The following is a 55,551-nucleotide window of genomic DNA, read 5'->3' on the forward strand; positions in this document are numbered from 1 at the left end:
ACGACGAAACCGGGCCGCGGCTGGAACTTCTTCACTCGGCGTCCTCACCGGTCGCCACGGCCACGGCCCGGGCCGCACGGTTCTTCGCCGCCCGAGGCCCGTACAGCCGGGCACACATCGAGGTCAGCACCTCGGTGATGTCCCGAACCACGTCGCTGGTGCTCTCCTGCGAGTTCAGGACAACCACACGCCGCCCCGTCGCGGACAGCGCGGACTCCAAATGTTCGACACCGAACCGGGCAAGCCGATCCCGGTGCTCGACCACGATCACCGCAGCGGTCGGGTCAGCCAGGACCCGGTGCAGCTCGCGCCGCTTGCCGTTGAGCCCGGAGCCGACCTCCTTGACGACCTCACCCACGGCGAGACCCTGCGCGTTGGCGCCCTCCACAACCCGTATGGCCTGCCGGTCCAGGCTGTCCTTCTGATCGGCCCAGTAGAGACGGCATACGCGACTACGCGACCTTCAGCGCTCGCGGGCTCGGTCACGATCCACGTTCCGGAGGGCGCCTGGCGCACGGGGACGGGCATCTTGCCGTCCTTCACCCATCGCCAGGCGGTCTGATAGCTCACCCCCTGCCGGCGAGCCCACACCGAAAGCTTCACACGGCCACGATAGGCCACCACGCATTGACCATGTTTGACCATAAAATCGCCAACAGCCGTCAGCCCCTGACCGGCCGTCGCAGCGTCCTGTGGGAAACCCGCTGCGCGGCCGGCGGCGAGCCCACTAGGTTGCTGAGGATGTTCGCCCTTTCGCTGACCGACGACGCCGAGCTGCGCCCGCTGGAGCCGTGGCACGCCGACGAATTCCTCGCCAACCTCGACCGGTGCCGGGAGCACATCTCCCCCTGGGTGGGGGCCTCCTTCGTGGCCACCGACGCCGCGTCCGCCCGCAAGGTCCTGCAGAACTACGCCGACCGGTGGGCCCGCGACGACGGCGGCATCTGGGGCATCTGGCAGCGCGGCACGCTCGTCGGCGGCGTGCTGTTCGTCTCCCTCAACACCACCACCGGTGTCTGCGAGGCCGGCTGCTGGCTGGAGCCCGCGGCCGAGGGGCAGGGGCTGGTCACCCGCGCCGCCCGCGTGGTCATCGACTGGGCGATCCGGGACCGCGGCATCCACCGGGTGGAGTGGGTGACCAAGGCCGGCAACGAGCGCAGCATCGCCGTCGCGCGGCGGCTGGGCATGAGCCGCGACGGCGTCCTCCGCGATGCCGTCCCGACGCCGACGGGACGGGCCGACATGGAGGTCTGGTCGGTGCTGGCCCCGGAGTGGAAGCCAGCAGGGTAGGCGCGCGGCGGGGGCGGACACGCGGCGGAGTTTTGTCGTACCCGGACGTGAACATCTGTCCATGGCTGCCCCCGCACTGGCCGACCGGTCCCCCCAGCCGCGCGCCCTGCCGCTGCGCGAGGTCCGCACCCGGCTCACCCAACTCGTCGCCCTCGCCGAGCTGACCGACACCGTCACCGTCGTCACCCGCGACGGTGACCCCCGTCCGATCGCCGCGATCGTGCCCGCCCCCGCTGCCCGGACGGCGGCGCAGACCCGGGCCGACGCCGACCGCGTCGCCGCGATCAGCGCCGGCTGGTCCCGCCGGCTGGAGGAGTTGCACCGGCAGAGCAGCCGGCGGCACGCGGCCGAACGGCGGGCGCTCACCGACGCGCTCGCCGAGGTCTGGGCCGAGCTCGACCGGTGGGCGCCGGCCGGCGACCGGGCCCTCGCCCGACTCCGGGCCGCCCACGCCGACCTGCTGCGCGACTGACCGGCCCGTCCCCGCCGAATCAGCGGCGGGCCCGCCGTGCGTCGAGATGCGGCCGCGCCCGGCGGAAGAAGCCCGCCGGGCGCCGACGAGCGTGCCGCGAGGGTCAGTCCCGGCCGCGCTGGGCCCGGTAGCGACGGATCAGCGCCACCGTCGAGGAGTCGACGTCGGCGAGGTCCGGCGCGTCGCCGGTGAGCTTCGGCGCGAGCTGGTTGGCCATCACCTTGCCGAGCTCCACACCCCACTGGTCGAACGCGTTGATGTCCCAGACCGCGGCCTCGGTGAAGGTGATGTGCTCGTAGAGCGCGATCAGCTGGCCGAGCGCCGACGGGGTGAGCTTCGGGGCGATGATCGAGGTGCTCGGGTGGTTGCCCGGCATCACCCGGTGCGGCACCACCTGCGCCGGGGTGCCCTCCGCCTCGACCTGTTCCCGGGTCCGCCCGAAGGCCAGCGCGGCGGTCTGCGCGAAGAAGTTCGACATGAACAGGTCGTGCATGTCGCCGAGGTCGTGGTTGGGCTGGCTGAACGCGATGAAGTCCGCCGGGATCAGCCGCGTGCCCTGGTGGATCAGCTGGTAGAAGGCGTGCTGGCCGTTGGTGCCGGGCTCGCCCCAGAAGACCTCCCCGGTCGGGTACGTCACGGGGGTGCCGTCCACCCGCACCGACTTGCCGTTGCTCTCCATCGTCAGTTGCTGCAGGTACGCGGGGAACCGGTGCAGGTACTGCGCGTACGGCAGCACCGCGTGGGTCTGCGCGTCGAGGAAGTCCGTGTACCAGACGTTGAGCAGGCCCAGCAGCGCCGGCACGTTCCGCTCGACCGGTGTGCTGCGGAAGTGCTCGTCCACCGCGTGGTAGCCGGCCAACATCTCCCGGAACCGCTTCGGACCGATCGCCAGCATCACCGACAGGCCGACCGCCGAGGGCAGCGAGTACCGGCCGCCCACCCAGTCCCAGAAGCCGAACATGTTCTCCGGGTCGATGCCGAAGTCGCGCACCCGCTGCTCGTTCGTGCTGACCGCGACGAAGTGCCGGGCGACGGCCGACTCGTCGGCGTCCAACCCGGCGAGCAGCCAGCGCCGCGCCTGGTTGGCGTTGGCTAGGGTCTCCTGAGTGGAGAAGGTCTTGGAGACGACGACGAACAGGGTGCTGGCCGGGTCCAGGTCGGTGGTCTTGTCGTGGATGTCGGTGGGGTCGATGTTGGACACGTACCGGCAGGTGATTCCCGCGTCCCGATACGCCTTGAGCGCCTCGTACGCCATCACCGGCCCCAGGTCGGAGCCGCCGATGCCGATGTTGACCACGGTGGTGATGCGCTCGCCGGTGTGGCCCCGCCAGGCGCCCGAGCGCACCCGTTCGGCGAAGGCCGACATCCGGTCCAGCACGGCGTGCACGTCGGCGACCACGTCCTGCCCGTCGACCACCAGCGAGGCGTCGCGCGGCAGGCGCAGCGCGGTGTGCAGGACGGCCCGGTCCTCGGTGGAGTTGATGTGCTGCCCGGCGAACATGGCGGCGATCCGGTCGCTGAGCCGGACCCGCTCGGCCAGCACCGTGAGCAGTGCCATCGTCTCGTCGGTGACCAGGTTCTTGCTGTAGTCCACGTGCAGGTCGGCGACCTCGCCGGTGAGCCGGTCACCCCGCTGCCCGTCGGCGGCGAACAGCTCCCGCAGGTGCGTGCCGCGCATCGCCTCGGCGTGCTTGCGCAGCGCCTGCCATTCGTCCGTGGTGGTGACGTCCACAGCCATCGGGTCGATCTTCTCCTTCACGACGGGGGTCTGCCAGCGGGCCGTCGTCGCCCCGCTGCCGGCGACCCCACCAGCCTGCCACCCGGGACCGGTGCGCGCGACGCGACCCGAGATCCCCCTCCCCTTGGGCGGGCCTACGGAGGCGGGTCCTTTGGACATCTGTTCGAGGTGCCGGCCTTGACCTCGAGTGCACTCGAATTCCTAGCGTGGCGGGACCGGCCGCCGCCCGGTCAGCGCGGCGTACCCCAAGGGAGCATTCCCATGCGCTACCGCGTCCTCGGCGGCACCGGCATCGAGGTGAGCGTCCACTGTCTCGGCACGATGATGTTCGGCGCGGTCGGCAACCCCGACCACGACGACTGCGTACGGATCGTGCACGCCGCCCTCGACCGGGGCGTGAACTTCGTGGACACCGCCGACATGTACTCCGCCGGCGAGTCCGAGATCATCGTCGGCAGGGCGCTGAAGGGCCGCCGGGACGACGTGGTCCTCGCCACGAAGGTCCACTTCCCGATGGGGGAGGGGCCCAACCGGGGCGGCAACTCGCGGCGCTGGATCGTCCGGGAGGTCGAGGAGAGCCTGCGCCGCCTCGGCACCGACTGGATCGACCTCTACCAGGTGCACCGCCCCGACCACACCACCGACGTCGAGGAGACGTTGGGCGCGCTGTCCGACCTGGTCCGGGCCGGCAAGATCCGGGCCTTCGGCTGCTCCACGTTCCCGGCCGAGGAGATCGTCGAGGCGCACCACGTCGCCGAGCGGCGGGCGCTCGGCCGGTTCCGCACCGAGCAGCCGCCGTACTCGATCGTGGCCCGGGGCGTGGAGACCGGGGTGCTCCCGGTCTGCCAGCGGTACGGCATGGGCGTCCTGGTGTGGAGCCCGCTGGCCTCCGGCTTCCTGTCCGGCCGGTACCGGCAGGGCCAGGCCGTCGACCTCACCGTCGGGCGGCCGGCCCGCACCCCGGCCCGCTTCGACCCCGCCCTGCCCGGCAACGCCGCCAAGTACGCCGCCGTGGAGGCCCTGGTCGCGCTCGCCGACGAGGTCGGCTGCACCCTGCCCGAACTGGCGGTCGCGTTCACCGTGGCGCACCCCGCGGTCACCTCGGCGATCATCGGCCCGCGCACCATGGCGCAGCTGGACGGGCTGCTCGGCGGCGCGTCGCTCACGTTGGACGACGCGGTGCTCGACCGGATCGACGAGATCGTCCCGCCCGGGGTCAACCTCTACCAGCCGGACGGGGCCTGGGCGCCGCCCGTGCTCACCGACCCGGCCCGCCGCCGCCGGCCGCTGGCGGAGCGGGCGGCCGGCTGAGCCGGGGGCAAGGGGGGCGAGTCGTTCGTGATGTCAGCTCCAAAGGCAGTGACAAGGTGTACACCGTCCGCGAACCCCGTCGACCCGCGGCCCGCTGATCGGTCACACTGGCCGGGTGGATCATCGTGACCTGGTCCGGGTGAGCAAGCGGATGTCCCTGGCGCTGCGGCACCGGCCGGACCGGTTCGGCCTGGCGCTCGACCGGGCTGGCTGGGTGCCGGTCGCCGACCTGCTCGCGGCGCTCGGGCTCAGCCGCGTCGACCTCGACGCGGTGGTCACCGGGAACGACAAGCAGCGCTTCGCCGTGGCGCGGGGCGGCGACGGCATCGACCGGATCCGGGCCAGCCAGGGGCACTCCGTCCCGGTCGACCTCGGGCTGGCTCCGGCCACCCCGCCCGAGCTGCTCTTCCACGGCACCAGCGACAGCGTGCTGCCGGCAATCCGGGCGGAAGGGCTGCGCCGGGGCCGGCGGCACCACGTACACCTGTCGCCGGACGTGGCGACCGCCCGGCGGGTCGGTGCCCGCCGGGCCGGCACGGTGGTGGTGCTGACCGTGGACGCCGCCGCGATGGCCGAGAACGGCTTCGTCTTCTACCGCAGCGACAACGGCGTCTGGCTCACCGACACCGTTCCACCCGCCTACCTCCGCGCCTGACCGGGACGGACGGAGCGGCTCAGCCCGCGCGCTGGGCGGTGAGGAAGTCGGCCAGGACCCGGGTGTGCGTGGAGAAGGCCAGCTCGACCGGCTCGGTGAGGACCAGCCACTCGGTGGCCTCCTCGGTGGGCGCGGACGGGGGCAGGTCGCCCAGCGGCCGCTCGGGCAGCACCCCGAAGACCATCATGGTGCCGCCGGCCGGCGCGCCGTGCACCGCGAACAGCCGCGCCTCGTCGGCCTCGGCCAGCAGACCGGTCTCCTCGCGCAGCTCCCGGACCAGCGCCTCGGACCACTCCTCGCCGTACTCGATGAAGCCGCCGGGCAGGGCGAGCTCGCCGCGGGCCGGCTCGATGTCCCGCCGGACCACCACCACGCCGAGGCCGGTCGGCGTCCGGACCGGCAGCACCGCCACCGCGACCGGCAGCGGGTTGCGCCACACCGTCTCACCGCAGGCCGCGCAGATCCTGGGCCAGCCGGCGCCCGCCGGATAGGCCACGCCGCAGTACGAGCAGTGCGAGTACGGTGCGCTGGTCACGCCGCTGCACGTTACCCTCCGGCGGGCCCTCGGTCAGCCGTCGTCCCCCCTCGGACGCCGACGTCGCCTCTCCGGGGTGAACCAGAGCGACTCCCCGAACGCCCCTGCGTTTCGCCCCGCCCGACCGGCGGCGCGGCCCGGGCTCACGGCGTGGGGGCGCCGGTGTAGAAGGCGGTGACCCGGTCGCCCGCCGCGTGGGCCTCGTCGGCCGGGGTGCCGGCGGCGACGCTGGCCTCGGTCCACCGTCGGCTGGTCTCGGTCATGAAGCGGCGGCCGTCGTCGGAGCCGGCCCAGGCGGCGGCCTGGTCGGGGCTGACCCCGCCGCCGTCGGTGGCGAGGTGGGAGGCCAGACCGAGCAGACCCATGTCCCAGCCCACGCCGACCGCTCCCGGGCCGTACTCGGCCCAGCGCTGGTCGTCGACGTGCGCGACGTGCTCCAGCTCGAACCGGGTACGTCCGGCGCCGGCCTCGGTGAGCCGCACCTCGATCCAGCTCACCTCCTCGCCGTACTCCCAGGTGGCGGCGAAGCTGTGCGGCGGGTCGCACCGCTCGACCGTGCCGCCGGCGTTGCCCTCCAGCTGGTAGCGCCCGCCGAGCTTCAGCTCACCGGAGACGGGCAGGAACCAGCGGGGGATCCGTTCGGCGTTGGTGCAGGCGTCCCAGACGTCCTCCACCGGCGCGTCGTACGTCTGGCTGATGGTCAGCACGCGGGCCTGGCCGGCGGGCAGCGTACGGCTGCCGATCCGGCGCTCGACGGCGCTGATCTGTCCGGTTGTCTCGATCATGGGGTCGTCCCTTCGTCAGAGCTGCTGTCGCGCAGCCGCCGTTCCCGCCGGCCGCGGGCCAGCTCGGTGGCGAGCGCCTCCAGCGGCGGTGTCCAGAACCGGCGGAAGCCGGCCAGCCACTCGTCGACCTGCCGCAGCGGGCCCGGGTCGACCGCGTAGAGGCGGCGGGTGCCCTCGGGTCGCACGGTGGTGAAGCCGTGCTCGCGCAGCACCTTGAGGTGTTGCGACACGGCCGGCTGGCTGATGCCGAACTCCCGCTGGACGGTCGCGCCGAGTGTGCCGGCGGTCTGCTCGCCCTCGGCCAGCAGCTCCAGGATCCGGCGGCGGACCGGGTCCCCGAGGACGTCGAAGGCGTGCACCCGTTCTTTCTATCAGACCTTGCTTATATAAGCGAGCGCTTGTGATGGCGCCGGGCGGCGCGGCGCAGCTCGTCGGCGCCCCAGACGATCGGCGGGAAGGCCAGCAGCAGCGCGAGCATGGCCGGCTCGGGCGGGCGGGTGCCGAAGACGTCCTGCAGCGGCGGCACCGCCACGATCAGCGCGGCGAACGCGATCTCGAACGCGATGCCCCAGAGCAGCAGCCGGTTGCTGAACACCCCGACCGACCGCAGCGAGGCGTGCTCGGTGCGCGCCGCGAACGCGGTGCCGATCTGGCAGGCGACGATGCCGAGGAAGGTCATCGTGGTCGCCTCCCGGTACGCGTCGTGCAGCGGCGTAGCGGGGCCGGTGGGCGCGCCGGGGTGCCAGCCGGCCCGCAGCAGCACGGCGAAGAACCCGGCCATCACCAGCGCCGCCGAGATCAGCCCGAGGAAGCCCCAGGCGCGGATCAGCATCGGGCCGTTCACCACCTTGTCGCTGCGCCGCCGGGGCGGCCGGTCCATCAACCCCGGCTCGGCCGGTTCCCGCCCGAGCGCGAGCGCCGGCAGCGTCTCGGTGCCCAGGTCGATGGCGAGGATCTGCAGCACGGTCAGCGGCAGCGGCACCGCGCCGGCGGAGAGCGCGAAGATCAGGAACGGCACCACCTCCGGGGTGGCGTGGGCGAAGATGTAGAGGATGAACTTGCGGACGTTGTCGTAGACCCGGCGGCCGGCGGCCACCGCCGCCACGATGGTGGCGAAGTTGTCGTCGGTGAGCACCATGGTGGCGGCCTCGCGGGTCACGTCGGTGCCGGTCCGGCCCATCGCCACCCCGATGTCCGCCCGGCGCAGCGCCGGCGCGTCGTTCACCCCGTCGCCGGTCATCGCGACCACCTCGTGGTTGGCCCGCAACGCCTCGGCGATGTGCAGCTTCGCCTCCGGCGACACCCGCGCGAAGACCACCTCCCGCCGCTGACCCAGCAGGTCCCGCAGCCGGTCCGGCGTCATCGCGTCGAGCTGCACGCCGGTCACCACGGTCGGCTCGCCGCGCACGATGCCGACCTGCCGGGCGATCGCCGCGGCGGTCAGCCCGTGGTCACCGGTGACCATGATGATCCGGATGCCCGCGGTGTGGCAGCGGGCCACCGCCTCGGGCACCTCCGGGCGGGGCGGGTCGACCATCGCGACGAAGCCGAGGAAGGCGAGGTCCCGTTCGGCCTCCGCGCGCCGCGCCGGCACCGCGTCCAGCGGGCGCCGCGCCACCCCGAGCACCCGCCGGCCCTGTCCGGCCTGCGCGGTCACCGCCGCGGTCAGCTCCGTCCGGTACGCCTCGTCCAGCGGCCGGTCCGCGCCGTCCGCGCCGAGCACCCGGGTGCAGCGGGCCAGCACCTCCTCGGGCGCGCCCTTGGTGTGCAGCCACAACCGGCCGTCGCGCTCGTCGACCGTGGACATCAGCCGCAGCTTCGGGTCGAACGGGAACTGGGCCCGCCGCCCGGGGTGGCCCGTATCGGTGACGCCGAGGTCGGCGGCGAGGCGCAACGGGGCCACCTCGGTCGGGTCGCCGCTGTCGGCGTCGGCGTTGTTGCACGCCGCCACGGCGACCGCGAGCGCGCGCAGCGCCGGGTCGGGCCGCTCGCCGGGTCCGGGCGCCGGGTCGCGCAGCGTGTCGGCGGCCCGGACGGCGCCCACCCGCATCCGGTTCTCGGTCAGCGTTCCGGTCTTGTCGGTGCAGATGACGTCGGTCGAGCCGAGGGTCTCCACCGCGCTGAGCCGCTTCACCACCGCGCCCGCCCGGGCCAGGCCGCGCACGCCGACGGCCAGGGCGAGGGTGATGGTGGGCAGCAGCCCCTCCGGCACGTTGGCGACCAGCAGGCCGATGGCGAAGGTGAAGGCGTCGGAGATCGACATGCCGGCGACGAATACGCCGAGCGGGAAGAACACCAGCCCGGCGCCGACCGCCACCGCGGCGATCAGCCAGGCCACCCGGCGTACCTGCTTCTCCAGCGGGCTCTCCTCGCGGCCGACCCGCTGGGACAGGGCCGCGATCCGGCCCAGCTCGGTCCTCATGCCGGTGGCGTGCACGAGCGCCCGAGCCTCTCCGCCGAGGCAGTTGGTGCCGCTGAACACCAGGTTCGCCGCCTCGGTCGGGCCGCCCGCCGCCGGTGGCGCGTCGGCCGCGCGGAAGACCGGCAGGGACTCGCCGGTCAGCGCCGACAGATCGACCTCCACCGACCCGTCGATGAGCCGGGCGTCGGCGGAGATCCGGTCGCCCTCGGCGACGGCCAGGACGTCCCCGGGCACCAGCTCGGCCGCCGGGATCTCCTGCCAGCGCCCGTCCCGGCGGACCCGGGCGTGCCGGGGCAGGTAGCGGGTGAGCGCCTCGACCGCCCGTTCGGCCTGGCGTTCCTGCACCGAGGCGAAGAGCGCGTTCAGCGCGATCACCACCAGGATCGCCCCGGCCAGCACGGGGGTGCCGGCCACCCAGGCCAGCGCGGCGGCCACCCAGAGCAGCAGCGCCAGCGGGTGCACGACCTGCCGGGCCAGCTCCCGCCACCAACCGCGCCGCCGCTGCCGGCGCAGCTCGTTCGGCCCGTACGTGGCCAGCCGGCGGCGGGCCTCCTCGGTGGCCAGGCCGTCCGGACCGGAGCCGAGCGCGGCGTACAGCTCGGGCAGCGGCGCGCGTGGGTCCGGGCCGCCGCCCGCCGTCCGCCGCTCCGCCACGGTCCCAGGCTGCGCCACCGCCGCCGCCCGCCGGGCCGGTTTCCGGCCATCCGCCGGTTCTCGTTCGGCGGTCACGCTCGGTCCTGGAGGTAGTGGCATCGGCCGGCAACGAGGCCACTACGTCCAGTTTTCAGTACGATCTTGGAGCCGGCGGGCGGGCCCGCTGGGGGCGGTCAGCCGCCGAGGCGGGCGGCGACGGCGCTGCGCAGCTCCGGCAGCCGGTCGTGCAGCAGCCCGGGGCACTGGGTGGAGTTGAAGTCCATGTGCCCGTAGATCTCGGTCGACGGGATGCCGTACTGCTGGCAGGTGAACGCGCAGAACCAGATCAGGCTGTCCCAGAGCGCCTGCGGCGGCTGCACGTCGAGGTACGTGCCCTCGTTCTCGATGCCGATTGCCTGGCTGTTCTGTCCGACGCAGTGCGCGCCCTGCACCATGGTCTGCCCGTGCAGCAGGGCGTACAGGCTGCCGTGCCGGCCCTCAGTGAGGTAGCCGCCACGGCTGTTGGTGAAGTGCTGCCCGGAGTCGATCCAGCCGTTGGTGTCCATGTGCAGGTTCTGGATGTCCCGGGAGTTCTGGTAGGCGTGCGCCAGGCTGTAGTCGGTGGAGTTCGGGAACGCCGTGTGATGAATGATGATCTTGTTGGGGCGGCTCTGCACGATGCTCACCGCCGACGACGGCGGGCGCGCGCCCCAGGTGGCGCAGTTGGCGATGGTGGGCTGGTCGACCGCGCCGGCGACGGCCCGGGCGTCCCGGTCGCCGCCGAACTGGGTGAGCGCGGTGGCGCCGGCGGCGGTGCCGAGCAGGACCGCGCCGCGCAGCACGGCCCGCCGGGAAACGGGAACGGACATCGGGGCCTCCTTCTCGGGGACGGACACCGCCGGTGGCGGGCGATCGCGCCCGCCACCGGCGTGCGGGTCAGCAGGGTCCGTTGCAGGCCAGCACCTTGAGTCGGTCCAGGGTGCCGTTCCAGACGTCCTGGTCGCCGGGGAAGGTGCCGGAGGAGGCCCACTGCCAGAAGGAGTACGTGCCCCAGCCGGCCGGCAGGGTGCCGACGGTGCTGGAGTAGCGCGCGATCCAGAGCGGGTTGTTCGAGGCGAACTGCGAGGTGTTGCCGGTGCAGGTGGTCCACCAGTCGGTGGTGGTGTAGATGGTGGCCCACCGGCCGGTGCGCGCGTAGTACTGGTTGACGAACGAGGCGATCCAGCTGCGCATCGAGGACTGGCTCAGGCCGTAGCAGGTCGAGCCGTACGGGTTGTACTCGATGTCGAGCGCGCCCGGCAGGGTCTTGCCGTCCTTGGACCAGCCGCCCCCGTGGTCGACGAAGTAGTTGGCCTGGGTGGCGCCGCTCGTGGTGTCCGGCCGGGCGAAGTGGTACGACCCGCGGATCATGCCGACGTTGTAGGAGCCGTTGTACTGCTGGGCGAAGTACGGGTTGGTGTAGTACGTGCCCTCGGTGGCCTTGATGTACGCGAAGCGGGCGCCGTTGTTCCAGGCGGCGGACCAGTTCACGTTGCCCTGGTAGCTGGAGACGTCCATGCCGGGCAGCCCGGCGGGGGCGGCGCTGGCGGGCGTGGCGCCGAGGGTGACCGAGGCGGTCAGGGTGACCGTGGCGAGTAGGGCGGCGGCGGCCGTACGCAGCGCCGATCGCAGGGGACGGTGCATGTTTCCTCCCTGGGGGTTGCCGCCTTCCGACGGCGGGAGTCTGACGAAAGGAACTGTCAGTATTACGTCACACTACGGAGAAATCTTGCAATAGATGTATGGAAGATTTTCTTTGAATGGAGACTGGCGCGATGTGCTCCGGCCGGCGTGTCGATACCGGCCCTGCCCGTTCGTGTGGAGGGTGGAGGGGGCGGCACGAGGCCGGCCCGCCGGACGAGGAGGACCGCGTGAAGCAGTATCTGATCAGCATGTACCAGCCGGCCGGCGCGGGAATGCCGGACCCGGAGTTCCTGGCCGGGGTGATGCGGGAGGTCGACGCCATCGGCCGCGAGCTGAAGGAGTCCGGCAACTGGGTCTTCGGCAACGGGCTGCACGCGCCGGAGACCGCGACCGTGCTGCGCCCGAAGGGTGACGAGGTTCTGGTCACCGACGGGCCGTACGTGGAGGGGAAGGAGTACCTGGGCGGCTTCACCATCATCACCGCACCCGACCTCGACGCCGCCCTGGAATGGGGCCGCCGGTACGCCCTGGCCACCACCCTGCCGATCGAGGTGCGCCCGTTCCAGGGCGAGGCATGACGGAACCCACCGACGTCGAACGGGTCTTCCGGGCGGAGTACGGCCGGGCGGTCGCCGTTCTGGTCCGCGTCCTCGGCGACATCGACCTCGCCGAGGAGGCGGTCCAGGAGGCGTTCGCCACGGCCGTGCACCGGTGGGCCGCCGCCGGTCCGCCGCCCAGCCCCGCCGGCTGGATCATCACCACCGCCCGGAACCGGGCGATCGACCGGCTGCGCCGGGAGGCCTCCCGGGCCGACCGGCACGCGCAGGCCGCCCTCCTGTACGCCCCCGACCCGGCGGCCGAGGAGGGTCCCGTGCGCGACGACCGGCTCCGCCTGATCTTCACCTGCTGCCACCCGGCGCTCGGCACCGCCGCCCGGGTGGCGCTGACCCTGCGGCTGCTCGGCGGCCTGAGCACCGCCGAGATCGCCCGGGCCTTCCTGGTGCCCGAGCCGACCATGGCGCAGCGCCTGGTCCGGGCCAAGGCCAAGATCCGCGACGCCCGGATCCCGTACCGGGTGCCGCGCGACGCCGATCTGCCCGACCGGCTCCGGGCCGTGCTCGCCGTGCTCTACCTGATCTTCACCGAGGGGCACACCGCCAGCTCCGGGGAGCGGCTGGTCCGCGACGAGCTGTGCGCCGAGGCCATCCGGCTGGGCCGGCTGCTCGCGGAGCTGATGCCGGACGAGCCGGAGGTGCTCGGCCTGCTCGCGCTGATGCTGCTCACCGAGGCGCGCCGACCGGCGCGGGTCGCGCCCGACGGCACCCTGGTGTCGCTCGCCGACCAGGACCGCGACCGCTGGGACCGCGCGCTGGTCGCCGAGGGCCAGGCGCTGGTGCGCCGCTGCCTGCGGCGCGACCGGCCCGGCCCGTACCAGATCCAGGCCGCGATCAACGCGGTGCACAGCGACGCGGCGACCGCCGCCGACACCGACTGGGTCCAGGTGCTCGCCCTGTACGACCAGCTCACCGCGTGCGCCCCCGGGCCGGTGGTGGCGTTGAACCGGGCGGTCGCGTTGGCCGAGGTGCAGGGGCCCGCCGCCGCGCTGGCCGAGGTCGACCGGCTCGACCTGGGCGGCTACCACGTCTTTTACGCGGTCCGCGCGGACCTGCTGCGCCGGCTGGGCCGGGCCGCCGAGGCCGCCCGCGCGTACCAGGCGGCGATCGACCACACCGACAACGCGGCCGAGCGGGCGTTCCTGTCCCGCGCCCGGGACCTGCTGGAGAGTGCCGGATGAGCGGACCACGCCTCCTGTTGGAGGGACTGGCGTTCGGGGAGTCGCCCCGCTGGCACGACGGGCGGCTCTGGCTCGCTGACTGGGGCGCGGGGGAGGTGCTGACCGTCGACCACGCCGGCCGGAGCGAGGTGGCGGCCCGGGTCGACGGGCTGCCGATCAGCCTCGACTGGCTGCCCGACGGGCGGCTCCTGGTGGTCGCCGGGCGCGCCGGCCGGTTACTGCGCCGGGAGCCCGACGACACCCTGCACCCGTACGCCGACCTGGCCGCGCTGGTCCCGCAGCCATGGAACGAGGTCGTCACGGACGCCCGGGGCAACGCGTACGTGAACACGATCGGGTTCGACTTCCCCGGCGGGGAGTACGCGCCCGGCGCGATCGCCCTGGTCACGCCGGACGGGGCGGCCCGGACGGTCGCCGACGACCTCGCGTTCCCCAACGGGATGGCGCTCACCCCCGACGGGCGCACGCTGATCGTCGCCGAGTCGTACGCCTCCCGGCTCAGCGCGTACGACGTCACCGCCGACGGCTCGCTCGCCGGGCGGCGGGTCTGGGCGGCCGTGCCGGACTCCGCGCCGGACGGCATCTGCCTCGACGCCGACGGTGCCGTCTGGTACGGCGACGTGCCGAACCGGTGCGCGGTCCGGGTCGCCGAGGGCGGCCGGCTGCTCGACCGGATCGACCTGGACCGCGGTTGCTTCGCCTGCGCTCTGGGGGGCCCGGACGGCCGCACCCTGTTCCTGGTCGCGACGGAGTGGAGCGCGGCGGCGCTGTCCGGCGGGCCGCGCACCGGCCGGGTGCTGACCGTGCCCGCCCCCGCCCCCGCCGCCGGCTGATCCGGCGGTCCGGTGCGGTTGACGGTGGCCGCGGATCGAGGACGACCTGCGCGGTGCCCAGGCCAGGTAGCGCCGAGGCTCCGGTCGCCCGCCGAACACCCTGCACAGCGAGTGCAACAGCCGCCGTCGCGGAGGCGGTGACCCCCGCCGGCTCGAGGTGAGAAGTCCTCCCTGGACCTGCGGTGTTACAGGGCCGTAACGAAGGCATTGACGAACTCTGCTGGAAAAGTACACTCCCGGTGTAATAACCGCCCCATGCTTCGCCCGAGCCGCACCGCGCACCCCCGACGCCGCGTCTTTTCCGAGGTGAAGATGAGCCCACCACCGACTCCCGCAGAGGGCATCGACCTGGCGCTGCACCACGTCGGGGTGCGGTTCGGCGGGCTGGTCGCCCTCGACGACGTCTCGCTGCGGGTCCCGCCCGGCCGGATCCTCGGCGTGATCGGCCCCAACGGCTCCGGCAAGACCACCCTGTTCAACGTGGTCTGCGGCTTCGTCGCCACGACGGGCGGCTCGCTCACTGTGGACGGCCAGCCGTTCCGGCCGCGCCCGCACCGGCTGACCCGCCTCGGCATCACGCGTACGCTGCAGGGGGTCGGCCTCTTCCCCGGCCTCACCGTGCTGGAGAACGTGATGGCCGGCGCGACCCACACCGCTCGGGCGGGCTTCGCCGCAGCCCTGTTCGGCCTGCCCCGCAGTGACCGCGACGAGCGGCGGCTCCGCGGGCAGGCCCTCGACCTCCTCGCCGAGCTGGGCGTGGGGCAGCACGCCACCGCGGCCCCGGCCACCCTCCCGTACGCGGTGCGCAAGCGGGTCGCCCTGGCCCGCGCCCTGATCGCCCGGCCCCGCCTGCTCCTTCTCGACGAGCCGGCCGGCGGGCTGGGCGCCGACGACGTCGCCGAGCTGGGCGAGCTGGTCAGGACGCTGCCCGAGCGGGCCGGCGGCGCCTGCTCGGTGCTGCTCGTCGAGCACCACATGGACCTGGTCATGTCCGTCTGCCACGAGATCGTGGTGCTCGACTTCGGCCGGGTCATCGCCGCCGGCGCCCCGGAACAGGTGCGCGACGACCCGCTGGTGACCGAGGCGTACCTCGGCGCCGACGTGCCGGCCGAGCCGGCGGGGGCCGGGTCGTGAGCGCCATTCTGGAGGTGGACGCGGTCAGCGCCGGCTACGGCCCGGTGCCGGTGCTGCGGGACGTGACCTTCCAGGTGCCCGCCGGCACCATCGCCGCCGTGCTGGGCGCCAACGGCGCCGGGAAGACCACCCTGCTGCGTACCCTGTCCGGCCTGCTCCGGCCCACCGGCGGCCGGATCCGCTTCGACGGCGCCGACCTGCGCGACGTGCGCGTCGAACGCCGGGTCCGGCGCGGTCTGGCCCACGTACCCGAGGGACGGGGCGTGGTGGCCGAGTTGACCGTGGAGGAGAACCTGCGCCTCGGCGGGCTCTGGCGGCGCGACCGGGCCGACGCCCGACGGGCCCAGGACGAGGTCTACCAGCTCCTCCCGGCCTTGGCGCGGCGGCGGCGGCACGCCGGGCACCAGCTCTCCGGCGGGGAGCGGCAGATGCTCGCCCTCGGCCGGGCGCTGATCGCCCGGCCCCGGCTGCTGCTGCTCGACGAGCCGTCGCTCGGCCTCGCCCCCAAGGTCGCCGCGCAGATCATGGCGCTGCTGCGGCAGCTCAGCGACGGCAGCGGGCTGACCGTGCTGCTCGTCGAGCAGAACGTCCGCAGCGCCCTGTCGGTCGCCGACCAGGGGGTGGTGATGTCACTGGGCCGGGTGGTCACCGCCACCCCGGCGGCCCAGCTGCGCGACGACGACCAGCTCCGGCACGCCTACCTCGGGTTCTGACGGCCCGCCTCGCAGGAAGGATCCGCGGTTGGACCGGTTCATTTTCCTCACCTTCGACGGACTGTCCACCGGGGCCGTCTACGCGGCGTTCGCCCTCGCCCTGGTGCTCATCTGGCGGGCCGCCCGGCTGGTCAACTTCGCCCAGGGGGCGATGGCCGTGGCCACCGCCTACGTCGGCTACGCGGTGGCCGCCGCCACCGGGTCGTACTGGCTGGGCCTGGGCGCCGCCGTCCTGGCCGGCCTGGCCCTCGGCGCGCTGGTGGAACGGGTGCTGATGCGTTTCGTGGGGCACGCCAACCCGCTCAACGAGGTGATCGTCGCGCTCGGCCTGGTGCTGCTCATCCAGGCGGTGCTCGGCATGGTCTTCGGCAACAACTACCGGCCGGCGGCCGCGCCCTTCGACACCGACGCGCTCACCGTCGGGGGGATCGCGACGCTCGCCCCGTACGACCTGTGGGTGCTCGGCGCGGTGCTGGCGGTGGTGGTGCTGCTGGCGCTGCTGTTCACCCGCACGCCGATCGGCCTGCGGATGCGGGCGTCCGCGTTCGCGCCCGAGGTGTCCCGGCTGCTCGGCGTCGACGTCGGCCGGATGCTCACGCTGGGCTGGGCGCTGGCCGCCGCGGTCGGTGCCCTCGCCGGCATGCTGGTCGTCCCGACCGGGCTGGGGCTGCACCCGCACGCGATGGACCTGGTCTTCGTCGTCGCGTTCACCGCCGCCGTGGTCGGCGGCCTGGACAGCCCGGTCGGGGCGGTGGTCGGCGGTTTGCTGGTCGGCCTGATCCTGTCGTACGTCACCGGCTATCTCGGCCCGGACACCACGCCGCTGGCCATCCTCGTCCTGCTGCTGGCGGTCCTGCTGGTCCGGCCCGGCGGACTCTTCTCCAGCGTGAAGGCGAGGCATGTATGACCGCCACCCGCTCCGACACCTCCGCCGTGGACGGCCGGCCCGCCGGTGCCGCGGCGCTGCGCCGGCTGCTGCCCGGACCGCCCGGCGCCGCCGGGACGGGTGGCTCCATCCTGCTGCGTCACCTGGTCCGCGCGGTGCTCGCCGGCACCCTGGTCGTGCTGGTCACCAACCAGCTGCCGCCGTACCAGAACCTGCAGGTGGCCCGGGTCTGCGCGTTCCTCTGTGTCACCGCCGGCTACACCGTGCTGGTCGGGCTCAACGGCCAGCTCTCCCTCGGGCACGGGGCGCTGATGGCGACCGGCGCGTACACGGTGGCCCTGGTGCAGCGGGGTTTCGACGGGCCGGCCGGACCCGGCCGCTGGGTCCTGCCGTTGTCGCTGCTGACCGCCGTCGCGGTGACCGCGCTGGGCGGGCTGGTGATCGGGCTGGCCGCGGCCCGGCTGCGCGGGCCGTACCTGGCCGGCGTGACCCTCGCCGTGGCGACGCTGGTGCCGGCGCTCACCACGATCTTCACCGGGGTGTTCAACGGCGAGCAGGGGTTGCGTTTCCCCGCTGAGACACCACCGGCGTTCCTCGGCGCGTACTTCCAGCCGGAACGGTGGCTGGCCTGGATCGCGCTGCTCGCCGCGCTGGTGACGGTGCTGCTGATGGCCAACCTGGTGCGCAGCCGGTTCGGCCGGTCGCTGCGCGCGGTCCGGGACGACGAGGTGGCCGCCCGGCTCGCCGGCATCCACGTGGCCCGCACCCAGGTGCTCGCGTTCGTGGTCAGCGCCGGCTGCGCCGGCCTGGGCGGTGGCGTGTACGCGGTGCTCACCGCCACCGTGGCCCCGGGCAAGTTCGCCCTGGAGCTGTCGCTGTTCCTGCTGATGGCGATCGTGATCGGCGGCCTGGGCAGCCTCGCCGGCGCGGTCTGGGGGGCGGTCCTGCTGGTGGCGCTCCAGGACCTGCCCAGCCTGCTCACCGAGACCTTCACCCTGCCGCCGGGCCTGGCCCAACGGCTGGAGGGCAACCTCGCCCTGGCCGTGTTCGGCCTGATCCTCATCGTCGTCATGCTCGTCGCCCCGGGCGGCCTCCAGGGCGCCGTCCGTGCCCTCGCCGGCCGGCTCCGGCCCCGCCGGCGGGCGCCGAGCCGTTGACCCACCCCGGTTCCACCCGCCCGTTCGCCCCGCCGTACCGGATTGGAGAATCATGCATCCCACCGCCCGCCGCGTGCTCGCGGCCGCCGCCGGCCTCACGCTGCTGATCGGCGCCGCGGCCTGCGCCAACGACGAGCAGCAGGCGGCCGAGAACGTCCCCGGCGTCAGTGACGCCGAGGTCGTCATCGGCACCCACCAGCCGCTCACCGGCCCCGCCGCGCCCGGCTACTCGAAGATCTCCGCCGCCACGAAGGCGTACTTCGAGCACGTCAACAGCAAGGGCGGGGTGAACGGCCGGAAGATCGTCTACAAGGTGATGGACGACGGCTACAACCCCGCCAACACCGAGAACGTGGTCCGCAAGCTGGTGCTCGACGACAAGGTCTTCGCCCTCCTCGGCGGGCTGGGCACCCCGACCCACACCAACGTGCTGGAGTTCGTCAAGGCGCAGAAGGTGCCGGATCTGTTCGTCTCGTCCGGCAGCCGCAACTGGAACCAGCCGGACAAGTACCCGACCACCTTCGGCTGGCAGCCCGACTACACGGTCGAGGGCAAGATCCTCGCCACCTTCGTGAAGCAGCAGTTCCCCGACCGCAAGGTCTGCCACTTCGGGCAGAACGACGACTTCGGCCGGGACTCACTGGCCGGGGTGGAGAAGATCCTCGGGCCGGTGGCCGCGAAGCAGACGTACACCACCACCAACACGCAGGTCGGGCCGGCGATCGGGGCACTCAAGGCGGCCGGGTGCCAGGTGGTGATCTCGGCGAGCATTCCCGGCTTCACCGCACTCGCCATGGGGCAGGCGGCCGGGCAGGGGTTCCGGGCGCAGTGGGTGGTGTCCAACGTGGGCGCTGACTACACCACGCTGAGCAACCAGCTCGGGGACAAGAAGGTGATTCTCGAGGGCATGATCGCCGACAACTACCTGCCGATGGCAGGTGACACGGCCAACCCGTGGATCCAGGAGTTCACCAAGATCCACCAGCGGTACAACTCGGCCAACCCGCTCGACGGCAACGCGGTCTACGGCTACTCGATGGCGTACACCTTCGTGCAGGCGCTGCTCGCGGCCGGCAAGGACCTGACTCGGGAGAAGCTGGTTGACGCGGTGGAGAAGGGCGGCTTTCGCGGGCCCGGCCTGACCCCGTTCCGGTACGGCAGCGACGTGCACGCCGGCTACAGCGGGGCGCGGCTGAGCAAGGTCGAGAACGGCGCGCAGACGTACTTCGGCCCGACCTACACCACCGACGACGGTGACGGCGCGGTCACCGAGTTCACCGAGCCGCCGACGACCCCGCCGGCGGACGCGATCCCGGCGACCTGACCACGGATCCGCCGGGCGGCCGTCACCCCGCTGGCGGCCGCCCGGGCGCGTGGTCACCCGTCTCGCGTACGTAGAGTTCATGTCTCGGGACCGACGCACAGGGGGCCGTTCCGTGATCGAGGTGGACACCGAGGCGCCGGCGCGGGTGGACGGCCGGGCGGCGCGGGCCGAGCGCACCCGGGTCGCCATCGTCGAGGCGCACCTGGCGCTGATCGACGAGGGTGACCTCCGGCCCACCGGCGAGCGGATCGCCGAACGAGCCGGGGTGTCCCTGCGTACCCTGTGGACCAACTTCAAGGACATGGAGACCCTGTTCGCCGCGACCGGGCAGCGGATCGGCGAGCGACTGGACGCGCTCTGGCGGCCGATCCCACCCGAGTTGCCGCTCACCCGGCGGATCGCGGAGTTCTGCGACCAGCGCGCCCGGATGCTGGAGGTGCTGGCGCCCTCGGCCCGCGCCTCGGCGCTGCGGGAGCCCTTCTCCCCGCAGCTGCGGCGCAATCGCGAGGCGGCGATCCTCCGGGTCCGGCGGGAGATCGAGCAGGTGTTCGACCAGGAGCTGGCCCACGCGGGGGAGGGGCGCGACCAACTGCTGGACGCCCTGACGGTGACCAGCACCTGGGCGGCCTGGGCGATGATGCGCGACGCAATGGGGCTCGACGTCGAGGCCGCCCGGGCCACCCTGGCGCGCACCCTCGGCGCGCTGCTCGTCGACGCCATCGCCGCCGGCCTGCGGTAGGCCGCGGCCGTCGCCGGTCAGTCGTCGCGCAGGCGGCGCAGGATCCGGGCCAGCTCGGCCCGGTCCGCCGGGTCGAGGTCACCGAAGAAGCGGTCCGCCTCGGCGGCCCGGGCGGCGCGGATGGCCTCGCCGACCCGGCTGCCCTCGCCCGTCGGCGCGACGAGGGTGGCCCGCCGGTCGGCGGGATCGGGCCGTCGCTCGACCAGCCCCCGCTCCTCCAGGCCGTCGACCACCTCGGTGGCCGACCGGGGTGCGATGTGCAGGTGGTCGGCCAGCGCGCTGAGCCGCAGCGGGCCGTGCCGCAGCAGCACCGCGAGCGCCCGGGCGTGCCCCGGGTTGATCTCCCACGGTTCGAGGGTGCGCTTGGCCTGGTGGCGCAGCCGCCGGGCCACCGCCCAGAAGGTCTCGGCGAGGCTCTCCTCGTCGCTGTCGCTCACCGGAATACGGTAGCAGCATGTGCTGTTGCTACCTCATGATGAGGTAACCTCAGCAATATCCCCCGACGAAAGAGGGCTCCCTTGGACGGATTCCGAGACGGCCGCGGCGGCGGCCAGCGCACTGTCACCCCCGCCGAGAAAGCGCAGGCCCGCCGGGTCCCGCTGCGCCGGGTCGGCGGCCTCTTCGCCGCCCACCGCAGCCCGCTCGCCGTGGTGGTGGCGATCATCGTGGCGTCGTCGGTGCTCGCGATGGCGTCGCCGTTCCTGCTCCGTACCGTGATCGACCGGGCCCTGCCGGAGCGCGACCTGACCCTGCTGGCCTGGCTGGTCGCGGGCATGGTGGCGGTGGCCGCGGTCACCGCCGTGCTCGGCGTGGTCCAGACCTGGATCTCCACCCGGGTCGGCCAGGAGGTCATGCACCGGCTGCGCACCGACGTCTTCACCCACCTGCAGCGGCAGTCGATCGGCTTCTTCGTGCGCACCCGCACCGGCGAGGTGCAGTCGCGGATCACCAACGACATCGGCGGCATGCAGACCGTGGTCACCTCCACCGCCACCTCGATCGCCGCCAACCTCACCACCGTGGTCGCCACCGCGATCGCCATGGTGGCCCTGAGCTGGCGGCTCTCCCTCGTGTCGGTGGTCGTGCTGCCGCCGGCCATCTGGCTGACCCGCCGGGTCGCCCGGCTGCGCCGGGAGATCACCAACCAGCGCCAGCGGGAACTGGCCGACCTCAACGTCACCATCGAGGAGGGCCTGTCGATCAGCGGCGTGCAGCTCGCCAAGACCCTGGGCGCCGGGGCCGCGCTGGTCGACCGGTTCACCGCCTCCTCGGCCCGCCTGGTCGACCTGGAGCTCCGCTCCGAGCTGGCCGGCCGCTGGCGGATGGCCTCGATGACGGTAATCTTCGCGGCCATCCCCGCCGTCATCTACCTCGGGGCCGGCCTGCCCGGCACCGCCGGCACGCTGACCATCGGCACCCTGGTCGCCTTCACCGCCCTGCAGGGCAGCCTGTTCCGGCCGCTCATGGGCCTGCTCAACGTGGGCGTCTCGCTGACCGCCTCGCTGGCCCTGTTCGCCCGGATCTTCGAATACCTCGACCTGCCCGTCGAGGTGGCCGACCCGGCCCGGCCGGTGCCCCTCGAACCCGCGCGGGTCCACGGCCACCTGCGCTTCGAGGACGTCACCTTCAGCTACCCGGGCAGCGACACCGCCGCGGTGGCCGGGATCAACCTGGACGTCCCGGCCGGCACCAGCCTGGCCCTGGTCGGCGAGACCGGTTCCGGCAAGAGCACCCTCGCGGCCCTGATCAGCCGGCTGCACGACCCGGACGCCGGCCGGATCACCATCGACGGGGTCGACCTGCGCGACCTGCGCCTCGCCGACCTGACCGCCGTCGTCGGCGTGGTCGGCCAGGAGACCTACCTGCTGCACGCCACCGTGCGGGAGAACCTCCGGTATGCGAAGCCGGACGCCACCGACGCCGAGATCGAGGCCGCCGCGCGCGCCGCGCAGATCCACCACCTGATCGCCGCGCTGCCCGCCGGGTACGACACGATGGTCGGCTCCCGCGGCCACCGGTTCTCCGGCGGGGAGAAGCAGCGCCTCGCGATCGCCCGCACCCTGCTGCGCGACCCGCGGATCCTGGTGCTGGACGAGGCGACCAGCGCGCTGGACACCGAGACCGAACGCGCGGTGCAGCGCGCCTTCGACGAGCTGGCCCGGGGCCGGACCGTGGTGACCATCGCGCATCGGCTCTCCACCGTCCGCGACGCCGACCAGATCGCCGTCCTGGACCACGGTCGGATCGTCGAGTCCGGCACCCACGAGAGCCTGCTCGACCGCGCCGGCCGGTACGCGGCGCTCGCCGCCTGAGCGGCGCGTACCGGCCGGGGCAGGGTCAGCCGGCGGCGGGCGGCGGGACGGTGATGGACCGCTTGAGGATCTTGCCGGTGGGCCCCTTCGGCAGGGCCGGCACGATCCACACCTGACGCGGGTACTTGTACGCCGCGAGCTGCCCCTTCACGTGCTCCCGCAGCTCCGCCGGGTCGGCGTCGGCCCCGGGACGCAGCGCCACCACGGCCACCACCTCCTCGCCGAGCGTCGGGTGCGGCATGCCCAGCACCGCCGCCTCGGCGACGGCCGGGTGCTCGTAGAGCACCTCCTCGACCTCACGCGGGTAGACGTTGAAGCCGCCCCGGATCACCAGGTCCTTGGTCCGGTCGACAATCCGGTAGTAGCCGTCGGCGTCCCGGGCGCCCAGGTCGCCGGTGCGGAACCAGCCGTCGACGATCGCCTCGGCGGTCGCCTCCGGCCGCCGCCAGTAGCCCTTCATGACGTTGTGCCCGCGGATGACGATCTCCCCGACCTCGTCGGTCGCGGCCGGGTCGCCGTCGGCGGTGCGTACGTCCATCTCCACCCCGTCGATCGGGGTGCCGATGGTGCCCGGCTTGCGCGGCCGGTCCGGGTGGTTGAACGAGGCGACCGGCGAGGTCTCGGAGAGGCCGTAGCCCTCCAGGATCACGCAGCCGAACTTCTCCTCGAAGCGGCGCAGCAACTCCACCGGCAGCGCCGCTCCGCCGGAGACGCAGGTACGCAGGGCGGACAGGTCGGGCTGGTCGTCGCCGGCCGCGGCGAGCAGCGCCGCGTACATGGTCGGCACGCCGGCGAAGAGGGTGGCCCGGTCGCGGACCAGGATCTCCAGCGCCTGGGCGGCGTCGAAGCGGGGCAGCAGGGTGAGCGTCGCGCCGGCGGCGACCGCGCAGTTCAGCGCGACGGTCTGGCCGAACGAGTGGAACAGCGGCAGCGCGCCGAACACCACGTCGTCGGCACCCAGCCCGAACAGGGTGGCGTTGCTGACCTCGACGTTGCGGCGCAGGTTGTCGTGGGTCAGCTCGGCGCCCTTCGGCTGCCCCGTGGTGCCGGAGGTGTAGAGGATCACCGCGGTGTCCGTGCCGTCCCGCTCGACGACCCCGCTGACCGGCTCGTGGGCGGCCAGCGTCGCGGCGAACGTCGCGGAGTCCACCACCAGGCTCACGCCGTCGGACCGGTCCACCCCGGCCTGCTCGGTGGTGTGCCAGGCGAGGATGCCGCGCGCCCCGGAGTCCGCCAGGTAGTAGTCGACCTCGCGCGGCTTGAGCAGCGGGTTCATCGGCACCACCACCGCTCCCGCGCGCAGGATGCCGTAGTAGCCGACGGCGAACTCCGGCACGTTGGGCAGCATCAGCGCCACCCGGTCGCCGGGCGCCACGCCGCACGCCCGCAGGTAGCCGGCGAGGCGGGCCGAGGCGTCGTCCAGTTCGGCGTAGCGGACCGTCCGGTCGCCCAGCCGCAGCGCCGCCCCGTCGGGGGTACGCGCCGCGGTGGTGACCAGGATCGAGGCGAGGTTGGTCATCTCCGGCTCCTTCACTCGGCGGTCAGCTGCCGCACGATGGCCGCGGCCGGGCCGTCGGTCATCAGGATCGTGTAGTGGTTGGCGTCGACCAGTTCGGTCGCCAGGTGCGGCGCCTGCTCCCGCCAGTGCGCCACCAGCGGCTCGGGCAGTAGCCCGGGCTCCTGGCCGAACATCCCGCGCGGGGCGTACAGCAGCACCGCCGGGACGGTCAGCGCGCGCAGGTCTGCCCCGAACGACTCGGCCTCGACCAGCAGGTCGCGGCCGTCTGCCCGGACCGCCTCGGCGTTGACCCGGGTGCGGATCGCGCCGTCCGGCCCGGTCGCGTCGTACCGCACGTACTCGGTCAGGTCGTCGCTCCACTCGGCGGCCAGGGCCGGGTGGGCGCGGAAGAAGTCGACGTACGCGTCCACCGAGGGGTAGGTCTCGCTGAGCCGGGCGAGGGCCGGGCCGAGGGTGGCCGCGAGCACCGCGTCCGGGTCCGCCCCGGCCGGCACCGGCAGTGGCAGGCCGCCGTCCACCAGCACCAGCCGGGTGAACAGCTCGGGCCGGCGGGCGGCGGCGCGCAGGGCCGCGTACGCCCCCATGGACTGCCCGACCAGCGCGACCGGCCGGCCCTGGCCGAACTGCGCGGCGGCCGCGCAGATGTCCTCGGCGTGCCGCGACATCCCGTACGGGCCGGGCAGTTCGGCGCTGCCGCCCCGCCCGCGCAGGTCGAGCGCGATCAGGCTCCAGCCCGGCGGCAGCTGGCGGCCGACGGCCCGGTACGCCATGCCGGAGGCGGTGATGCCGTGCGCGGCGACCGCGATCCGCGGGCCGGTGCCGAAGCGGAGGGCGGTGAGGGTGCCGTCGGGCACCTCGACCTTCACCTGTTCCATGGGATCAACCTTTCCTGAGGGGGTGCCGGTCAGCCGCGGGGGAGCGGACTGCCGACCAGGCGCAGGGCGAAACCGACGAAGGCGTCGGCGACCTGCTCACGGGTGTACGGCTGGTCGGGGCCGAACCAGTTGGCCACCCGCATGCCGAGGCTGCCGACGGCGATGCCGGTCAGCGGCACGTCGGCGACGTCGAACGCGCCCGCGGCCGACCCGCGCTCCAGCACGGCCAGCAGGAGTTGCCGCGCCTCCTCGCGCAGGGCCAGGGCGGGCGCGGCGCGCTCGGGGGAGAGGGCGTGCAGCTCGTGGTTGGCGACCAGGGCGAGCAGCGGGTAGTCGGTGTGCACCAGGACCTGGGCCCGGACCAGCGCGGCGAGCTGCTGGGCCGGGTCGTCACCGGCCGCCTCGGCCGCCTCGACCACGCGGCGGCGCAGCTCCTCGTGGCCGAGCCGGATCAGCTCGGCCAGCACGTGCTCCTTTGCCGGGTAGTGGGCGTAGAGGGTGGCCGAGTTGACGCCGACCTCGCGGGCGATGTCGCGGATCGAGGCGCCGTGGAAGCCGTACTCGGCGAAGAGCTTGAGCGCCGCGTGCAGGATCCGCCCCCGGGTGCCCGGCGGGGTGACCCCCTCGGGCAGCTCGACCGCGACGGCGGTGAGCCGGCGGGGATCCCACGACGTCTGCGTCACCGGCGCTCCTCGACTCGGCCAATCAAACGATTGGTTGACACCCTAGTCCGGCGCGCGGATAGTGACCAGCACCACTATTTCCAACCGATCGATCGGTAGCCACCACCACCGCCAGAGGAGCACCGGTCATGCCCGAACCCGTCCCCGCGCGGCGCCGCCCCCGGCGGACCCGCCGCCTCGTCGCCACCGCCCTCAGCGTCCTGCTCGCCCTGCTCGGCGCCCCGGCCGCGCCCGCCCGGGCGGCCACCGGCACCTGGTTCCACGGCACCTACACCAACCTCGCCGGCACCCGCGACTACCACGGCTACGTGCCCTCCACCTACCGGTCCGGCACGCCGATGCCGCTGCTGGTGGCACTGCACGGGTGCACCGAGAACGACGTCGGCTTCGACCTGCTCACCGGGCTCAGCGCCCGGGCCGAGCAGCGCGGCTTCCTGGTCGTCTTTCCCGACCAGTCGACCCTCGCCAACCCCTCCCAGTGCTGGAACTGGCCGCTGTCGATCAACCAGCACCGAGGCCTGGGCGAACCGTCGATCATCGCCGGCATCACCGACCTGGTCCGCTCGCGCTGGACCGTCGACCCCGCCCGGGTGTACGTCACCGGCGTCTCGGCGGGCGGCGTCATGTCGATCATCATGGCGGTCACCTACCCCGACCGGTACGCCGCCGCGGCCAGCGTCGCCGGCTGCGAGTACGAGTGCGACGTGCTCCAGCTCCGGTCGCCCGACCAGGCCGGGCTGGACGCCTGGCGGGAGATGGGCAGCCGCGCCCGGCCGGTACCGGTGCTGGTCTTCCAGGGCAGCGCCGACCTCGTGGTGGCCCCGTCCACCGCCGACCGGATCGTCGGGCAGTGGGCGCAGACCGACGACCTCGCCCTCGACGGGCTCGACGACGGCGACGTCACCGCCACCCCGAGCCTGGTCGAACGCGGCCAGGTTCCCGGCGGCCGCACCTACACCCACTCGGTCAACCGGGGCCCGGACGGCACCGTGCTGATCGAGAAGTACCTGATCGACGGCGCCGGACACGTCTACCCGGGCGGCTGCTCGTGCAGCCTCTACGGCGACCCGTCCGGCCCGGACGCCAGCGGGTTGAGCTGGGACTTCTTCCTCGCCCACCCGCGAGCCTGACGGGGTCGGCGCGGCCGGGCCCCGGTCCGGCCGCGCCGGCGGCTTGTACCCGAAAAACACCCGATCTCCAAGACGTGAGTTGCACGTCCATCGTGGTTAGAGTGGCGCGGTGCATGACGGAGTGCAGGCCCAGGTGCCGGTGCTGTACGTGTCGGACACCGACGCCGCCCGCCGGTTCTACGCGACCTTCGGCTACGCCGAGGTGCGCACCGGCGGCGACGGCACGTCCCGCTGGTCCTACCTCCAGTGCGGAGAGCTGACCCTGCTGCTGGCGGAGGTGCAGCCCCGCCTGGTCACCGTCGAGCTGCCCCTGCTCATCTACCTCTACGTCGACGACCTCGCCGCCACCATGGCACGGCTGAGCGCAGCCGGGCACCCCGTCGAGCGGGCCGGGCACCCCGAGCACGCCCCCGGCGGCGAGTGCCGCACCACCGACCCGGACGGCAACGTGGTCGTCTTCGGGCAACGCCGGGCCGTACCCGAGCAGGGCCGCGACCCGGAGTCCAAGGAGGCCCGGTTCTCGCTGATCCGCGAGGCGGCCAGGACGGTCCGGCGATCCGACGGCGCCCCGGCCCGCTGCCAGATCGGCGGGCCGCGAGGCGAGGCCTGCCCGGACCCGGCCGAGGTGAGGCTCGCCGACTCCTGGGGCGACACCGTGTGGGGCTGCCTGGCGCACGCCGACGAGACGCTGCTCAACGCCCGAGGGGCGTTCCTGGCGACCGAGGACGGATCCGGGCTGGGCGCGTTCCTGCGGAAGCGGCGGACCCATCCGGAACAGGTGCCGCAGGCCTGACCGTCAGCCGCAGTCGAGTCGGGACGCCAGGTCGAGGGCGGCGCGGATCGGGTCGTCCGCCCAGCGGCTGGCGAACGCGTCGTGCAGCCGCCACCCCGCCCGGATCAACGTCCGCTGTCGCTCCACGTGCGCCGCCGGCCCGTCCGGGTGCACCGCGCAGAGCACGCCGACGGCGTCCGCGTCCGGGCCCACACAGAGGTCGACCCGCCACCGGCCCACCGGGTAGCCGGGCCGCACCGGCAGCCCCAACCGGCGCAGCTCCTCGGCCAGGGCGGCGGTCCAGCCCGTCACCGGCTCCGGATCCGGCGCCGCCGGGGGTCGCCCCGCGTACCCGAGGTAGTCGCCGACCAGCCCGTCGGCCGCGCGCAGCGAGGTGACCACGGTCAGCCGGCGGCGGGCCCGGGTGACCAGCACGTTGAACAGGTTGGGGTCGGCCACGAACCGGTGCCGGGACGGCGGGTCGGCGTCGACCAGCCCCAGCGAGGCGACCACCACGTCCGCCTCGCTGCCCTGGAACGCGTGCACGGTGCCCGACCGCAGCCCGAGCCGCTCGATCTCGTCGACGTCGAAGGCGGCCAGCAGCGCGGCCTCCAGCGCGTCGGCCTGCGCCCGGAACGGGCTGACCACCGCTATCCCGCCCGGCGGCGGGTCGGCGGCGAGCCGCCGGACCAGGTCGAGGGTGGCCGTCACCTCGGCCTGGTTGACTCCGTCGGCCAGCGTCGCGTCGGCGACGGTCAGCACGTCGATGACGTCGGCGCGCTCGTTGCGCGGATGCCGGGTGACCAGTTCCAGCCGGTCGCCGTAGAACCGGCGGGCGGAGAACTGGATCAGGTGCGGCACGGAGCGGTGGTGCTCGCCCAGCCAGCTCACCGGGGCGGCGCCGGCCGCCACGTCGAAGGCGCTGGACCGGCGGACGTCGAGCCTGTCGCCGTACCGGTCCAGGCCGTGCCGGCGCAGCGTGGCGTCGATGTCGACGTCGGACACGAACGACACGAACCGCAGCTGCCGGGGGTCGCCGGCGACCAGCGCGCGGCGCGCCCTCGCCAGCACCGGGCCGGCCCGGAGCTGGTCGATGTGGGCCGCCTCGTCGAGCACCACCAGGTCGAACATCCCGGCCACCGGCGGCAGCAGGTCCTCGACGTCGGCGACCGTGCCCACCCACAGCGGCAGTGCCCGGACCAGCGCCTCGGCGTCCAGCCCGGCGAGCAGTTCCCGGCGCCGGTTGCGGCCGGCCCGCAGCGCCGCGCCCAGGCCGCTGGTGGCCCGTCGCGCCGCGCCGGTCCACCGGCGGGCGCTGGTCGCCCGGTGCCGCATCGCCGTGCCGACCGCGTCGGCCAGCGCGGCGTCCGCCTCGGCCAGGCTGCGCCAGGCGGGCGCCAGGTCGGTGCCGCCGGTGGCGGCCAGCCGGGCCGCCGCCCGGACCGCGTCCGCCGCCGCCAGCGCGGCCCGCAACCGCTCCACCGGTACGCCCGCACCGCCGCCCGCCAGCCGCCCCAGCCGCCGCCCGGCCCGCGCCCGCCGCCAGCGCCGCCACCAGCCGTCGCCGGCGCGGGTGGCCTCGGACAGCGCGGCCCGCACCTCGGCCAGGTCGGTGTCCGGATCGAACACGCCCGGCACGTCCCGGCCCAGCGCCGACAGCAGCGGCTGCCAGCCGGGCAGCGTGGCGGCCAGCCGTTCCTCGTCGAGCGCGGCGACGACGCCGGTCAGCACGTCGGCCACCCGGTCCCGGGCCGCCGCCACGGCGGCGTCGTCGGCCCGCAGCGTCGCGTCGTCCGCGCCCGCCCCGGAACCACCGGCCAGGTCGGTGGCGATGGCGTCGCGGCGCTCGGCGTCGCCGAACAGCACCGGCGTCGGGCCGGGGTGGCGGCGCAGCAGCTCGCCCAGCACGTCGGCGGCGTGCACCGACTGGGTGGCCACCAGCACGGAACCGCCCCGGTCCACGGTGTCCAGCGCGGCAGCCACCAGGGCGTGGCTCTTGCCGTTGCCGGGCGCGCCGGAGACCACCACGACCGGCTCGGTCCTGGCCCGCCGGACCACGTCCCGCTGGGCTTCGGTCAGCGGCAGCGGCGACAGCACCTCGGCGTCGTCCGGGGACGGCCCGGTAGCGCCGTCCCCGGCGTAGAGGCGGCGCAGCGCGGTGTCCGCCAGCCCGGGGCGGGCGGCCCAGCTGAGCAGGGTGTCGCGCAGCCGGCCGGCGAGCACGTCGCGGGTCACGAAGAGCGCGGCGGCGGCCACCCCGGTGAGGGTGGTGTCGTCGATGCTGCGGGGCGGCCGCGCGAGCACCGCCTCCGGTTTCAGGCCTGCGGCCTCGGCGGCGGCGGTGAGCCACGCGGTGGTGCCGGGCGCGGCGAGCCAACCCGCTCCGGCCAGCCCCGGCGCCGCCTCCAGCCGGGCGGCCAGCTCCCGGTCCTCGATCAGCGGGGTCAGTTCCAGGTCGCCGGCCGGCACGATCCGGTAGCCCCGGCGGGTGCGGTCCAGGCGTACGGGCTGGGCCAGCAGCGGCAGCCGGACCCGCCGCCGGCCGCCGTCCAGGTCGGCGCTCCCCACCACGAAGGCCAGGCCCCGGCGCAGGATCCGCTCGTCGCGGTGCAGCGCGTCCAGCGCCGCGAGGCGGTCGAGCCGGGCGCCGCGCGGCCCCCGGTCGGGCTCCGGCAGCCAGACCAGCGGGCGACCGGAGCCGGACACGTCGAAACTCCGCTCGGCGCCGGCCGGGGCCAGGTCGGCGAGCGCGGTGAGGATCGCCGCCGCCTCCATCGCCCGCGATTCTGCCGTACCCCGGCACGGACGGCCGGGCAGCCGTCTCGGCCTCCGGGCTCTGGAACAGGGCCCGCCGGTCGTACCCCTCGGAGCCGAGACGCCCCGAGCCGGCGGCGCAGGTCGATCGGCTGCGGCGACTGCGGGTGGCGTCAGGACACACCCGGCCCGGGGCGCGGCTGCGCATCCGGGACGGGCGCAGCCGCGGCGGCCGATGGTGATTCCGCGTCCGCCTGGTCGGCATCCGGTGCCGGGTCGGTCTGGGCGGTCGCCGCCTCGGTCGATGTCCCGGATTCCGGGTGGCCCTGATCGGGTGTCCGCTGCGAGACGATGTCGACCGCGTTGAGGAAGTCGAAGATGCCGTCGAGGCGTCGGCCTTCCCGGCGGAGGCCCTCGCGCCACTGCTCATTGGCCTGCTGCTCCGCGATGAGGCGTTGCCGGACGCGGAGGGCCTCCTCGTTGATCGCCTGGGCCGCGTCGCTCGTGGCCAGGTGGTCGACGGCCTCGTCCATGATCGTCATCCAGCGCCGGTTGAGCCGCTCGGCGTACTCCGCGCGCCTGGTGTTCAGCCTGTTCTGGCACTCCAGCTCGATCAGGTTCTCCCAGTACGGCAGGAGGATCTTCCTCACCCGCTGGTCGAGCCTGACCCACACGTCCGGCCGGCATGTGATGCCCAGCGTCTCGCCCCCGAAGGACCAGGGCGGCTTGTCGGCGACGGCCTGCCGCAGCGCGGCCTGGAGGTCGTCCGCCCGCTCAGGAGGGAAGGTGCGGGCCCGCTCGGTCGCCAGGGCTCGCAGCCGATCTGTCGCGTGGGTCCGGTAGTAGTCGGCGTACCAGCGCAGCAGCTCCGGGCTCAGCCGGGTGGACGACCAGGTGAAGGTGGCCCCGACGGTGAAGGTGAACACGTGCCCCTGGGCGCGCACCTCGATCGGCCCGGACGCGTTCCGTCGCTCGATGCCCTCTGGGGGCAGGGGAGCCGACGAGTCCACCTCGGACAACATCTTCCTAACGACGGGGAACAACCGCGCCCAGAGCACGCACAACTTCTTCCAGAGCGCGCGGAGCCACGTCACGACGGTCCGGGCGGCCACACCTGCGACCTCCCGGCCGCGGTCGACCCGTCGTCGCGGGCGTTCCTCCGGCGTCGGGTCCCCGCTCGACGCGTCGGTCATCGCATCTCCCTCGTCCCGGGCCCGCCCCGCCCGGGTGGGCGGCGGCGGTCGCCTCGGCGCGGCGGTCCGCACCGGGTTGGCTCAACGAGGGGTGTCGCGCGGAGCAGCAGCAACGGTCGCCGCTGCTCCGCGGACGATCCGTCGACCCAAGCTAACAAGGTGGCAGCGGATCTGCCGGCAGCCGCGCGGGCGCATCGCACGCCGGCTCGGCTCTGCCGCGTGTCGACCTCCTAGTCCGACCCAGGATCCGCAGCGGACGGTAGCTCCACCGCAGCCCTGTGCCGAGCACTAATTCCACCTTCGTCCTTCCCGACCCCCTCGCCGGGCGGCATGCGGTGGGATCCCAGTTCTACCCTGCATCGAGCGGTAGCTCTACGTCGGTGAAGGGAATTGATCGTGCGACGCGGATATTGGCGGGAATCCGGGGAAACGGTCAGCGCGGAGGATGCCTGGGGCATCTGGGCGCGGCACGCGTACGACCTCCTTGTCGAGGTGGCACAGCGGTATCACGAGGTCATCACCTACGGGGAGGTCGGCGCCGCGGTGCAGGACAGGTCCGGCATCCACACCTCCGCCCTCCTCCACAACTGGATCGGTCCCGTCCTGGGTCGGGTCGTCCGTCGGGCGCACCTGCAGGGGGACCCGCCGCTGACGGCACTGGTCGTGCACAAGGACGACGGCAAGGTCGGCACGGGATACGCCGAGGTGTTGCAGGTGGCCGGTCAGGCGTCGGTCGAGGATGAGATGGAACGTGAGCGGCACGCTGCGGCTGCCCGACTGGATTGCTATCGCTATTTCAAGGCGGCAGGACTGCCGGCGGACGGCGGACAGCCTGCCCTCGCACCCGCACTTGAGGCAGCCGTACGACGTCGGGGCAGGAATGCTCCGCAGCCCCGCCGCCCCACCTGTGCACGGTGCGGCATTCAACTACCGGTGAGCGGTCGCTGCGACTACTGCGACTGACCCGCCCTCACGCGCAAGCCGGGGCGTCCCATCAAGCATTAGTCCGAACACGCACCCCCGAGCCGTCGCAAGCTGTTCCGCCGTCACCCTGGTCACGCCGCGAACCATCGGGGCGGATGACACGAGTGCGGCTCGGGGTCGGGGTGCTGGCCGCACGGCGGAGGCCAGCGAGCTGGACGAAGATCTCGCGCCGGTCGATCGCCTGGCCGCGCCGGTCGACGACGTAGCCGGTCAGCCACACCCAGCCGGTGTACGTCGGCTTGGGGCAGACCGAGACGACCCGGAAGGTCAGAGCGCGATCGCCGGCGAACTGCACCGAGGCGCGGCCGTCGATCCGTAGCAGGTCACCTGGTTGCGGTCGCACCGCTACCAGCAACCGTCGTTCGGCGGCCGGCACTCCCGGGCGTGCATGGTCTGCCAGTCGCGCAGCGCCCGCTTGAGCCGTTCGTTCTCCTCTGTGAGGTGGCGTACCCGCCGGTGGAGGTCGGTCAGCTCGTCGGCGACCTGAGCCTGGAACTCGCGTACCTGCTCGGGGTCGACGCCCCGGCGGCGCGGGTCGAACGTGCGGGTCCGCACCTCGTGCGCCGTCAACCGGGCCGGCAGGCCGGTCCCGTAGAGCTGGCCGGATCGATACACCTGGGTCACGTCGGTCCTTTCCGGGGCAGGCGGAAGCGCGGAGGGTCGGTGCGGTGGGTCTGGAAGGGCGGGCCGTCCGCACGCCGGCCGCTGGCGACCCGCCCGCTCCGCCGCCGCAGCTTGAGATCAGCGGTACGACGACGGAGCAGTTCGGTGGGTCGGGACGGGCACGCGCACCCGCCCCGACCAGGGGGATGAGCCGAACTCGTTGCCACGCGAGGGCCGGCTCGCGATCAACCATATATGCCTAAGTAGCGGAAGGCAACGCTCGGTTGTCTGGTCAGTGCGTGTCGTGATCAAATTGGCGTGCCACGCGAGGAGTGCCATGCCACAGACACCGGACTACATCCGGATCTCGGACGAGATCATCAGCGACCTGCACGGCGGGAAGGTGCAACCGGGGGACAAGCTGCCCTCGATCGCGGAGATGGCCGACCGCTTCGAGGTCAGCTCGTCGACCATCCAAATGGTCTACGTCCGGCTGGAGGCGCTGCGCGTGATCCGACGGCATCAGGGAAAGGGCATCTTCATCACCGACCCGAAGACCTGGATGCGCGAGCCCTGACGCTCCTGGCGGGCAACGCGCTGGCCTTTTCGGGGTAGCGGAAAAGATCAATCTCGGTGCACGCTGACCGTTGTGAAGACCTTCGTCGGCGTGACAGACCAGAAGTGGTACCGCTTCCTGGCTGAGCGGCCCGGGCTGACGGAGGTCAACTTCTGGCGGCCTTCCGGCGGTGGCTTCCGGGCTCTCACGCCCGGTGAGCCCTTCTTCTTCAAGGCGCACTACCCGCTGAACCGTATTGTCGGCGGAGGTTTCTTCAGCGGCTTCACCCGGCTGAGGATCTCCGAGGCTTGGGAGCTGTTCGGCGAGGCCAACGGCGTCGCCAGCCTGGACGAGATGCGCCACAGCGTCGGCCGGTATCGCAAGCAGCCGATCGGGCTCGACGAAGATCCCACCATCGGCTGCATCTTCGTCAGGGACAGCGTCTTCTTCTCCGATGGGGCCACTGCCGACCCGCCACCGGGATTCGCCTCCAACGTGGTGCAGGGAAAGACGTACGAGCTGTCCGACCCGTCGGTGACCGGGTACTTCGACCTCCTGCTGCACCGCCTCCTGGGCGTGGCGGTCGAGCTCGACCTCAACGAGCCCTGGCACCGACCCGGACCTGTGTACGGTGACCCGCGTCTGGTGCCGCAGCGTCTCGGCCAGCAGTCGTTCAAGGCGGTGGTCCTCGGTGCCTACGGGCGGCGCTGCGCCATCACCGGGAACAAGGTTCAGCCGGTGCTGCAGGCGGCTCACATCCGACCGCTCCCGCACGGCGGGGAGCATCGCATCGACAACGGTCTGCTGCTCAAGTCGGACGTGCACATCCTCTTCGATCGGGGCTACCTGGGCGTGGACCCGAAGTACCGGCTGATGGTCAGCCCTCGGCTGCGTAGTGAATTCGGCAACGGCGACCAGTTCTACGCCAAGGCCGGCACGACAATCGCCGTGCCGGAGCGGCGGGGCGATCGGCCCAACGCTGAGTTCCTGGAGTGGCACCTGGACACCGTTTTCAAGGCGGCCTGACCGCCCGGGTCGATGATGGTGCCGTGAGAGTCGGGACAGGGCGCTTGGCGGGCCCGGGTGCCCACTCTGCGCTTGGAGGCGGTGAGTCGTCGCGCTGGTCGCGCCGACCAGCGCGGAGAAGCCCGGCCGGGGCGGGACCGGCCGGCGCTGACTGCCGTTCAGTACCCCGGAGCGCAGGCCACGACCACCTTGGTGTCCGCGTCCACCTTCGGCTCGTAGAGCGCGCGGGGCGCCCGTGGCGTTGACGAACGCGACCATGTCGGGCCGGTTGTTCGCGCCCAGGAAGACCGGCTGAAGCATGACGTGCACTTGTCGGGGCTCGTGAAGCCGGAGTCGAAGAGGAGGTTGTAGTCGCCCGGGCCGTTGCGGGTGACCGCGAGGCCCAGGCTGCCGTTCACGACCATTTGGCCGTGACGCTGTTGTAGCGGAACTCTCCGACGTGGATCCGGCCGTTGACGCCGCCGGGGTCGCCCTTGGGCCCCTGCGGCCCGGCCGCCCCGGTGGCACCCTGCGGACCCACCGGCCCGGCGGCTCCGGCCTCGCCCTGCGGTCCAGCGGGGCCGGTGTCACCCTTCGGCCCCGCCGGACCGGCGGGCCCCGTCGGTCCGGGCTCACCCTGCGGGCCGGCCGGTCCTTGCGGCCCTGCCGGTCCCTGCGGCCCGGTGGCGTTAAGGTGATTCGCCGTTCGGTGTCCTTGCAGCTTCCGGACTCGTCGACGACCTGCAGCCGGCCCTGCTTGTCCACGCAGGCCGTGGACGTGGTCGTGGCGGTCGTGTCGTCGGCGTACGCCACGCTGCCCGCCAGCACGAGTGCGGAGCTCAGGCCGACGCCGAGCCAGACCGCCCTCGACCTTGCAATATTCATCCGTGCGGTGTTCATGGTCGTCCTCCCTTGAGGTGGAGGAGCGTTCATCGTGCTGCCCGGCGGGGCGGGGACCGGGCGACTGACACGACGCCGACAGCGGGACGGACCGTTCCTGCGAATCGGACCAGGAGGTACGGCAGGTGACGGCCCGCTGTCAGGGCACCTTCAGCCACCGCAGAGCATCGACCCTGGTGCCCCCCGGGGACAGCCGGACCGGCGACGCCCGCGATGCATCGAGACAACGTCATTTATGGATGTTCGGCCGGTGTCCATGGCCACTGTGGCTTGGTCGGATGGCGGGAACGGACAACGCCGTTCGACGACAGGAGGGACCGTGCGCACACCATCCCGTGCGTTGACGGGGACCGCCGCGCTGCTGCTCGCGGCCGGGCTGGTCCTGACCGCAGGAGCTGGCGGCCAGGCGGCACCCCGGGACGAGAACCCGACCCAGGCCTCGCCCGCGCAGCTGCCGGGCGACCGCCACGACAGCGGAACCAGGGACAACCGGCAGGGGCGGATCGACCCCACCGAGCGGCAGCGGGACCGCGCCGCCGCGCTCGGGGCCCGGGTCCGCTGGACCGACTTCGGCACCCCGGCCGCGCTGACCTCGACCGGCCGGCCGCTGGCCACCGGCCTGCCCGCCGACCCGGCCGCCGCCGCGCGGTCGTACGTGGCGGCCAACCGGGAACTGCTCGGGTTGACCGCCGGCGGGGCGGCGGCCCTGGAGCAGTTGACCGTCGCCCCGATGGGGGAGGGCGCCACCGTGCTGTTCCGGCAGCGCTTCGGCAACCTGCCGGCCGCCGTGGACGGGATCCTCGCGGTCGGCGTACGCGACGGCGCGGTCTGGCACGTCAGCTCGTCCCTGGCCCGGGACGGCGGCACCCCGGCGCCGGCCACCGTCACCGCCGAGCAGGCCCGGCGGACCGCCGCCGCCGACGCCGGCCTGACCGACCCGGCGATCCTGCGTACCTCGCTGGTCGCGGTGCCGACCGCCGACCGGGGCCCGCGGGCCGCCTACGAGGTGGTCCTCGGCGCGGACGTCGCCGGCGCGGGGCCGGCCGCCTATTCCACCTACGTGGACGCCCGGGACGGCGGCGTGCTGGTCCGCGAGGACCTGGTCGACCAGGACGCCGACAACCCGTCCTGGGAGGTCTTCCCGAACACCCCGTCGGTCGACAAGTCCTCCACCGACACCCGGGTGCGCTGGTGCGCCGCGCCGGCGGCCGGCTGCGCCGAGGTGGTGGGGGTGCCCGGCTCACCGGCCTGGGACGTGGACCCGACCACCGGGGCGTCGACCGCCACCACCCGGGGCAACAACGCGATCGCGGTGCAGAACTGGTTCAGCAACGACCCGTTCAGCGTGGGCACCGAGACCGCCACGCCACGGCCGGACCGGAACTACGCCTACCCGTGGACCAACCAGTGGTACGAGCGGAAGTGCAACCCGGACGCCTTCACCGCGCCACAGGCCAACGACATCGACGCGGCCCGGGCGAACCTGTTCGCGATGCACAACCGGATGCACGACTGGTCGTACCACCTGGGCTTCACCGAGGCCACCTGGAACCTGCAGCGGGACAACCTCGGCCGCGGCGGGCTCGGCAACGACGCCGAGCAGGGCAACGCCCAGGCCGGCGGGGTCAGCGGCGGCCCACCGAGCTTCGCCGCCCGGAACAACGCCAATCAGATCACCCCGCCGGACGGGGTCGCGCCGACCACCAACATGTACCTGTGGCAGCCGAGCGCCGGCTCGTTCTACGCGCCCTGCGTCGACGGTGACTTCGACATGTCGGTCATCGCCCACGAGTACGGCCATGCGATCAGCAACCGCATGATCGCCGGCCCGAACGCCGGGGTGAGCGCCCCGCAGGGCATGGGGGAGAGCTGGTCGGACCAGCTCGCCATGGAGTACCTCTACGAGCACGGGTACGCGGCGCCCGGCCGGCGCGGCTTCACCATCGGCGAGTACACCACCCGCGACCCGGGCGCGGGCATCCGCAACTACAACATGAGCGACAGCCCGCTCAACTACAGCGCGATCGACTACGACTTCGTCGGCCTCCAGGTACACGCCTCCGGCGAGGTGTGGAGCGCCACCAACGCCGACATCCGGGCGGCGATGATGCGCCGCTACGGCGCGGGCGACGCGGCCCTGCAGAAGTCCTGCGCCGAGGGGACGACGCCGGTGACCGCCTGCCCGGGCAACCGGCGTTGGATCCAGCTGGTCTTCGACTCGTTCCTGCTGATGGCGGTCAGCCAGGTCAGCATGGTCGACGCCCGGGACGCGATGCTCGCCGCCGACCGGATCCGCTTCGGCGGGGCCAACCAGGACCTGCTCTGGAACGCGTTCGCCGCCCGCGGCCTGGGCGAGGGCGCGGCCAGCGCGGGCAACGGCGACGTCAACCCGACGCCGGGCTTCACCTCCCCGTACGCGGACGAGGCGACGCTGACCTTCCGTCCGGTCGACGACGACGCGATCGTGTCGGGGGCGCAGCTGTTCGTGGGGCGCTACCAGGCCCGCGCGGTGCCGGTGGCCGACTCCGACCCGGCCACCCCGCTCACCGACCAGGTCCGCCTGGTCCCCGGCACGTACGAGTTCGTCGTCCGCGCCCCGGGCCACGGCCACGTCCGGGTCGGCCCGGTCACCGTCAAGGCCGGCCAGGTCCGCGACCTGCCCGTGCAGGTACGCGCCAACCTCGCCTCCACCGCCGCCGGCGCCACGGTCACCGGGGACGGGATCAACCTGGCCCGGATCGCCGACGACGACGAGGCCACCAACTGGGCCTCGCTGGGCACCCCGGTCGCCGGCCGGCAGGTCACCGTCGACCTGGCCGGCGACGCCCGGCAGATTCGCCGGGTGCAGGTCAGCGCCATGCTCCGGCCGCCGGTCGCCGGCGACCCGGACGCCGGTACGCAGAGCCGGTTCTCCGCGCTGCGGCAGTTCCGGGTCCTCGCCTGCACGGCGACCGACGGCGTCGACTGCGCCGACCCGGCGGACTTCCGGCTGGTCTGGACCAGCCCGACGGACGCCTTCCCGTCGGTCGCGCCGCGGCCGCGGGCCCCGGAGCTGATCATGCGGTCGTTCGACATCCCGCGGACGACGGCGACCCACCTGCGGGTCGAGGTGGTGACCAACCAGTGCACCGGCGCACCCGACTACGCCGGTGAGCAGGACGCCGACCCGGGTGCGGCGACCGACTGCGGCACCGCCAGCCCGCAGGCGAACAACGTACGGATCGCCGAGTTCCAGGCGTTCGCGCAGTAGGCGGCGGGGGTGCGGGTGACCCCGGGGCCGGGCCGGCGTGTCCGGCCCCGGGGTGGCTCATCCAGGGTTCATCCGGCGTTGGGAGACGGTTTCCGCCGAGGGCTTGTCCGTCCGCGAGGATCACCGCCAGACTGGGGCCCGATCGAAAAAGCGACATCGATCGATGTCCAGTCGTCCGGACCGGGAGGACCCCATGACCACGCCCGCGACCCTGCTCCGCGCCACCGGTACCCGCGTACGCCGGATCCTCGGCGCCTTCGCCCTGCTCACGGCCATGGTCGCCACCGGACTCGTCGGCCCCTCGGTGGTCTCGCCGAAGCTCGCCGAGCCGGCCCGCGCCGCCGTCTACAGCTCCTGCACGATGACCCGCTGCACGGACGCCCGCACGGCGCGCTCGGGCTGGTCCGCCAAGAGCTTCCCGACCACCCGCGGCTGGTACTCCTGGAGCGGCGGGCTGTGCAACTTCGCCGGCGGCCGGTTCTACAACTACGAAGGCCAGCTTCCCGCCAACGCCACCTACTACGAGTACGACGTCTACCCGCGCGCCTGTGGCGCGTCCCGCGACGCGTACCGGATCGTGGTCAACAAGAGCACCGGAGCGACCTGGTTCTCGCCCGATCACTACGCGAACTTCTACCTGCTCTGACAAGGTTTGGGGGTCGGGTCGCGCGGCGGCCCGGCCCGCTCAACGGGAGAGGATGACCAGGATGGCCGCAGCGGACCCGTACCTGCCGGCGTGGCTGGCCTTCGACGGCGCGGCCGGCGCCGACCCGGCCGGGACCGCCCTCGGCGGGGCGAGCGCCCGCACCCGGGCCGGCCTCTTCGACGTGCTCGCCACGGCCCTGGCCCTGCCCGGCCACTTCGGCCACAACTGGGACGCGCTCGCCGACGTGCTCGCCGACCGGCTCGACAGCGGCCCGCTCACCCTGGTGGTCCGGGACGCCGGGGAACTCCTGGCCGACGAGCCGCCCGCGCAGCTCGGCACCCTGCTCGACGTGCTGGGCGGGGTGGCCGCCGGCGGGCACCACTCGCTGCGGGTGCTGCTCTGCGACCGGGCCGACCGGCTGCCCGCGCTGCGGCACCGGATCGTCGCCGCCCTGGGCGGCCACGTCGGCGCCCGACCCGCCGACCCCCGCTGACCCACCCACCACCCGCCGACGCGGGGCGGCCTCCCGCGCCGGCCCGGTCCTGACGCCGGGTCCGGTCCACCCTTGATCCACTCGGCCTGCCGCGATGGGCGGTATCCGACACGCGGGATACGGCAACCTGCCGCAGCACGAGTGGATCATCGACTGCGGGCCTCGCCCGCCCAGGATGGGGGCGGCACGCAGCGCAGCCCGGGCGACGGGAAGGCCGGCGGCGCGGCGGACGGATGCGGCGCGCGTGGGCAGGGTCAGTTGGGCTGGTCGAGGATGGCGCTGAAGCGCTCCTCGGCGAGGTCGAGCTGGGCGAAGATGTGCCGCTTGACCGGGGCGGACAGCGGGGTGTCGGGCCGGGCGATCAGGTCCCGGAAGACCGGCACCAGCGGCCGGTACTTGGCCGCCGAGCGGGCCACCTTCGGCCCGACCGTGTGGATCACGCCGACGCCGTTGTCGGTGAAGTCCGACACCTTGATCACCCGGGCCCAGGGCTCCCGGTCCAGGCTCGCCGCGACGTGCTCGCGGTACTGGACGTGCGGGTCACGCCCCGGCTCGTACGCGGGATTGGTGACCGCGCCGACCAGCCGGGCGACCCGTGGGCCGAACCGGCCGGCGAGGGCCGCGAGGGCGGCAGCGGTCGGATCGCCGTCGGCGTGTCGGCCGGCCAGCTCCGCCGGGTGGTCCTCCGCCGCGTCGTGCAGCAGACCCGCGACGATGACGTCCACGTCCCGCACCTGGTAGTGGTGCATCATCCGGATCGCCACCCGGAGCAGGTGGTTGAGGTACGGCTCGCGTACCCGCCGGTCGTCGCGGTGCAGCTCGGCGGCCAGGTCGAGGGCTTCGGTGAGCCGGTTCCGGGCGGCCTCGTCGAACGCCTCGATCTCCAGCCGGAACCGGGCGAGCAGGCCCGGTTCGCCGTGGATCTCGGTGATCGCGTGCATCGGCATCGTGGCCAGGTACGCGGGGAACTCCATGGTCCACTTATAGCGGATCTTCACTACCGGTGGGGCCGGGCCGTCGGTCACCCGACCGTCGTCAGCGGTCGCCGGAGAGCCGCTTGACCATGCGTACGGTCGTCCCCTCCGGGGTGCCGACGATGGTCGCCTCGTCCATCACCCGGGCCATGATCAGCCGGCCCCGGCCCCGGTCGGTGCCGTCCTCGCCGTCGTCCTCCCGCCAGCCGCCGTGGTCCCGTACCTCGATCTCCAGCAGGTCGTCGCGCAGTACGGCGCGGAGCGTGGTGATCCCGGCGGGGGCGAAGCGGTAGCCGTGCTCGATGGCGTTGGCGCAGGCCTCGCCGGTGGCGATCAGCACCGTTTCGACGTCCCACTCGCTCACGCCCAGGTCGCGCAGCCAGCCGCGCAGTCGCTCCCGGGTGGGGGCGAGCTGCCCCGGATCGGCCGGCAGGTCGATGGTGAGGACCCGGCCGGTCCCGGCGGCTGTCCCACCCTCCACGTCCGGCCCCCTGTCCCGCGTACGTCCCCGGGCCTGGGCGCTCGCTCGCGCTGTCACCGCCCCGTTCTCACCCTATTGTCCCCGGTGAGGAGGGGGTTCATTCCCCCGGCCCGACCGTGCCCCCGCATGATCATTCCGTACCGGTGCCGGTGGTGCCAGCGCGCGGTCCCCGGGACAGCGGGCGTACCGCCGGCCCACGGGTGACAATCGGCGGATGGACCGGCTGCTGAACCTGCTGGTGGCGTTGCCGCCCGCCCTGGTCCTGGCGCTGGTCTTCCTGCTGCCGGCGCTGGAGGCGTCGACCTTCCTCGGCCTGCTCGTGCCCGGCGAGGTGGCGGTGCTGGTCGGCGGGGTGCTCGCCCACGAGGGGCGGCTGCCGCTCTGGGCGGTGATCGTGGCGGCGGTCGCCGGGGCGGCCCTCGGCGACCAGGTCGGCTATCTGGTCGGGCGCCGGTACGGCCACCGGCTGCTGGACCGGACGCCCCGCCGGTTCGTCCGCTCCGGGGAGGTGCGCCGGGCCCTCGACCTGATCCGCCGGCGGGGCGCGGTGGCGGTGGTGCTGGGCCGGTGGGCGGCGGCGCTGCGCGCGCTGGTGCCCGGCCTGGCCGGGATGAGTGGCATCCCGCGGGGCGCGTTCACCGTGGCGAACGTGGCCGGCGGGGCGCTCTGGGCGGTGACGGTGGCCCTGCTCGGTTACCTGGCCGGCGCGTCGTACCGGTTGCTGGAACAGCGGCTGGGTTGGGGCGGCGAGGCGGTGTTGGCGCTGGTGGTGCTGTTCGTGGTGGGGTGGGTGGTCCGGTCCCGCCGGGCCGCCCGCCGGGAGCGGAAGGCGCCGGCGGGACGGCCCTGAGCCGACCCGCCGTCCGCCGGCCCCCGTCGGTCCGGCGGGCGAGCGGGTCAGGCTCTTTCGTCGCCTCTGCCCTGCGGCGAGCCGCGCATCCCCCCCGGCCGGAGTCGCCGCCGCGTTGGTGGCTGCAGAGCCAAAGGAACAGTGCGGTCGGGCGGCCCGTCGGGAACCCCGGGTCAGTCGGCGACCAGGTAGTCGCCGCCGCCCCACCCCGTGCTCCGCTCGCGTTGCCGGCGGACGAGGTACGTGCCGGGCGCGATGCCGGAGCCGCCGTGCTCGGGATGGACCAGGTACGCGGGCCCGGTGCAGCGCAGCACGCCGACGGCGAGCCGCTGCGGATCGGCGACGTCGGTGGTCCAGCGGGCGTCGCCCGGTTCGGCGACCAGGGTGTGCGGGTTGCCGCCGGCGGCTCCGCGCAGCAGTTCCACCCCGGCGGGCGGGACCGGACGCCAGCGCGCCCGGGCGCCCAGGTGCACGTCGTCGAGCAGGCGCAGCGGGACGACGATCAGGTCGCCCTGCGCCTGGGGGCCGTCGAGGACGGGGATGCGGACCTGCTGTTCCAGGTGGTCGAGCACGGTCAGGCCGGTGCGGCCGGTCAGGTCGGCCAGGGTCAGGGTCATGGTCGTGGTCATGGCGGTCACCTTCAGGTTCGACGGAGCAGGAGGGCGTACTGAGCGCCGGTCAGGCCGTAGGACCAGCCGGCGGCGGCGACGGGATCGTCGAGGTGGGCGGGGACGGTGAGGCCGTACCGGCGGCGCCGGCCGTCGCGCTCGACGGAGCCGTTGACCGCCAGCAGCACCCGGGCCGGGGCGCCCCACACCTGCCGGGGCAGGTCGTAGAGCCGGAGCCGGCAGCCGGGGTTGCCGGGGTCGGGGGCGTCGGCGACCAGCCGCAACCGCGCCTGGTCGAGGTACGCGTCCCAGCCGAGGTGCTCGATGGCGCAGCGGCGCACCTCGACGTTGCGTTCCCGGGCGATCCGCTCGACGGTCGGTTCGTCGATCACCCACCCGGGGACGGCGGTGCCGTGCCAGGAGTGGGCGCCCCAGCCGTCGGCGTACCCGAGGGCCGGGCCGTGCGCGCTGTGGGTGCGGACCTCGCCGTGCAGCGCGCCCGGCGCGGCCTCGGTGTGCGTGACGGTGGTCCGTTCGGTCACCACGCACACCCGCTCGCGGGGCCACCACCAGCCGCCGGAGCGGGTCACCTCGGCCCACAGGTCGAGGTGGCGCTCGTCGTCGGGCGCGCACGCGCCGGGGCGCAGCCGCCGTCGGATGTCCTGGTACGCCACCCAGGGCACGTCGTGCTGCCCGTGCCAGCGCAGGCCGGGTGGTTCGCCGACCGCCGCGGCGAGGGCGGCCCGCAGCGGACCGCGTACCGCGTCGTGGACGGACCGGCTCAGCGACTCGCGTACCCCCGCGCGGAGCAGGTCGGCGAGGCTGGCGCCGGCGGCGAACGCGTCGGCGGGCGGCAGGGTGCCGGCCGCCCGTTCCCGGGGCCACCAGGACAGGCCGGTGGCCTCGGATCCGTCGAGCCGGTGGCCGAGCGCGGCCCACTCCTCGGCGAGCTGCCGCGCCACGTGCCAGGGTGCGGACTCGTCGGGCGGGTCACCGAAGTTGATCGGGGTTTCGTCCAGCAGGTCGACGGCCTGCCGGGGGCTGGACACCCAGTGGAAGCGGGGTCGGGGTCGGCCGAGCCGGGCGTAGAGGCCGGTGATGGCCCGTTCCGCGCGTTCCCGGTCGGCGGGTGCGGTGCTCAGGGCGGTTCGCAGCCAGTCGTCGCGGAGTTCCGCCGCCCGGTACCAGCGGTCGAGGTGTGCCGCCGGGTCCCGGCTGATTCCGGCGCGGCGCCTGGCCCGCTGCCGGTTGTGCGCGCTCATCGCGCCAGGGCGTGCACGCCCTTTCTCTCGATCATGGCGTCGATGCTGACAGAGACGGCCGGACCCCGCAAGGCGGTTACGGGCCCGCGCGCCGAAGGTTGGCCGCCGGCCCGGTCCGGGCCGGTCACCGCGCACCGGCCAGGGTGGCGCGGACGCCGTGCCGATCCAGCGCGGTCAGCCAGCCGGTCACGTCGGCGCGGACCTCCTCGTCGGCAGCCAGGTCGGCGGGGAAGACCTCACGGACCGCGAAGATCGCCTCGACCACCCCGGCCGGGCCGTCGCGGCCGGCGGCGAGCGCCTCGCGCAGACGGCCGGCGAGCGGATCGTCCAGCGGCAGCGGGCGGCCGTCGTCGGCGTACCCGAGGAGGAACCGCAGCCAGGCGGCGACCACGAGGGCGCTCCAGTGTGCGGACCGGCCGCCGGCGCGCAGGTCGGCGATGGTGTGCAGCACCCGCTGCGGCAGCTTCTGCGAGCCGTCCATGGCGATCTGGAGGGTGCGGTGCCGGATGGCCGGGTTGCCGAACCGGGTGAGCACCTCCTCCCCGTACGCCGGCACGGACACGCCGGACGGCGGGGTGAAGCTGGGCGCGACGTCCTCGGCGACCAGCCGGCGCAGCACGGTGGTCAGCTGCGGCAGGGCGAGGGTCTCGGCGACGGTCTCCGCGCCCGCGAGCGCCCCCAGGTAGGCGGTGGCCGAGTGCACCCCGTTGAGCGCGCGCAGCTTCAGCCGTTCCCACGGGCCGGCGTCGTCGGTGAGGATCGCCCCGGCCCGCTCCCAGGCCGGCCGGCCGGCGGGAAAGTCGTCCTCGATCACCCACTGGGAGTACGGCTCGGCGGCCACCGCCGCCAGGTCGGTCACCCCGAGCGCCCGCCGGGCGGTGTCCAGCGTCTCCGCGGTGCTGGCCGGCACGATCCGGTCGACCATGGTGCCGGGGAAGGTGACGTTGCCGTCGACCCAGGAGGCGGCCCTGTCGGGAACCCGTGCGAGGGCGAGGGACTGGGTGACCAGCCCGCGCAACCGGCGCCCGTTGGCGGGCAGGTTGTCGCAGCTGACCAGGGCGATCGGGCCGGCGTCGGCGGCGGCCCGGGCGAGCAGCCCCCGGACCAGCAGCCCGGGCACGGTCCGCGGCGGCCGGTCGGTGGTGAGGTCGGCGGTCAGCTTCGGGTCGGCGGTCAGCACGCCGGTGACCGGGTCGAGCTGGTACGCCTTCTCGGTCACGGTCAGCGTCACCACCCGGATCGCCGGGTCGGCGAGCAGGCCGACCACGGCGGCCGGGTCGCTCGCCGCGTGTCGTACCCCCGCCAGCGCGCCGACCACCCGGGTGGCCGCGCCCTCGGCGGCGAGCGTGGTGACGCTGAACAGGGCGTCCTGGGCGGCGAGGGCGTCGACCACGGCGGTGCTGCGCGGCGCGACCCCGACGATGCCCCAGTCGCCGCCGGCCGCGCCGACCGCCGCCTCGGTGTGCACGGCCTGGTGGGCGCGGTGGAACGCGCCCAGTCCGAGGTGGACGATGCCGGCCGGCACGGTGCCGGGGCGCAGCAGCGGCCGGCACTCCACCGGCAGCCGGCGCAGGGTGGCCAGGCCGAGTCGGTCGGTGCCCACGGTCAGCGCCACGCCGGGCCGTCCGGGAAGCGGAGGTGGGCGATCGACTCCGGCCGCATGGTGGCGCCGTAGCCGGGGGCGGTGGGCAGCAGGTAGCGCCCCTGCCGGGTGCGGACCGGGTCGACGAATTGCTCGTGCAGGTGATCGACGTGCTCGACCATCCGCCCGTCGAGGCCGGTGCTGTTGACCATCACCCGATGACCCTCCCACGGATTACCCCGTGAGGTGGTAGCTCATCGTCGCGCCGGTGCGCCGCCAGAGGCGCGGTTCGTGGGCACCGCTGGCGACGGAGCTGTGCCTCAGCCACGGCACCGTGAAGGCAGAGCTGACCGCGACGGCGGTCAGTCCCGGGCGGGGCCGTGGCTCTCCCGGTGGACCAGCTCGGCGGGGAGGGTCTCCACCCGGTCCCGGTCGGCGGCCGGGTCGAGGGCCAGGGTCATCGCCCGGGCGCCCAGCTCCGCCAGCGGCAGCCGGACCGTGGTCAGCGCGGGGGTCACGTCGGCGGCGATCGGCATGTCGTCGAAGCCGACCACGGACACCTCCGCCGGCACGCGTACCCCGCGCTCGCGCAGCACCCCCAGGGCGCCCACGGCCATGGCGTCGTTGAGCGCCACCACGGCGGTCAGCCCCGGTACGGCGTCCAGCAGCTCCGCCGTGGCCCGGGCCCCGCCGTCGCGGGTGAAGTCGGCGTACCGGAGCCGCTCCCGGGGCAGCGGCCCGGACAGTCCCTCCTGGAGGCCGGCGAGCCGGTCGCCGGTGGTGGTGAGCGTCGCCGGGCCGGAGATGACGGCGACCGTGCGGTGACCGAGCCGGCGCAGTTCCGCCCCGAGCAGCCGGGCCCCTTCCTCGTTGGCCGGCAGCACCGCGGCCCCCCGGTGCCGGTGCCGGCCGATCACCGCCACCCGGCCGCCGGTGGCCGCGTACGCGGTGAGCCGCTCGTCCAGCAGCGCGTTGACGCCGTCGTCCCGGTAGCCGGAGCCGGCCAGCACGATCGCGGCCACCTGCTGGGCGCGGAGCAGGTCGACGTATTCCAGCTCCCGCACCGGATCGCGATAGCTGTTGCAGATGATGACCAGCCGGCCCCGCTCGGTGGCGACCTGTTGCAGACCGCGGGTGACCTCGGCGAAGTACGGGTCGGAGACGTCGTGCACGACCACCCCGACCACGCTGCGCTGCGGCCGGGCCAGGAGTTGGGCGTGCGCGTTCGGGACGTAGCGCAGCTCGGCGACGGCTTTGAGCACCCGCTCGCGCAGGGCGTCCGCGACCGGCTTGCTGCTGCCGTTGATGACCCGCGACGCGGTCGCGGGGGAGACGCCCGCCCGGCGGGCGACATCGGCCAACGTCGGCATGCCACTCCCTCGTTCACCCGGTCGGGCAGAGGCTATCGCAGGACCGCCCGGAAAGCCCTTGCCTGATCGGCGGAGATCACTGCCCCCGGACGTCGGTGGAGGCGGTGGGGCGGGAGGTGGTGGCCGTTGTCCGGATCGCCTTGACGATGGCGGGGATGGAGCCGATCAGCAGGACCAGGGCCCAGATGATCGCCACCACGGCGAAGACCAGCGCGCCGAGGTCGTCGGTGATGCTGACCAGGATCCCCGGCACCAGCCGGTGCAGGAACTCCAGCACCACCGTGCAGAGCAGCGTGGTGAGCGCCAGCAGCACCAGGCCCTTGTTCTGCAGGAAACGCGGCTGGGCGAGCAGCAGCAGGCCGCCCCAGACCAGTTTGAGCAGCAGCACCAGGCCGAGCAGGGCGGACGCCTCGCCGACCGGGAAGAACCCCCACAGTGCCAGGTACGCCAGCGTGCCGAACGGCGCCGCCAGGAACAGCGAGACCATGATGGTCAGCTCGACGAAGGTGACGATCAGCAGCACGAACGCCACGATCAGCAGCACGATCGAGAAGATCAGGGTGGCCGCGCCCTGCACCCGGCCCTGGATCCGGTCCGGCACCACCAGGCCGAGGCTGAACAGCCCGGTCGTCCAGAGCGCCACCACGTCGATCAGTGCCAGCTGGCCGATGCCGCGGCCGGACGGCTCGGTGACGGCGCCCACGTCGGCCGGCTCCACGCCGAGCCGGCCGGCGCTCTCCCGCAGCGCGCCGCCGGCGTCGCCGCCGCCGGTGAGCAGCGCCGAGCCCAGTTCCAGTGCGACCACCAGGGCCACCGCGAGCAGCGCCAGCAGCAGGAACGGTTTGCGCAGCTCACCCATGGCGTACCTCCCCATTGGTCAGGACCGGGCGACGGTGACCGTGCATCCGCCACCTCCCGGGCAGCCCAGGGCGACGTCGGTCTCCCGGTCGACGGCCACCTTCGCCACCGCCGCGCCGTCGTCGCCCGGCGTCACCTCGTCGTGCACGGTGACCTCCGCACCTCGGGGCGCCGGGGCGGTCACCTCGAAGGCGGCCCGGCTGCGCAGCACCAGGGTGCGCAGGCCGCCCGGGTCGGCCACCCGCAGCAGGCAGCCGGTGGTGAAGCTGACCACCGTGCCCTCGACGGACGGACTGGGCGGCGTGGCCGGCGGCGCGCAGTCGACGTCCACGTCGGCGGGATCGACGGCGGTGCTCCCGGCACCGAGCCGGCCGAGCCAGCCGGGCCGGGCGGCCGGGTCGCCCCGGTCGTGCCGGCCCCCGCCGACGGCCACCAGGTAGAGCAGCACCAGCAGCCCGGCCAGGGCCGCCAGCAGCACCTTCTGCCTCCCGGTCACGGTGCCAGCACCTGGGTGAAGCGGATCTGGTCCACCCCGGCGAAGTACCGGTCGGTGCCCTGGGTCTTGCTCACCGCCACCAGGGTCACCTGGTGCGCGCCCTTGCTCAGCGTCACCGTGCCGACGTCCACCCAGTCGGTCTTCACCACCGTCGGGGTGAAACCGAAGAAGGTGTCGCCGACCTGCCGGCCGTCGATCAGGAAGATGGTGTTGGCGTAGTCGAACGACGTGGTGCGTACGGTGGCGAAGCGCCAGGTCCCTTCCGCCGGCAGGTCCACGGTGACGGTCACCCGGTCGCCGACGGACCGGCCCAGGAAGAACAGCTGGGCGTCGCCGGACCAGGTGACCAGGCAGCAGTTCTTCTGCTCCAGCACCTGCGCCGCGGCCGGGCCGGTCGACTGGACCGTCGCCCCCGGCACCAGGCTCTCCGCCTCCAGGGTCACCACCTGCGCCTGTGGCGGGGCCGGGGGCGGGCCGCCGCCGCGGGTCACCAGGAACACCACCACCCCGGCCACGACCAGGATCAGCACCGCCGCGGCCGCGATCCACGGCCACGGCGTGCGCTTCGGGGGTGCGGCCGCCTTCACGTCGTACGTCACCCGACCGCTGGACCGGGAGCTCTCCTCCGGCGCGGTGTTCGCCGAGTACGCGAACCCGGTCATGTCGTAGCGCCGGGGCGGGGTGCCGGGCGGCACGGTGAGGCGGACCAGGAAGGACACCGACCCCTGGCCGGGCACCGCCCGCTGCGGCTCGGCGACGGTGAACCAGCCGCGCTGGGTGCCCTCGCCGGGTGCCACGTCGAAGACCACGGTGTCCGGCGCGTCGCCCGGGTTGGAGACGGTGAAGGTCAGCTCGCCGCTGTTGCGCGCGTCGAGGGTGAACTGCTCGGCGGCGGCGACGACGGCCCATTCGGTGGTCATGACGACTCCTCTACGGGGTGGGGGGTGCGGGGGACGGGACGTGCGCCCGGCCGACCGCCCGGACGGGCGCGACCCCGGGCGCCTCGTCGGTCGGGTGCGCTGCGGGCTGCCCGGTGGCGGCGACGGGCTCCGGGTCGGCCTGCGGTGTCGGTTGGCCGGTACCGGCGGGGCCCGGACCGGGGCCCGAAACGATCTCGACGGTGACCGCCGCCGGCTTCTCCGCCTCCACGATGCGGGTGATCACGGCGAGCTGGTCGGCGGCGGCCGGCGGTACCCGGACGACCACGTGGAAGGGGCGGTCCGCCGGCTCGTCCAGTCCGAAGCCGGTGATCCCGGTGGCGAGTTCCAGCGCGGTCCGCATCCCGTACGGGGTGCCGCGCCAGCGGGCCAGCAGGGCGCCGTGCGCGACCAGGTCCCGCAGCCGGCCCACCGGCAGCGGCAACGGCGCGTCCGCCCGGGGCGCGGTGACCACGTGGTCCATCGCCACCCACCGGGTCAGGTACGCCACGAAGCCGTCCGGCGTCCGGTACGGCGCGAAGAGCGCGTCGACGTCGGCGAGCACCGCCTCGTCCGGGGCGTGCAACGCTTCCATCACGTCCAGCAGCGCGCCCAGCACGCTGCCCGGGCCGGCGGCCCGCTGGTACGCGGCCGGCAGCAGCCGCTCAATCGCCGCTCGGCGCATCCTGCCGCACCACCTCGATGTCGTGCTCGCCGGAGCAGAGCAGCCAGGTGCCGGGAACGGTGACCACGTCGGCGGTGGCCTGGTTGGCGCTGGCCGCCCAGTCGACGGCGTCGCCGCTGCGATAGACGCCGCGCTCGCCGCCGGCCAGGATCAGCCGGTCGGCCCCGCCGGCGCCGGACGGCGCGGTGGCGGCGATCGCGTCGACCGGAACGAACCGGGACCGGTCCCGCAGCGGCAGCCCGCAGTTGACCATCACCGGCTGCCACTGCGGCTGGGCGGCCAGAGTGTCCAGCCGAACCACCCCGCCGCTCTGCGTGGCGGCCACCGCCAGGGTGCCGCTGAACGCGAGGCCCCGGCAGGTGCCACCGATCCAGCCGGCCTGCACCGCCTGCCACTTGACGTCGGACTCGAACAGCCGGGTCCGGTGGCAGCCCTGCCCGGGCTTCTTCGGGTCCGGCTCGCCGGCGCCGCTCCACAGCAGGGTGGCCGGGCCGTCGTACTGCACGGCGAGGACGCGGTTGTCCACGTTGGCCAGGCCGACGTGGGTGAAGGTGCCGGGGCGGCCGGCGGCGGTGGAGAGGTAGACCCCGAACCCGGCCTGCGCGGCCACCGCCACGCCCGGCGCGCCGCGCTCGGAGACGAACGCGCGGACGGCGTAGAAGCCGCGGTCGGCGTCGGCCGGGTCGACCAGGATCTGCAACGGCACCGCCCCGGGCAGCAGGGACACCTCGAACAGGCCGGTGTCGGTGGCGAGCAGCAGCGCGCCCGCGCCGTCCCGGTCGATCCAGGCCAGGTCCTGCACCCGGGAGTCCAGATCGGTCAGGAGCGTCCAGGTCTCCCCGAGGTCGGTGCTCAGCCGCACTCGCGAGCCGCCCGAGTCCCGAGTGGTGACCACGGTCACCGAGCCGGCGCGGGGCACGATGCCGGGACGCGCCGGGGCCGGGGCGGGGACCACCCGGACCACGCTCTCCGCGTCGAACCGGCCGGCCGGCTCCCAGCCCGCCCCGGCGTTGGTGGAGCGGAACAGCACCGGGCCGCGCCCGGCGTACCAGGTGTTCGGCTGGTACTGGTCGACGGCGAGGGCGCGCACCTGTGCGTCGGGCGCCTCGTCCACCACGAACCGGACCGACTCGACGTACCGCACGCCCGGCTCGGCGTGGTCCAGCATCCGGTACACGTTGGAGGCGCGCAGCGGTTCACCGAACGCCCAGCCGGTCGGATTGAGCGGGGTGGGCAGCGGGCTGAGCGTCTGGTGCAGCCGGTCGTGGACGCGGCGGCGGACCGCGTCGACGTCCTCCTCCCGCCGGACCACCACCCGGGCCCGGATCGAGACCGCCTTGTACCGCGCCCAGGTGGCCCGGACCGCGGTGCCCAGCGCGCGGCGCCGCTCCAGGTCGGCCGCCACGCCGCGGCGGGCCTCCTCGACCTCGTGCTCGCGCAGCACGTCGACCGGCAGCCGGCCGCCGGGCCGGGCCTGGTCCGGCACGTACGGCACCAGCACCACCTCGACCTCGCCGGGGCGGGCGAAGCTGTAGACGGCGGCCCGGGTGAACGCGCGCGCCCGGGCCACCGCGCCCGACCCGGCGGCGAGGATCTCGTAGTCCCGGGCGGTCACCGCCCGCTGCTGGGCGAAGAACTCGTACGGCCCGCGCGCGAGGGCCGATTCCAGCGACTCCAGGTCCCGGCCGCCGCCGGCCGGCTCCGGGTTCTCCGCCTTCAGCCCGGGCAGCGGGTCGCGCAGGCCGGTCAGCGTGCCGGCCGCCACGTTCCCGGCCGGCCCGCCGCCGCACCGGTACCAGAGCCGGACCTGCCGCCCGGCCGGCGGCACCGCCGCCACCGTGGTCGGCCCGTCCGGCGACGCGGCGCCGCCGGCCGGGCTGCCGGAGCCCGGCCCGGACGCCCCCTCGACGTCCGGCCCGGATCCGGTGTCCGGCCGCAGGTCCAGCGCGGGCGCGAAGGTGACCACGCCGGAGGCGCGGTCGACCAGGTAGACCTTGGCCTGCGGGCCGACGCCGGCGAAGCTGTCCACCGGCCGCCAGATCTCGTATGTGCGGCCCTCGTGCTCGCGGGCCGCCGCGCCCAGCTCCACGGAGCCGGCCGGCACCTCCACGCCGAGCAGCAGGTCCAGCGCCTCGGCGGTACGCGCCAGCGGGGCCCGCGCGGCCCGGCACACCTGGCCGGCCTGGCCGGTGCCGGTGCCGAGCAGCTCCGCCTCGACCGGCTCGCAGTGGTGCATGCGTACCGTCACCTCGGTCTCCCCGTCGGGCAGCAGGGCCGGCTCGGTGGTGACGAAGACGACCGGGCGGGGGTCGGCACCGCGGGCGGCGACCCGGGTGCCGGCGGGGATGCGGACCGCGTCCCGGTCCGGTCCGGTCCGGCTGAACCGGACGTCCGCCCAGGCGGCGGCGGGCGCGTGCCGGCTGACCCCGAGCAGGTTGAGGAAGGCCACGTACGCCTTCTCCGGCAACTGGTTCAGCCGGTAGATCATCACCTCGGTGAGGTACGCGAACGCCTCCAGCAGCGCCATTCCCGGGTCGTGCGCGGACAGGTCGGTCCAGTCGGGGCAGGACCGGCGGATCCGTTCCCGGGCCTCGGTGACCAGGTCGAGGAAGGCGCGGTCGTCGAGGTGCGGCACCGGCAGCGTCATGACGTGGCCTCCTCGGTGGGGTCGTCCGGGGCGTCCTCGGGCAGCAGGTCGACGGAGAAGACCAACTGACCGGGGGAGAGGCTGGCCCGTACCCGGTAGTCCAGCCGGATCACCAGCCGCCACGGGTCGTCCGGGTCGGGCCCGGCGTCCACGTCGATCACCTCGACCCGGGGCTCCCACCGCCGGATGGCCTGCCGGACGTAGTGGATGGCCAGGCCGGCGGTGGTGTCGTCGTTGGGGGCGAAGACCAGCCGGTGCAGGCGGGAGCCGTACCCGGGGCGCATCAGCCGCTCCCCGGGGGTGGTCGACAGCAGCAGGAACAGCGCCTGGCGTACCGTCTCGTCGCCGTCGGTCATGGCGAGCCCGCCGGCGGCGGTCAGCGCGAGCCCGCCGGCGCGACCGGCGTCGAAGCCGGCGCCGACGAAGCGGAAGGCCCTCATGCGTCCGCCCCCAGGAAGGTCTGCCGCGGGTCGCGGACGGTGTGGTGGACCAGCCCGGGCGGGGTGCCGTCGGTGAGCCCGTCCAGGTTGGACATGACCACCCGGTGCCCGTCCACCCGCACCCAGGCGCTGTAGCCGACGGTCACCTTCAGCGTCTTGGCGCAGGGCTTGATGGTCGGGCCGTAGTTCGGGCAGGCGGTGATGTCCCGCCCCTCCGGGTCGGCCTCGACCAGCACCGGTACGCCCCGCACGGTCACCCACCGCTGCGAGGGGCGGTTGGCGACCCGGCCGTCGTGGTCGCAGGTGATCAGCGAGTCCCGGTGGATCCAGCGCATCAGCCACCTCCGTGGGCGCGGGCGAGGGAGCGGGCCTGGGCGGCGGCGGTGTCGGCGTCCTCGGTCGCCGTCGCCTGCAGGAAGTCGACGGTCCGGGCGCGCACCACCATGGCCCGGCCCGGCGCGGAGAGCACCAGGTCGCCGGCGGCGTGCACGGTGGTTAGCTCGGGGCGCAGCTCGACGAAGCTGCCCGCGTCGGTGGCCAGCCGCAGGGTGCGCCCGTCGTCGTCGATGACGATCGACTGGCCGGTGCCGGTCCGCATCGACCAGCGCCGGGACCGGCCCGCCACGATCCCGGCGTCGTACGGCTCGACCGCCCCGAAGAGCGAGCCGAGCACGATCCCGGACGCCGGCTCCCCGCCCGGGAGCGCCACCAGGACGGTGTCCTGCGGATCGGGCAGCGCGACGATGCCCTTGCCCCGCCCCGCGCCCGGGCAGACCACCGCCAGCCAGCCCGCGTCCAGATCCCCGTACGCGGGCAGGGTGACCCGGGCCCGGCCGAGCCGGTCGGGGTCGTCGACGTCGGTGACCGTGCCGAGGGTGACGGTGGCCGGGGCGGGCGCGGCGACCGGAGGGGGTGGGGGCGGGACGGTGGCGAAGCGGGTCAGGTGGCCGTTGGCATCGACGGTGTGCACCACCTCGGTGAGCACGTACACGCCGGCGAACGGGTCGGGGACGCCGGCCAGGGCGATCCGACGGCCGGGGCGCAGCGCCGGGTCGCCCTCGGCCGTGCCCTCGGCGGTGACCAGCGCGGCGACCCGGGCGTCCAGCCCGGCCTGCGCGAGGGCGGCCAGTTCGTCGTCGCTGCGCCCCGGCTGGTCCACGGCGGTACGGGCGCCGTCCGCGCCCACCTCGGCCGGGTCCGGGCGCAACGGCACCTGCCGGCCGGAGCGGGCCGCGTCGGCCTGCTGGCGCAGCGGCTCGGCGCGCTGCGGGTGCCAGCCCAGCGCCACACTGTCCCCGCCGGCCCGGTCCAGGTTCTCCGCGAGGCGCAGCGCGTGCACGGTGTCGCCGAGGGCGAGCGGGACCGGGTCGCCGTAGCCGTCGAGGGTGAGCAGCCGGAGGCGGTCGCCGTCCACCGCCAGGTGCAGCCCGGCCCGCCCGGTGACCTCGCGCAGCAGCTCCAGGTCGGTGTGCCGGTGCTGGAGCAGCCGGTCCAGTCGCGGCCCGTCGGTGTCCGCGTCGACGGTGAGGCCGAGGTCGGCGCAGAGCGCGCCGGCCAGCTCGGCGGCGGTCACCGACTCGAACACCCGCAGCTCCTGCCGCTTGCGCAGCCGGTGCAACGGGTCGTACGCCCGCACCCGCAGCAGGGCCGCGCCGTCGGCGGCGTACTCCACCTCGACGCCGGTCACCTCGCCGGTGAACAGGGCGTCCGGCTGGCCGTCCAGGCGGGCGTCGAGGGTGGCGCCGGGGCGTACCGGCGGGTCGAGGGCGGCGGCGCCGGGCGCGGTGGCGAGGGTGAGCTCGCACTGGGTCGGCAGGTCCAGGCGGGCGGCGACCCGGACGCCGCGCAGCCGGCGCGGGTCGGCGAGCGGGGTGCCGTCGACGGTCACGGTGACGGCCCGGTGCACGGTCACGGGGTCCCACCTCCCGGCCCGGTGGGCGTCGCGGCGGTGGCGGTGGGCGGTGGGACCGCGAGGGCGGTGCCGGCCGGCACGGTCAGCGGGTCGCTGATCCGGTTGTGCTCGGCGAGCAGCCGCCAGCGCAGCGGCGAGCCGAGCGCGTCGTGCGCGAGCAGGTCGAAGCGCACGCCGGAGAAGCCCGGCTCGGCCGCGCCGTCGGCGGCGGCGACCACCGCCGACCCGGGCGGCACGGCCGGGGTGCTGGCCGCCGCCAGCTCCTCCTCGAAGCCGGCCTGGGCGGCCTCGGCGGTCTCGGCCACCCGGATCAGCTTCAGCCGCAGCCAGGAGCGGCGGGGCGTGCCGGTGAGGGTGAACGCGTCGAACCGTTCCGCGATCGCCACGATGACGCCGGGCACGTTCCACGTCTTGCCCCAGACCAGCCGGACCAGCGGCGGCCGCAGCCAGCCGTGCTCGGCGGTGGAGTTCTCCGCCAGCATCCAGAGCGGGCGGGTGAGGGCGCGGACGTCCTCGGGGCGTACCTGGGTCTCCACGAAGTCGATGTCGAAGAGCAGGTCCAGCACCAGCTCGGTCCGCCCGCCGCCGGTGAACAGCAGCGGGTCGTCGGCCAGGCCGGCCCCGGTGAGCTGGCCGTCGGGCAGGCCCCGGGGGCGTACCCCGGCCAGCCGGGTGACCTGCACGGTCTC

53 protein-coding genes and 2 pseudogenes (1 of these 55 only partly in view) are annotated in these 55,551 nt (G+C 74.2%); 23 read left to right on the top strand and 32 right to left on the bottom strand.

Translation table 11 applies throughout. The features are described from left to right. Window positions 1-31 precede the first annotated feature (31 nt). A pseudogene (locus ACZ6S5_RS07335) lies at window positions 32-603 on the bottom strand (IS607 family transposase). A gap of 138 nt (window positions 604-741) precedes the next feature. On the opposite strand from ACZ6S5_RS07335, the gene ACZ6S5_RS07340 reads away from it, so the two are divergent. Then, window positions 742-1,290: a GNAT family N-acetyltransferase gene (locus tag ACZ6S5_RS07340; RefSeq protein WP_465998697.1), complete on the top strand. Its 549-nt coding sequence runs from the start codon at window positions 742-744 to the stop codon at window positions 1,288-1,290. A 61-nt stretch (window positions 1,291-1,351) separates the two neighbouring features. Next, window positions 1,352-1,762 carry a type II toxin-antitoxin system Phd/YefM family antitoxin gene (locus tag ACZ6S5_RS07345; protein WP_465998699.1) on the top strand — a complete coding sequence of 137 codons (411 nt, stop codon included), beginning with the start codon at window positions 1,352-1,354 and terminating at the stop codon, window positions 1,760-1,762. A gap of 103 nt (window positions 1,763-1,865) precedes the next feature. Here the strand turns inward: ACZ6S5_RS07345 and pgi are convergent, their stop codons facing one another. After that, window positions 1,866-3,500, bottom strand: a complete 1,635-nt coding sequence (pgi, locus tag ACZ6S5_RS07350; protein WP_465999098.1) for a glucose-6-phosphate isomerase — start codon at window positions 3,498-3,500, stop codon at window positions 1,866-1,868. Window positions 3,501-3,761: 261 nt separating this feature from the next. Between pgi and ACZ6S5_RS07355 the strand changes: the two genes are divergently transcribed. Together ACZ6S5_RS07355 and ACZ6S5_RS07360 are read left to right on the top strand one after the other, a co-directional pair. Next, window positions 3,762-4,811, top strand: coding sequence for an aldo/keto reductase (locus tag ACZ6S5_RS07355; protein ID WP_465998701.1), 1,050 nt, complete (start codon window positions 3,762-3,764; stop codon window positions 4,809-4,811). Between the two features lie 115 nt (window positions 4,812-4,926). Then, entirely contained in the window at window positions 4,927-5,466 is a 540-nt protein-coding gene (locus tag ACZ6S5_RS07360; protein WP_465998703.1) for an RNA 2'-phosphotransferase, read from the top strand. A gap of 19 nt (window positions 5,467-5,485) precedes the next feature. Here ACZ6S5_RS07360 and ACZ6S5_RS07365 read toward each other — a convergent pair whose 3' ends face one another. The 6 genes from ACZ6S5_RS07365 to ACZ6S5_RS07390 form a co-directional block, all read right to left on the bottom strand. Further along, complete coding sequence (locus tag ACZ6S5_RS07365) at window positions 5,486-6,001, bottom strand: NUDIX domain-containing protein (protein ID WP_465998705.1); 516 nt, start codon at window positions 5,999-6,001, stop codon at window positions 5,486-5,488. 143 nt (window positions 6,002-6,144) lie between these two features. Further along, window positions 6,145-6,786, bottom strand: a complete 642-nt coding sequence (locus tag ACZ6S5_RS07370) for an SRPBCC family protein (RefSeq protein ID WP_465998707.1) — start codon at window positions 6,784-6,786, stop codon at window positions 6,145-6,147. Continuing rightward, window positions 6,783-7,145, bottom strand: a complete 363-nt coding sequence (locus ACZ6S5_RS07375) for an ArsR/SmtB family transcription factor (RefSeq protein ID WP_465998709.1) — start codon at window positions 7,143-7,145, stop codon at window positions 6,783-6,785. The genes ACZ6S5_RS07370 and ACZ6S5_RS07375 overlap by 4 nt, the downstream gene beginning before the upstream one ends. Window positions 7,146-7,168: 23 nt before the next feature. Continuing rightward, window positions 7,169-9,937 (bottom strand): cation-translocating P-type ATPase, encoded by a 2,769-nt coding sequence (locus ACZ6S5_RS07380; protein ID WP_465998711.1) that lies wholly within the window; start codon window positions 9,935-9,937, stop codon window positions 7,169-7,171. Window positions 9,938-10,035: 98 nt separating this feature from the next. Next, window positions 10,036-10,710: a peptidoglycan recognition protein family protein gene (locus ACZ6S5_RS07385; protein ID WP_465998713.1), complete on the bottom strand. Its 675-nt coding sequence runs from the start codon at window positions 10,708-10,710 to the stop codon at window positions 10,036-10,038. 67 nt (window positions 10,711-10,777) lie between these two features. Further along, on the bottom strand, window positions 10,778-11,524 hold the full coding sequence (locus tag ACZ6S5_RS07390; protein WP_465998715.1) for a lysozyme: 747 nt from the start codon (window positions 11,522-11,524) through the stop codon (window positions 10,778-10,780). 227 nt (window positions 11,525-11,751) lie between these two features. Here ACZ6S5_RS07390 and ACZ6S5_RS07395 point away from each other — a divergent pair, with 227 nt between their 5' ends. From ACZ6S5_RS07395 to ACZ6S5_RS07435, 9 genes are all read left to right on the top strand, one after another. Further along, entirely contained in the window at window positions 11,752-12,102 is a 351-nt protein-coding gene (locus ACZ6S5_RS07395; RefSeq protein ID WP_465998716.1) for a YciI family protein, read from the top strand. Further along, window positions 12,099-13,319, top strand: coding sequence for an RNA polymerase sigma factor (locus ACZ6S5_RS07400; protein WP_465998718.1), 1,221 nt, complete (start codon window positions 12,099-12,101; stop codon window positions 13,317-13,319). Before ACZ6S5_RS07395 ends, ACZ6S5_RS07400 begins: the two co-directional genes overlap by 4 nt. Next, window positions 13,316-14,152, top strand: a complete 837-nt coding sequence (locus tag ACZ6S5_RS07405; protein ID WP_465998720.1) for an SMP-30/gluconolactonase/LRE family protein — start codon at window positions 13,316-13,318, stop codon at window positions 14,150-14,152. The genes ACZ6S5_RS07400 and ACZ6S5_RS07405 overlap by 4 nt, the downstream gene beginning before the upstream one ends. A 312-nt stretch (window positions 14,153-14,464) precedes the next feature. Then, complete coding sequence (locus tag ACZ6S5_RS07410; protein WP_465998722.1) at window positions 14,465-15,286, top strand: ABC transporter ATP-binding protein; 822 nt, start codon at window positions 14,465-14,467, stop codon at window positions 15,284-15,286. After that, a complete protein-coding gene (locus tag ACZ6S5_RS07415; RefSeq protein WP_465998724.1) occupies window positions 15,283-15,999 on the top strand; it encodes an ABC transporter ATP-binding protein in 717 nt (238 codons plus the stop codon). Before ACZ6S5_RS07410 ends, ACZ6S5_RS07415 begins: the two co-directional genes overlap by 4 nt. Window positions 16,000-16,027: 28 nt before the next feature. Further along, window positions 16,028-16,906, top strand: a complete 879-nt coding sequence (locus tag ACZ6S5_RS07420; protein WP_465998726.1) for a branched-chain amino acid ABC transporter permease — start codon at window positions 16,028-16,030, stop codon at window positions 16,904-16,906. Then, the gene (locus tag ACZ6S5_RS07425; protein ID WP_465998728.1) at window positions 16,903-18,042 is read left to right on the top strand and encodes a branched-chain amino acid ABC transporter permease; all 1,140 of its coding nucleotides are present in this window, start codon (window positions 16,903-16,905) and stop codon (window positions 18,040-18,042) included. The genes ACZ6S5_RS07420 and ACZ6S5_RS07425 overlap by 4 nt, the downstream gene beginning before the upstream one ends. Window positions 18,043-18,094: 52 nt before the next feature. Further along, a complete protein-coding gene (locus ACZ6S5_RS07430) occupies window positions 18,095-19,366 on the top strand; it encodes an ABC transporter substrate-binding protein (protein WP_465998730.1) in 1,272 nt (423 codons plus the stop codon). A 112-nt stretch (window positions 19,367-19,478) separates the two neighbouring features. Continuing rightward, window positions 19,479-20,105 carry a TetR/AcrR family transcriptional regulator gene (locus tag ACZ6S5_RS07435; protein ID WP_465998732.1) on the top strand — a complete coding sequence of 209 codons (627 nt, stop codon included), beginning with the start codon at window positions 19,479-19,481 and terminating at the stop codon, window positions 20,103-20,105. 17 nt (window positions 20,106-20,122) lie between these two features. On the opposite strand, the gene ACZ6S5_RS07440 is transcribed toward ACZ6S5_RS07435, so the two are convergent. After that, complete coding sequence (locus ACZ6S5_RS07440) at window positions 20,123-20,542, bottom strand: MarR family winged helix-turn-helix transcriptional regulator (RefSeq protein WP_465998734.1); 420 nt, start codon at window positions 20,540-20,542, stop codon at window positions 20,123-20,125. An 81-nt stretch (window positions 20,543-20,623) separates the two neighbouring features. On the opposite strand from ACZ6S5_RS07440, the gene ACZ6S5_RS07445 reads away from it, so the two are divergent. Then, window positions 20,624-22,417, top strand: coding sequence for an ABC transporter ATP-binding protein (locus ACZ6S5_RS07445; protein WP_465998736.1), 1,794 nt, complete (start codon window positions 20,624-20,626; stop codon window positions 22,415-22,417). Window positions 22,418-22,442: 25 nt separating this feature from the next. Here ACZ6S5_RS07445 and ACZ6S5_RS07450 read toward each other — a convergent pair whose 3' ends face one another. The 3 genes from ACZ6S5_RS07450 to ACZ6S5_RS07460 are packed head-to-tail and all read right to left on the bottom strand — an operon-like array spanning window position 22,443 to window position 25,494. Next, entirely contained in the window at window positions 22,443-23,936 is a 1,494-nt protein-coding gene (locus ACZ6S5_RS07450) for a long-chain-fatty-acid--CoA ligase (protein WP_465998738.1), read from the bottom strand. Between the two features lie 11 nt (window positions 23,937-23,947). Beyond that, a complete protein-coding gene (locus ACZ6S5_RS07455; RefSeq protein WP_465998740.1) occupies window positions 23,948-24,811 on the bottom strand; it encodes an alpha/beta fold hydrolase in 864 nt (287 codons plus the stop codon). Window positions 24,812-24,840: 29 nt separating this feature from the next. After that, entirely contained in the window at window positions 24,841-25,494 is a 654-nt protein-coding gene (locus tag ACZ6S5_RS07460) for a TetR/AcrR family transcriptional regulator (protein ID WP_465998742.1), read from the bottom strand. Between the two features lie 128 nt (window positions 25,495-25,622). Between ACZ6S5_RS07460 and ACZ6S5_RS07465 the strand changes: the two genes are divergently transcribed. Both ACZ6S5_RS07465 and ACZ6S5_RS07470 read left to right on the top strand, forming a co-directional pair. Next, window positions 25,623-26,624, top strand: coding sequence for an extracellular catalytic domain type 1 short-chain-length polyhydroxyalkanoate depolymerase (locus tag ACZ6S5_RS07465; protein WP_465998744.1), 1,002 nt, complete (start codon window positions 25,623-25,625; stop codon window positions 26,622-26,624). A 109-nt stretch (window positions 26,625-26,733) separates the two neighbouring features. Further along, window positions 26,734-27,417, top strand: coding sequence for a VOC family protein (locus ACZ6S5_RS07470; protein ID WP_465998746.1), 684 nt, complete (start codon window positions 26,734-26,736; stop codon window positions 27,415-27,417). Window positions 27,418-27,420: 3 nt separating this feature from the next. On the opposite strand, the gene ACZ6S5_RS07475 is transcribed toward ACZ6S5_RS07470, so the two are convergent. Together ACZ6S5_RS07475 and ACZ6S5_RS07480 are read right to left on the bottom strand one after the other, a co-directional pair. Beyond that, entirely contained in the window at window positions 27,421-30,171 is a 2,751-nt protein-coding gene (locus ACZ6S5_RS07475) for an AAA domain-containing protein (protein ID WP_465998748.1), read from the bottom strand. A gap of 152 nt (window positions 30,172-30,323) precedes the next feature. Further along, complete coding sequence (locus ACZ6S5_RS07480; protein ID WP_465998750.1) at window positions 30,324-31,343, bottom strand: hypothetical protein; 1,020 nt, start codon at window positions 31,341-31,343, stop codon at window positions 30,324-30,326. 396 nt (window positions 31,344-31,739) lie between these two features. Here ACZ6S5_RS07480 and ACZ6S5_RS07485 point away from each other — a divergent pair, with 396 nt between their 5' ends. Continuing rightward, on the top strand, window positions 31,740-32,306 hold the full coding sequence (locus ACZ6S5_RS07485; RefSeq protein WP_465998752.1) for a hypothetical protein: 567 nt from the start codon (window positions 31,740-31,742) through the stop codon (window positions 32,304-32,306). A gap of 31 nt (window positions 32,307-32,337) precedes the next feature. On the opposite strand, the gene ACZ6S5_RS07490 is transcribed toward ACZ6S5_RS07485, so the two are convergent. Beyond that, on the bottom strand, window positions 32,338-32,670 hold the full coding sequence (locus ACZ6S5_RS07490) for a hypothetical protein (protein WP_465998754.1): 333 nt from the start codon (window positions 32,668-32,670) through the stop codon (window positions 32,338-32,340). A 2-nt stretch (window positions 32,671-32,672) separates the two neighbouring features. Beyond that, window positions 32,673-32,951 carry a DivIVA domain-containing protein gene (locus tag ACZ6S5_RS07495; RefSeq protein ID WP_465998756.1) on the bottom strand — a complete coding sequence of 93 codons (279 nt, stop codon included), beginning with the start codon at window positions 32,949-32,951 and terminating at the stop codon, window positions 32,673-32,675. Window positions 32,952-33,267: 316 nt separating this feature from the next. Here ACZ6S5_RS07495 and ACZ6S5_RS07500 point away from each other — a divergent pair, with 316 nt between their 5' ends. The 5 genes from ACZ6S5_RS07500 (at window position 33,268) to ACZ6S5_RS07520 (ending at window position 39,780) form a co-directional block, all read left to right on the top strand. Continuing rightward, window positions 33,268-33,507: a winged helix-turn-helix domain-containing protein gene (locus ACZ6S5_RS07500; protein ID WP_465998758.1), complete on the top strand. Its 240-nt coding sequence runs from the start codon at window positions 33,268-33,270 to the stop codon at window positions 33,505-33,507. Between the two features lie 90 nt (window positions 33,508-33,597). Beyond that, a complete protein-coding gene (locus ACZ6S5_RS07505) occupies window positions 33,598-34,512 on the top strand; it encodes an HNH endonuclease (protein ID WP_465998760.1) in 915 nt (304 codons plus the stop codon). A gap of 1,219 nt (window positions 34,513-35,731) precedes the next feature. Beyond that, window positions 35,732-38,641 carry a M36 family metallopeptidase gene (locus ACZ6S5_RS07510; protein ID WP_465998762.1) on the top strand — a complete coding sequence of 970 codons (2,910 nt, stop codon included), beginning with the start codon at window positions 35,732-35,734 and terminating at the stop codon, window positions 38,639-38,641. 193 nt (window positions 38,642-38,834) lie between these two features. Further along, complete coding sequence (locus ACZ6S5_RS07515; RefSeq protein WP_465998764.1) at window positions 38,835-39,287, top strand: ribonuclease domain-containing protein; 453 nt, start codon at window positions 38,835-38,837, stop codon at window positions 39,285-39,287. 61 nt (window positions 39,288-39,348) lie between these two features. Further along, on the top strand, window positions 39,349-39,780 hold the full coding sequence (locus tag ACZ6S5_RS07520; protein ID WP_465998766.1) for a barstar family protein: 432 nt from the start codon (window positions 39,349-39,351) through the stop codon (window positions 39,778-39,780). 254 nt (window positions 39,781-40,034) lie between these two features. Here the strand turns inward: ACZ6S5_RS07520 and ACZ6S5_RS07525 are convergent, their stop codons facing one another. Beyond that, a complete protein-coding gene (locus tag ACZ6S5_RS07525) occupies window positions 40,035-40,754 on the bottom strand; it encodes an HD domain-containing protein (RefSeq protein WP_465998768.1) in 720 nt (239 codons plus the stop codon). Window positions 40,755-40,815: 61 nt separating this feature from the next. Next, complete coding sequence (locus ACZ6S5_RS07530; RefSeq protein WP_465998770.1) at window positions 40,816-41,235, bottom strand: ATP-binding protein; 420 nt, start codon at window positions 41,233-41,235, stop codon at window positions 40,816-40,818. A 214-nt stretch (window positions 41,236-41,449) separates the two neighbouring features. Between ACZ6S5_RS07530 and ACZ6S5_RS07535 the strand changes: the two genes are divergently transcribed. Next, window positions 41,450-42,085 (top strand): DedA family protein, encoded by a 636-nt coding sequence (locus ACZ6S5_RS07535; RefSeq protein ID WP_465998772.1) that lies wholly within the window; start codon window positions 41,450-41,452, stop codon window positions 42,083-42,085. A 173-nt stretch (window positions 42,086-42,258) separates the two neighbouring features. Here the strand turns inward: ACZ6S5_RS07535 and ACZ6S5_RS07540 are convergent, their stop codons facing one another. From ACZ6S5_RS07540 to ACZ6S5_RS07605, 14 genes and pseudogenes are all read right to left on the bottom strand, one after another. Continuing rightward, window positions 42,259-42,714, bottom strand: coding sequence for a hypothetical protein (locus tag ACZ6S5_RS07540; RefSeq protein WP_465998774.1), 456 nt, complete (start codon window positions 42,712-42,714; stop codon window positions 42,259-42,261). 11 nt (window positions 42,715-42,725) lie between these two features. Further along, the gene (locus ACZ6S5_RS07545; RefSeq protein ID WP_465998775.1) at window positions 42,726-43,955 is read right to left on the bottom strand and encodes a DUF6745 domain-containing protein; all 1,230 of its coding nucleotides are present in this window, start codon (window positions 43,953-43,955) and stop codon (window positions 42,726-42,728) included. A gap of 124 nt (window positions 43,956-44,079) precedes the next feature. Continuing rightward, window positions 44,080-45,570 carry a mannitol dehydrogenase family protein gene (locus tag ACZ6S5_RS07550; protein ID WP_465998777.1) on the bottom strand — a complete coding sequence of 497 codons (1,491 nt, stop codon included), beginning with the start codon at window positions 45,568-45,570 and terminating at the stop codon, window positions 44,080-44,082. Further along, window positions 45,561-45,737, bottom strand: a pseudogene (locus tag ACZ6S5_RS07555) (fuconate dehydratase); the annotation flags it as partial. The pseudogene ACZ6S5_RS07555 and the gene ACZ6S5_RS07550, both read right to left, overlap by 10 nt. A gap of 162 nt (window positions 45,738-45,899) precedes the next feature. Continuing rightward, window positions 45,900-46,907 carry a LacI family DNA-binding transcriptional regulator gene (locus tag ACZ6S5_RS07560; protein WP_465998779.1) on the bottom strand — a complete coding sequence of 336 codons (1,008 nt, stop codon included), beginning with the start codon at window positions 46,905-46,907 and terminating at the stop codon, window positions 45,900-45,902. 76 nt (window positions 46,908-46,983) lie between these two features. Continuing rightward, window positions 46,984-47,766 carry a hypothetical protein gene (locus ACZ6S5_RS07565; protein ID WP_465998781.1) on the bottom strand — a complete coding sequence of 261 codons (783 nt, stop codon included), beginning with the start codon at window positions 47,764-47,766 and terminating at the stop codon, window positions 46,984-46,986. Window positions 47,767-47,784: 18 nt separating this feature from the next. Further along, on the bottom strand, window positions 47,785-48,261 hold the full coding sequence (locus ACZ6S5_RS07570; RefSeq protein ID WP_465998783.1) for a hypothetical protein: 477 nt from the start codon (window positions 48,259-48,261) through the stop codon (window positions 47,785-47,787). Then, window positions 48,258-49,181, bottom strand: coding sequence for a carbohydrate-binding protein (locus ACZ6S5_RS07575; RefSeq protein WP_465998784.1), 924 nt, complete (start codon window positions 49,179-49,181; stop codon window positions 48,258-48,260). The genes ACZ6S5_RS07570 and ACZ6S5_RS07575 overlap by 4 nt, the downstream gene beginning before the upstream one ends. Window positions 49,182-49,191: 10 nt before the next feature. Continuing rightward, window positions 49,192-49,863, bottom strand: a complete 672-nt coding sequence (locus ACZ6S5_RS07580; RefSeq protein WP_465998786.1) for a phage tail protein — start codon at window positions 49,861-49,863, stop codon at window positions 49,192-49,194. Then, a complete protein-coding gene (locus ACZ6S5_RS07585) occupies window positions 49,844-52,510 on the bottom strand; it encodes a putative baseplate assembly protein (protein ID WP_465998788.1) in 2,667 nt (888 codons plus the stop codon). Before ACZ6S5_RS07585 ends, ACZ6S5_RS07580 begins: the two co-directional genes overlap by 20 nt. Further along, complete coding sequence (locus ACZ6S5_RS07590; protein ID WP_465998790.1) at window positions 52,507-52,950, bottom strand: GPW/gp25 family protein; 444 nt, start codon at window positions 52,948-52,950, stop codon at window positions 52,507-52,509. Before ACZ6S5_RS07590 ends, ACZ6S5_RS07585 begins: the two co-directional genes overlap by 4 nt. Then, complete coding sequence (locus tag ACZ6S5_RS07595) at window positions 52,947-53,285, bottom strand: hypothetical protein (protein ID WP_465998792.1); 339 nt, start codon at window positions 53,283-53,285, stop codon at window positions 52,947-52,949. Before ACZ6S5_RS07595 ends, ACZ6S5_RS07590 begins: the two co-directional genes overlap by 4 nt. Then, a complete protein-coding gene (locus ACZ6S5_RS07600) occupies window positions 53,285-54,862 on the bottom strand; it encodes a contractile injection system protein, VgrG/Pvc8 family (RefSeq protein ID WP_465998794.1) in 1,578 nt (525 codons plus the stop codon). Before ACZ6S5_RS07600 ends, ACZ6S5_RS07595 begins: the two co-directional genes overlap by 1 nt. Next, window positions 54,859-55,551, bottom strand: the 3' portion of a protein-coding gene (locus tag ACZ6S5_RS07605) for a CIS tube protein (protein ID WP_465998796.1). Its footprint extends 63 nt past the window's final position; 693 of the gene's 756 nt are visible here — the last part of the coding sequence; its start codon lies off the right edge, out of view; its stop codon occupies window positions 54,859-54,861. Before ACZ6S5_RS07605 ends, ACZ6S5_RS07600 begins: the two co-directional genes overlap by 4 nt.

Source organism: Micromonospora sp. NPDC051924, from assembly GCF_055586005.1.

Excerpts from the sequence above, each read along its gene's own strand:
- ACZ6S5_RS07340 (WP_465998697.1), top strand. The coding sequence starts at position 742 with ATGTTCGCCCTTTCGCTGACCGACGACGCCGAGCTGCGCCCGCTGGAG.
- ACZ6S5_RS07345 (WP_465998699.1), top strand. The coding sequence starts at position 1,352 with ATGGCTGCCCCCGCACTGGCCGACCGGTCCCCCCAGCCGCGCGCCCTG.
- pgi (WP_465999098.1), bottom strand. The coding sequence starts at position 3,500 with ATGGCTGTGGACGTCACCACCACGGACGAATGGCAGGCGCTGCGCAAG.
- ACZ6S5_RS07355 (WP_465998701.1), top strand. The coding sequence starts at position 3,762 with ATGCGCTACCGCGTCCTCGGCGGCACCGGCATCGAGGTGAGCGTCCAC.
- ACZ6S5_RS07370 (WP_465998707.1), bottom strand. The coding sequence starts at position 6,786 with ATGATCGAGACAACCGGACAGATCAGCGCCGTCGAGCGCCGGATCGGC.
- ACZ6S5_RS07385 (WP_465998713.1), bottom strand. The coding sequence starts at position 10,710 with ATGTCCGTTCCCGTTTCCCGGCGGGCCGTGCTGCGCGGCGCGGTCCTG.
- ACZ6S5_RS07390 (WP_465998715.1), bottom strand. The coding sequence starts at position 11,524 with ATGCACCGTCCCCTGCGATCGGCGCTGCGTACGGCCGCCGCCGCCCTA.
- ACZ6S5_RS07400 (WP_465998718.1), top strand. The coding sequence starts at position 12,099 with ATGACGGAACCCACCGACGTCGAACGGGTCTTCCGGGCGGAGTACGGC.
- ACZ6S5_RS07405 (WP_465998720.1), top strand. The coding sequence starts at position 13,316 with ATGAGCGGACCACGCCTCCTGTTGGAGGGACTGGCGTTCGGGGAGTCG.
- ACZ6S5_RS07410 (WP_465998722.1), top strand. The coding sequence starts at position 14,465 with ATGAGCCCACCACCGACTCCCGCAGAGGGCATCGACCTGGCGCTGCAC.
- ACZ6S5_RS07425 (WP_465998728.1), top strand. The coding sequence starts at position 16,903 with ATGACCGCCACCCGCTCCGACACCTCCGCCGTGGACGGCCGGCCCGCC.
- ACZ6S5_RS07430 (WP_465998730.1), top strand. The coding sequence starts at position 18,095 with ATGCATCCCACCGCCCGCCGCGTGCTCGCGGCCGCCGCCGGCCTCACG.
- ACZ6S5_RS07450 (WP_465998738.1), bottom strand. The coding sequence starts at position 23,936 with ATGACCAACCTCGCCTCGATCCTGGTCACCACCGCGGCGCGTACCCCC.
- ACZ6S5_RS07455 (WP_465998740.1), bottom strand. The coding sequence starts at position 24,811 with ATGGAACAGGTGAAGGTCGAGGTGCCCGACGGCACCCTCACCGCCCTC.
- ACZ6S5_RS07465 (WP_465998744.1), top strand. The coding sequence starts at position 25,623 with ATGCCCGAACCCGTCCCCGCGCGGCGCCGCCCCCGGCGGACCCGCCGC.
- ACZ6S5_RS07475 (WP_465998748.1), bottom strand. The coding sequence starts at position 30,171 with ATGGAGGCGGCGGCGATCCTCACCGCGCTCGCCGACCTGGCCCCGGCC.
- ACZ6S5_RS07480 (WP_465998750.1), bottom strand. The coding sequence starts at position 31,343 with ATGACCGACGCGTCGAGCGGGGACCCGACGCCGGAGGAACGCCCGCGA.
- ACZ6S5_RS07500 (WP_465998758.1), top strand. The coding sequence starts at position 33,268 with ATGCCACAGACACCGGACTACATCCGGATCTCGGACGAGATCATCAGC.
- ACZ6S5_RS07515 (WP_465998764.1), top strand. The coding sequence starts at position 38,835 with ATGACCACGCCCGCGACCCTGCTCCGCGCCACCGGTACCCGCGTACGC.
- ACZ6S5_RS07520 (WP_465998766.1), top strand. The coding sequence starts at position 39,349 with ATGGCCGCAGCGGACCCGTACCTGCCGGCGTGGCTGGCCTTCGACGGC.
- ACZ6S5_RS07525 (WP_465998768.1), bottom strand. The coding sequence starts at position 40,754 with ATGGAGTTCCCCGCGTACCTGGCCACGATGCCGATGCACGCGATCACC.
- ACZ6S5_RS07535 (WP_465998772.1), top strand. The coding sequence starts at position 41,450 with ATGGACCGGCTGCTGAACCTGCTGGTGGCGTTGCCGCCCGCCCTGGTC.
- ACZ6S5_RS07540 (WP_465998774.1), bottom strand. The coding sequence starts at position 42,714 with ATGACCACGACCATGACCCTGACCCTGGCCGACCTGACCGGCCGCACC.
- ACZ6S5_RS07545 (WP_465998775.1), bottom strand. The coding sequence starts at position 43,955 with ATGAGCGCGCACAACCGGCAGCGGGCCAGGCGCCGCGCCGGAATCAGC.
- ACZ6S5_RS07560 (WP_465998779.1), bottom strand. The coding sequence starts at position 46,907 with ATGCCGACGTTGGCCGATGTCGCCCGCCGGGCGGGCGTCTCCCCCGCG.
- ACZ6S5_RS07565 (WP_465998781.1), bottom strand. The coding sequence starts at position 47,766 with ATGGGTGAGCTGCGCAAACCGTTCCTGCTGCTGGCGCTGCTCGCGGTG.
- ACZ6S5_RS07575 (WP_465998784.1), bottom strand. The coding sequence starts at position 49,181 with ATGACCACCGAATGGGCCGTCGTCGCCGCCGCCGAGCAGTTCACCCTC.
- ACZ6S5_RS07580 (WP_465998786.1), bottom strand. The coding sequence starts at position 49,863 with ATGCGCCGAGCGGCGATTGAGCGGCTGCTGCCGGCCGCGTACCAGCGG.
- ACZ6S5_RS07585 (WP_465998788.1), bottom strand. The coding sequence starts at position 52,510 with ATGACGCTGCCGGTGCCGCACCTCGACGACCGCGCCTTCCTCGACCTG.
- ACZ6S5_RS07590 (WP_465998790.1), bottom strand. The coding sequence starts at position 52,950 with ATGAGGGCCTTCCGCTTCGTCGGCGCCGGCTTCGACGCCGGTCGCGCC.
- ACZ6S5_RS07595 (WP_465998792.1), bottom strand. The coding sequence starts at position 53,285 with ATGCGCTGGATCCACCGGGACTCGCTGATCACCTGCGACCACGACGGC.